Below are 57,671 nucleotides of genomic sequence, written 5' to 3'. Positions count from 1 at the left end.
GACTGCTGGCCCGTCACGTCGTGGGCCGCTGTCGACGGCGCCGGCCGCGCCAAGCCCACGCTCTTCGCGCTCGCCCACGCCTACCGCGACCGCCTGGTCACGGTCCAGCCCCGCAGGCCCGACGGCGGCGCGCCCGTCCCCGGCGGCCCCTCGGCCCTCGCGGTGGTCGTCGTCAACGACTCGCCCGACCCGTGGAGCGGGACGCTCGTCCAGCGGCGTGTGCGCTACGACGGGACGGTCCTCGCCGAGATGAGCACCGCCGTCGGGCTGGCGCCGCGCGAGACGCGCACGCTCCTGCTGCCGGACGCCGTCGCGACGGCCGCGAGCGCCCGCGACGAGCTGGTCGTCGCGAGCCTGGGCGACGAGCGCGGGCTGTGGTTCTTCGCGGAACCGCGAGACAGCGCCCTGGTCGACGACGGGCTGGACGCCTCCGTGCGGGAGGTCGCCCCCCACGCCCCGGTGCCGACGCCCGTGCCGGGCTCGATCCGCACGCCCGCTGCGGTCGGCGGGCCCGGAGGAGGTCGCCGGTACGAGGTCGTCGTCACGGCCCGGGCGCTCGTGCGCGACGTGACCCTCCTGGTCGACAAGGTGCACCCGGAGGCGAGCGTCGACGACCAGCTCGTGACGCTCCTGCCCGGCGAGTCCGCGACGTTCACGGTGTCGGTTCCCGAACCGCTCGGGCGGACCGGGGAGTCCGCGCTGACCGCCCGCCGGGTCCTGCGCACGGCGAACCAGCTCGTCGCGGGACCGTCGACACCGGGCGCGAACCGGTGAGGGCAGGGTGAGCGCGTGCCCGTGCGGCGCGGGGAGTACGCACGCACCCCGGCGACGTGGAAAGGTTGGGCCATGACCGGGTCATCGACACCTCCGAGCAGCTCCCTCCCACCGCTCCCCGTGGTGCCGGCCGATCCGGTCGCGCTCGCGGCCGTCGCCCAGGGCCGGGCGGTCGACCCCCACGCGGTGCTGGGCCCGCACCTGACCGCGGTGCCCCTCCCGGGCGGCCGGACCGGGGGTGCCGCCACGGTGCGCGTCCTGCGTCCGCTCGCGGACGAGGTCGCGATCATCACCCTCGACGGCGAGTTCGCCGCGACGCACGAGCAGGACGGGATCTGGGTCGCGGTCGTGCCCGCGGCGGTCGACGAGCCCGCGCACGGCGCCCCGACCCCGCCCGTGCTGCACGCCCCCGACTACCGCGTCCGCGCACGCTACGGCGAGACCACGACCCTCCTGGACGACCCGTACCGCTTCCTGCCGACGCTCGGCGAGATGGACCAGCACCTGGTCCGCGAGGGACGCCACGAGGAGCTGTGGACCGTCCTGGGCGCCAACCCGAAGGTCTACCCGAGCGTGCTCGGCGAGCCCGGGGCGGCCGGGACCACGAGCGGCACGGCGTTCGCGGTCTGGGCGCCCAACGCCCGCGCGGTGCGGGTCATCGGCGACTTCAACCACTGGCAGGGCAGCACGCACGCCATGCGCTCGCTGGGCGACACGGGGGTGTGGGAGCTGTTCGTGCCCGGCGTCGGGCCCGGCACGCTCTACAAGTACGAGATCCTGACGGCCGGCGGGGCCTGGCTCCAGAAGGCCGACCCCCTGGCCAAGGGCACGCAGGTGCCGCCCGCCAACGCGAGCGTCGTCGTCGCGTCCGGGCACGAGTGGACCGACGACGCCTGGCTCGCCGAGCGCGCGGCCCGCGACCCGCACACGGGCCCCGTGAGCGTCTACGAGGTGCACCTGGGCTCGTGGCGCCAGGGCCTGAGCTACCGCGAGCTCGCCGACCAGCTCACGTCCTACGTCCTGGAGACCGGCTTCACGCACGTCGAGCTCATGCCCGTGGCCGAGCACCCCTACGGCGGCTCGTGGGGCTACCAGGTCACGAGCTACTACGCCCCCACCGCGCGCTTCGGCCACCCCGACGACTTCCGGTACCTCGTCGACACCCTGCACCGGGCCGGGATCGGCGTGATCCTCGACTGGGTCCCTGCGCACTTCCCCAAGGACGAGTGGGCGCTCGCGCGCTTCGACGGGACCCCGCTCTACGAGCACCCCGACCCGCTGCGGGGCGAGCAGCCCGACTGGGGCACCTACGTGTTCGACTTCGGGCGCAACGAGGTGCGCAACTTCCTCGTCGCCAACGCGACGTACTGGTTCGAGGAGTTCCACGTCGACGCCCTGCGCGTCGACGCCGTGGCCTCGATGCTCTATCTCGACTACTCGCGGGGCCCTGGCCAGTGGCACCCCAACGTCCACGGCGGGCGCGAGAACCTCGAGGCCATCGCGTTCCTCCAGGAGACCAACGCGACCGCCTACCGGCGCACGCCCGGCGTCATGATGATCGCCGAGGAGTCCACGGCCTGGCCCGGCGTCACACGCCCCACCGACGCGGGCGGCCTCGGGTTCGGCCTCAAGTGGAACATGGGCTGGATGAACGACTCGCTGCGCTACATCGCCGAGGAGCCCATCAACCGGCGCTACCACCACCACGAGATCACGTTCTCGATGGTCTACGCGTACTCCGAGCAGTTCGTCCTGCCCATCAGCCACGACGAGGTCGTGCACGGCAAGGGGTCGCTCTACGGCAAGATGCCCGGCGACGACTGGCAGAAGCGCGCGGGGGTCCGCTCGTTCCTGGCCTACCAGTGGTCGCACCCCGGCAAACAGCTGCTGTTCATGGGCTGCGAGATCGCCCAGCACGCCGAGTGGAACGAGGCCGCGAGCCTCGACTGGGCCGGGCTGGGCGACCCCGGCAAGGCGGGCGTCCAGCGCCAGGTGCGCGACCTCAACGAGCTCTACCGGCGCACCCCCGCCCTGTGGGCGCTCGACCACGACCCTGCGGGCTTCGAGTGGCTCGACGCCGAGGACGCCGACCACAACGTCGTCGCATACCTGCGGCGCGACGCGAGCGGGAACCAGGTCGCCGTCGTCGTGAACTTCGCGGGCACCCCGCACGAGGGCTACCGCCTCGCCCTGCCCCAGGGCGGCGCGTGGCGCGAGATCCTCAACACCGATGCCGAGGTCTACGGCGGGTCCGGGGTCGGGAACCTCGGTGAGGTGCTGGCCGAGGCACGGCCCTGGAAGGGGCGGGCGCACTCCGTGACGCTGCGCGTCCCGCCGCTCGGGGTGCTCTACCTGGCGCCTGCCTGACCGCGCCGGGCTCCGCGCCCACGCACGACGACGGCCGGTCACCTCGCGGGAGGAGACCGGCCGTCGTCGTGCGCGGGCGCTGGCGTCAGTACAGGTTGATCGCCAGGAGCTGGCGGGCCTTGCCGACCCGGGGGTCGGCCGGGCCGAGGATCTCGAAGTAGTCGACGAGCCGACGGCGCAGCGTCTCCTTGTCCTCGGCGCTCGACCCGACGAGCAGGTCGAGCAGACGCCCGAAGGCGTCCTCGACCTTGCCGCCGAGGATGTCGAGGTCCGCGACGTCGAGCTGCGCCTGGAGGTCGGCGGGCCGAGCCGCGGCGGCCTCGCGCGCGGCCTGCAGGTCGAGGTCGCGCGTGCGCCGCAGCAGCCCCACCTGCGCGAGCCCCGCCGTGGCGAGGTGGTCGCGGGGGTCCTGCTTGATGGCCTTCTCGTACGCGGCGACGGCCGCGTCGAAGTCGTCACGCTCGATCGCGTCGTACGCCTCCTGGTGCAGGGGCGGCAGCTCGGGCTCGGGAGCCGCCTGCTCGGTCGGCGCGTCGTCACCCGCCGGGGCTCCCTGCGCGGGCGCCCGGCCCGTGACCCCGTTGCCCTCGGCGATCTGGAGCACCTGCTGCAGGACGGCGCGGATCTGGTCCCCGGCGGCGGCGCCCTGGAACAGCGGGACCGGCTGGCCACCGACGATCGCCACGACCGTCGGGACGCTCTCGACCTGGAAGGCGGCGGCGATCTGCGGATAGGTCTGCGCGTCGACCCGGCCCAGGAGGAATCGCCCGGCGAACTCCTCCGCGATCGCGCCGAGCTCGGTGCCGAGCTGCGCGTTCGCCTGGTCGGTCGGGATCCAGAGCAGGACCACGACCGGGTACTGCGTCGAGTCCTGCACGAGCTGCGGGAACGACTCCTCGGTCACGTCGACGACGTACCCGCCGGCCTCGGGCGCTCCACCGGGCGCGCCGGGCGGCGGGGCCGACGGACGGTTCAAGGACGACAGGTCGACGGCACCGCGCACGTCGAAGTTCGGCTGCTGGCTCGGTTGGCTCATGGCTACATCCTATGGAGAATCCGGCCGTGCGCCGCTCGTCTCGCGACGGGCGGCGCACGGCCGGGACGACGGGCGGGGCGGGGACCGCGGGCGCGGCCGGCCCCGGGGGCGGGATCGCTAGGAGGTCGCGACGGACGTGGCGACGTTCTCCATGCCGAGCACCTGGACGCCGGTGGTCGCCCCGGCGGGCGGGATGTACATCGCGACCATGGTCGTGTACCCGACGTTGAGCTTGTTCGTCGTCTCGCTGGCCCCGAAGAGCGCCTTCTCGGTCTCCGAACCGGGAGCGATCTTGCCACCCTCCTCGATGGTCCGTGTCTCGAGAGCGCTCAGCCCGGCCATGACCATCGCACCGCCGTCGGCCGTGCGTACCGCGCGGACCTCGTCGGGCGTCGGGGTGAACGTCATGGTCATCGTCCCTGCGGCCTTGCTCAGCTCTGCCATCTGCACGGTCGCGTTGTTCGCGACCCATGCGCGCAGCGGGTCGTCGGCGAACGACCCGGCGTAGGCGGAGCCGGCACCCAGGTTCAGGACGTCCGCGTACTGGGCCACCGCGTCCGCCGGGGTCACGAGGAGCGACGCGTCGTCCAGGGGGACGGACTCGCTGCCGACCGCGGGTCCCGCGAACGTTGGCAGGGTCGCGCTCGGGAACAGCCGGACCCACGCCCACAGCTTGTACGGGTCGCGGGCCGTCGCCTGATCGTACGCGAGCAGCCGCGGCGACTGGAGGTCCTCGGGCTGGACCGTCACGGCGTAGGCCTGGCGGGGCCAGGAGTCCGTCGTGGTGATGATGTCCTGCTGGACGTCGGTCGGCAGGACCGTGATCAGGTCCTGGTTCCCGCGCACCGCGGCGACGGCGAGCTGGCTCGTGCGCAACGAGAGCGCCGGACCGGCGAGCCGGTTCGCGAGGGGGGCCACGTCGTTGGCCGCGCCGGCCTCGTCGAGCGTGGCCCCGACGGCGGTGCGCACCTCGGCCATCTGGTCGGCCGTCAGTGCGGGGACCGCCTCGGTGGGTGTCGGGTCGGGGCTGGCGGTGGGCAGGGGCGAGGCGCAGCCTGCGAGCAGGATCGCTCCGGCGAGGGCACCTGCCACGGCGGCCGTACGGGTCGCTGAGCGGCGAGTCGTGCGCTTGCTCATCGGTCTCCTCCGGTCGAGTCGGGGGTCTGGGTCTGGTCGTCCTCGCCCGAGGTGGGCGGGGCGGCCTTCGTCTGGTTGAAGCCCCAGGCCTGGCGCCAGGCGTCGGCCCGGGCGGCCGAGCCGCCGTCTGCACCGGCCTGCGGCTCGGTCGTCGGGGCGGGCACGACGGGCTGGGCTGCGGTGGCGTTCTTCTGTCGGCCGGGCACGATCGGGATCTGCCCGGTCAGCCAACGGTTGCGGGGGCGCGTACGGGCCTCCTCCTGGGCGGCGTTCTCGGCCTCGAGGCGTTCCCGCTCGGCCCTCTCCCTCAGCTCGCGGCGCGTGAGCGAGGCGGTCGCACCGGTCTGTGCCAGGGGTTCGCGCCGAGCGGTGCTCGTGCCGTCTCCCGGCGCGGGGTCGTTCGCGGCAGGGCTCGTCGGCGTCGCCGCCGGAGCGGCGCGACCGTTCGTCCTCGTGCCGTTCTTGCCGTTCTTGTCCTTCGCGGTGCGCCCGGACGGCTTGCCGCCCTTCCTGCCGCTCAGGAACGAGATGACGCCGATCGCGAGCCCGGCCAGCAGCAGCAGCGTGCCGCCGGCGATCCCCGGCCACTGCCACGGGGTCGAGACCTCACGGGTCCAGGTCAGGGTCACGACGGGAGCGGCAGGGTCCTCCCCCGTGCCGGCGGCGAGCAGGCTCCAACGGCCCGGACGGTCGGACCAGCGCAGACTGACCTCGCCCGCGCCCGCCGACTCGGCGAACCACATGTCAGAACCGGCCGGGTCCGCACCGACCACGGGGGTCGCGGCGGCCGCCTCGTCCGTCGCGGTCTCACCCTCCGCCGGGACCTCACCCTCAGCGGGGACCTCACCTTCCGCGGGGGTCTCCTCGGCGGGGGGCGGCGCGGCGACCGACCGGGTCGAGAGCGTGTCCCAGTCGGCAAGGCCCGTGACGACCGTGTGCGCGTCCGTGCCGACCCATCCCTCGACGTCGACCTCACGGCCGATCACGAGGGTGACAGGCTTGTCGGCCGAGGTCTTCGCGGTGACGGTCACGTCGCCGGCGACCATGTCGAGGACGCCGGGCTCGGACACGACGAGCGGCGACGAGCCGTCGGCGGGGGTCGAGGCGACCACCGTCTCGCTCTCACGCCAGACCGTCGCCGAGGCGACCCCCGTGCCGATCCCCACCAGGCCGAGCACGATCAGGCCGGCGGCCAGGATTCGTTGAAGCACCGAGTTTTCCCTTCGTCATGGACAATCCACAATAGAGGCGAACGTGGGCCGGATTCGAAAGTTCGCCGGATGGCGACGATCGCCGCAGACTCTTCACGAACTCCTCGCGACACCCTGACGGTACCCATTCCGGGTATTCAGGACACAGCCGGGCCACGTATCCTGGTGGACGATCCACAGGTCGGGCTGCCGGTGACGCGCCGGCACTCATCCCCCGACACCCATGCTGGCGTGGACCAGCCCAAGGCGGAAGGTCGACCCGTGTCCGACGAACGCACACTGTTCCCCATCACCATGCGCGGCTACGACCGCATCATGGTGGAAGGCCAGCTGGCCAAGCTCGAGAAGGACCTCGAGGAATCCCGACACCGAGCGGAGGCCGCTGACGCACGGGCCGTGCAGCTCACGTCGGACCTCCAGGACGCCCAGCGCCAGCTCCGCGAGACCGACCGCCCGTCGTACGCCGGCCTGGGGTCCCGCATCGAGCAGCTCCTCCGCTCGGCCGAGGAGCAGTCCGCGGACATCCTGGCCCAGGCGAACGCCCAGGCGGTCGACATCATGTCCCGCGCGAAGGTCGCAGGCGGCCAGATCCGCTCGCGCGCCGAGAACGAGGTCGCCGAGCTCCTGTCGAACGCGCGCCGCGAGGCCGAGGAGATCCGGTCGACCGCCGCCGCGGAGACCGAGAGCACGCTGGTGGGCGCCCAGCGCCGTGCCGAGGAGTTCGTGGGCTCGGCCGAGCGTGAGGCCGCCCGCATCCAGAGCGCGCTGAACACCGAGGAGAGCGAGCGTCGCTCTAGCCTCGAGCGCGAGCTGGGCACGTTGCGCGCCCAGACGGAGCGCGAGACGACCGAGCTGCGTGTGGCGACCGAGCGCGAGACCGCGGAGCTGCGTGCCCGGGTGTCGGCCGAGACCGCCGCGATGCGCGAGGCCGCCGAGCGCGAGACGACCGAGCTGCGCGAGACGACGCGCCGCGAGGCCGAGCGTCAGGTCGCCGAGGCCAAGCGCGCGGCGTCCGAGGCCGCGAACGCCGTGACGTCGGAGATGGAGGAGCTGCGCGAGAAGGCGCGGACCACCCTCGCCGAGGCCGAGCTCGACATCGCCCGCCGGCGCGAGGAGGCCGAGCTGGAGAGCGCACAGCGCCACCAGGTCGCCAAGGAGGAGACCGAGAAGCTCGTCGCGACCGCCGAGGCGCACGCCTCGGACGCCGAGGCCCGCGTGGTCGCCGCGCTCGAGCAGGCCGAGAAGGTCCGCACCGAGTCCGACGAGTACGTCAAGGAGGTCATCGCGACCGCGCGCCACAACGCCGACCGCGTGGTCGCCGAGGCCCGCGAGTTCGCCGAGCAGACCGTCGGGGACGCCAAGGCGGAGGCTGAGCAGCAGCGCGCTGCCGCTCAGCGACAGCTCGAGGACCTCACGCGTCAGCACGAGTCGATCAACACGTACCTCGACGAGCTGCGCGGTCTCCTGGGCGACAGCGACGCCGGGGCGGCCAAGGCGAAGGCCGCCCCTCCCGCCGCGATCGCGGGCACGCCCGCCCAGCGGGCTCGTGCCGCGAACCTCATGACCGCGGAGTTCCCGCAGGTCGAGGCCGCGGAGCCCGAGGCCGAGTCGGCTCGCACGGCCGACGAGCCCGAGGCTCCCGCGCGGACCAAGGGCTGACGAGATGACGACCGACGGCGACGGCACGGGACGCACGGCTCCCGGGTCGTCGCCGTCGTCGCACCCGGAGGGGGTCGCGGGCACGGGCAGCGGTTCCGGCGCGCCGCCCGCCGGTACCGGTCGGCCCGACGACGTCGCCGCCTGGCGTGCCCAGCGCACCGAGGCCGCGGCGCACCAGGCGGCCGAGCTCGAACGGCGCCGCGCGCAGGAGTCCGCCGAGGCGGCGGTCCTCCTGCGCGAGTTCGTCGCCGAGGCCGGGCGTCGCGGCATCGCGCCCGTGCCGCTCCAGGCCCGGTCGTACGCGGGCGACGCGACGTACCGGACCCGCACCCTCGGCTGGTACCTGCGCAAGAACCGGACGCTCGCGGTCGGCACCGACGGCGCGTTCTACGTCCTCAGCGTTCCCGGCGGTCTCTCGGCCCGGCTGCGCGGCGCGGTCCTCACGCCCTCGGACCCCCCGCTCGTGCTCGGCAAGGGCGGCCGCGACGGCGAGTCGATCTCGCTCGCCGACGCCGTCGCGCTGGTCCTCGAGCGCGGCTGACCGGCGGCCGCGGCCGACCGACGCCGCCCGGCTCCCCCGACGTCACCCCCGGGCGGTCGCCCAGAGGTCCCCGAGCGCGTTCGCGACCGCTGCCGGTTCCTCGACCGCGCTCATGTGACCGGCGGACTGCACCAGGACGAGCGAGGTGCCGCGCGCGGCGTCGACCATGTGCTCGGCCGCCTCGACGGGCGTCAGGGTGTCCTCCTCGCCCACGACTACCGTGATCGGGCCCGCGAAGCGGGCCAGGACCTCGGTGCGGTCCGGGCGGGCGGCCATGGCGCGCTGGGCCCACGCGACGCCGTCGGGCCGCTGGGAACGGATCCACTCCTCGAGGCGAGCCGTCAGCGCGGGGCGCGCGACCTTGCTCGTCGCCCCGAGGAGCGCGCCCGGCATGCCGAGCACGGCGTCGACGGTGGCGCTGCTCGTGACGGCCTCGGCGATGCGCAGGCGGTTGGCGCGCGCCTCGTCGCTGTCCGCGGTGGACTTGGTGTCCACGAGGCCCAGCGCGACCGTGAAGTCCGGGTGCCTCTCGGCGGCCGCGAGAGCGACGTACCCGCCCATCGACATGCCGACGACGACCGCGCGCTCGACGCCCGCTGCTCGCGCCGCAGCGACCACGCCGTCCGCGGCGGTCTCGATCGAGGCGGGCTCAGCGCCGAGCGGGCTCTGGCCCGCGCCGGGGAGGTCGACCGCGAGGACGGTGGCACCCTCCGGCAGGGCGGCGGCGACGTCGAGCCACATGCGGTGGTCGAACGGGAAGCCGTGCACGAGGAGCACGGGCAGGCCGTGCCCGTGGCGCAGGGTGTGGAGAGCGAGGCGTCGGTCGGTCGTGGTCATGGTTCCTGTCCCGTCGTCGGTGGCTGGACGTGCGCACGGCTGGCGTCGTAGGAGGCCTGGTCGGAGGTCTCGGTGTCCGTCCCGGTCTCGGTCGCCGCGTCCCACGTCGTGGGCAGCGGCACGGGGAACCCGGGCAGCACGTGCGCGACGATCTCGTCGAGCACGCGACGGACCGACGGCTCCCCGACCCACAGGTGCTTGGCTCCCTCGACGGCGATGACCTCGGCCTGGGGCACGCGAGCGAACCGGCGGCGCGCCTCGTCGGGACGCAGGTAGTCGTCGAGCTCGGGAACCAGGACCACGAGCGGCTTGCCGAACGCGGCCCACCGGTCCAGGTCCTCGTCGGTCGCACGGTGCAGGGGCGGGGAGAGCAGGATCGCGCCCTCGATGCCCGGGTCGGTGCCGTGCTTGAGCGCGATCTCGGTCCCGAACGACCACCCCACGAGCCACCGGTTCGGCAGGTCGTGGAACTCGGCGAGCTCGATCGCGGCGGCGACGTCGAAGCGCTCGGCCTCGCCGCCGTCGAACGCGCCCTCGCTCGTCCCGCGCGGCGACGACGTGCCGCGCGTGTTGAAGCGCAGCACCGCGAGGTCTGCGAGCGCCGGCAGGCGCCACGCCGCCTTGCGGTAGACGTGGGAGTCCATGTAGCCGCCGTGCGTGGGCAGCGGGTGCAGCGTGATCAGCGTGCCCGACGGCGCCGCGTGCGCTGGGAGCGCGAGCTCGCCCACGAGGGTCAGGCCGTCCGCGGTGTGCAGCTCGACGTCCTCGCGGCGGGCCGGCAGGACCGTGAGCGAACGGATCGGGGCGCCGTGCTCGGCCGGCTTTCCCTCGGGGGCCGTGGGCACCGCGGGGGGCGCCTGCTGCTCGGGCTGCACGGCGGCGACCGGAGCCGCGGACCGGTCTGCGGCCTGTGCGGCGGGCTCGTCGGGGCGGTCGGACGCGGGGTCGGGACGGTGCGCGTTCATCACGACCGAGCCTAGCCCGCGGTTCCGCGAGCGCAGGTCAGCGCCGTCGTTCGCGCGCCGCCCAGCATCCCGAGTGCCAGTGTCGGCGGTCCTCGAGGGCCGAGGCCGCGCCGAACATCGAGTCGTTGGCCCACGCGACCACGTGGCTCGTGCCCGCCGGGATGGTCTGACGGCAGCCGGGGCACACGTAGGACTTGTCCCCCGAGCGCACGGTGCGGACCGACCACTCGCCGTCGGACCCCGACTCGGAACGCAGCCCGCCGAGGGCACGCCCCAGGTCGAGGGGGGCGGGCTCTGCTCCCCAGGGGCGACGACGGGAGGGACGCTTCGACGGCATCCGTCCATTGTCCCTGCTGCGGTCCTCTCCCAGCGGCCTCCCAGAGAGTGCGGCTAGAGTGACCTGGCCTGCAACCCGTGCCCGGCACCGTGTTCACTCCCGGTCGTGCGCGGAGACCCCCGACCAAAGGATCCTTGTGAAGCTCCGTACCTCTCGCGGCCTCGTCGCGATCGCCCTGGGGACCGCCCTGGTCCTCTCCGGCTGCGCCAGCGGCAACGACGGTGGCGCCAGCCCCTCGCCCAGCGAGTCGGCCGCCAGCGACGTCCCGACGCCCTCCGCGGAGGACGTCGCGGCGCTCGAGGCCGTGACGGTCACGGGCGAGGCCGGCGCCGAGCCCACCGTGGAGTTCGAGAAGCCGTTCACGGTCTCGGCCGCGGTCGCCCGCTCCCTGAGCGACGGAGACGGTGACACGATCACCAAGGGCCAGCAGATTTCCATGCAGTCGGTCGCCTTCCTGGGCACCGACGGCAGCAAGGCGGGGTCCACGTGGGAGAAGGGTAGCCCTGAGCCGCTCCTGCTGTCGGACGACATCTACCCGCAGCTCCTCGACGTCGTCGTGGGCAAGAAGGTCGGCACCCGCTTCCTCTTCGCCGGCCCGACCGGCGACGGTTCGCAGACGCTCCTGACCGTCGGTGAGATCGTCGACACGAAGGACGTGCCGACCCGGGCCGAGGGCGAGGCCGTGACCCCGGCCGAGGGCCTGCCCGTCGTCACGCTCGACGACTCGGGCAAGCCGAGCATCGACATCCCCGAGGGTTACGCGGCCCCGACCGAGCTGGTCACCCAGACCCTGATCAAGGGCGACGGCCCCGAGGTCACGGCCGACAGCACGATCACGGCGCACTACACGGGCTGGACGCTCGACGGCAAGGTCTTCGACTCCTCGTGGGAGAACGGCACGCCCATGACGATCCCGCTCTCGAACCTCATCGAGGGCTGGAAGCAGGGGCTCACCGGACAGACCGTCGGCAGCCAGGTGCTCCTGGTCGTTCCCGCGTCGCTCGCCTACGGCGAGGCGGCGAGCGACAGCAACCCGCTGGGTGGCCAGACGCTGGTCTTCGTGCTCGACGTCCTCGACGCCTCCTGACCAGGACGTCCTCCTGACGGCCCAGCCGTCGGAGCACCGAAGGGCCGCCTCCCGTCCGCGGGAGGCGGCCCTTCTCGTGTGCTGGACCGCGCCGTCCTGCGCGCGGCCCTCGGCAGGCCGCCCCCCAGGAACAGCACCTAGGCTCTGCCCATGAGCACAGAGCGCGAAGTCATGACGTGGGAGCTGTTCGGCACCGCGTCCAGGCAGCTGGCCGAGCAGGTGGTGGCCGGCGGCTTCCTGCCCGACGTCGTCGTCGCGATCGCCCGCGGCGGGCTCCTGCCCGGTGGGGCCGTGGCCTACGCGCTGGGGACCAAGGGTGTGGGGACCCTCAACGTCGAGTTCTACACGGACATCGGCCAGACGCTCGCCGACCCGCGCGTCCTGCCCCCGCTCATGGACACGTCCGAGCTCCCGGGGTCCAAGGTCCTCGTGGTCGACGACGTCGCGGACTCGGGCCGCACGCTCGCCCTGGTCATGGACATGCTCGCCGAGCACGGCACCGAGGCCCGCTCCGCGGTGCTCTACACCAAGCCGCGCACGATCATCCAGCCGGACTTCGCCTGGAAGGAGACCGACCTGTGGATCACGTTCCCGTGGTCGGCCGAGCCTCCTGTGGAGGGTGCGATGTCGAGGCCGAACGACTGACCGTCCTTGGACGCGCGACGACGCCCCGCCGCTCCTTCGAGGAGCAGCGGGGCGTCGGTCGTGGTCGGCGCTCGGGCGTGGCGCCGGGCCGGGCCGGGATCAGAAGTCCCAGTCGTCGTCCTCGGTGTTGACGGCCTTGCCGATCACGTAGGACGAGCCCGAGCCGGAGAAGAAGTCGTGGTTCTCGTCGGCGTTCGGGGACAGCGCGGACAGGATCGCCGGGTTGACGTCGGTCTCGTCCTTGGGGAACAGCGCCTCGTAGCCCAGGTTCATGAGGGCCTTGTTCGCGTTGTAGCGCAGGAACTTCTTGACGTCCTCGGTCAGCCCGACGCCGTCGTAGAGGTCGGCGGTGTACTGGACCTCGTTCTCGTAGAGCTCGAAGAGGAGCTCGTACGTGTACGCCTTCATCTCGTCGCGCTCCTCGGGGCTGAGCTTCTCGAGCCCCTTCTGGAACTTGTAGCCGATGTAGTACCCGTGCACGGCCTCGTCGCGGATGATGAGGCGGATCAGGTCAGCGGTGTTCGTGAGCTTGGCCCGGCTCGACCAGTACATCGGGAGGTAGAAGCCCGAGTAGAACAGGAAGGACTCGAGGAGCGTGCTCGCGACCTTGCGCTTGAGCGGCGAGTCGCCCTTGTAGTACTCCATGACGATCTCGGCCTTGCGCTGGAGGTTGGGGTTCTCCTCCGACCAGCGGAACGCCTCGTCGATCTCGCGCGTCGAGCACAGCGTCGAGAAGATCGACGAGTAGCTCTTGGCGTGCACGGACTCCATGAAGGCGATGTTGGTGTACACGGCCTCCTCGTGCGGGGTGATCGCGTCAGGGATGAGCGACACGGCCCCCACGGTCCCCTGGATGGTGTCCAGGAGCGTGAGGCCGGTGAAGACGCGCATGGTCAGCGTCTTCTCCTCCTCGGTGAGCGTGGCCCAGCTCTGGATGTCGTTCGAGACCGGGACCTTCTCGGGGAGCCAGAAGTTCCCGACGAGCCGGTCCCAGACCTCGGCGTCCTTGTCGTCCTCGAGACGGTTCCAGTTGATCGCGGACACGCGATCGATGAGCTTGAGCTTCCCAGTGGGTGACATGTCGTTCTTCTTCTTTCTCAGCACGGTGCCAGCGACGAGACGAGAGGTCCTGCGGGCGGCGGGAGCGGGAGGGGCGCCGGTCGTGGTCGGGCCTGGCGGGGGCCGCGAGGCACGAGCGGCCCGGGCAGACCGGCACCCCTCCCGTGGGCGTCGCCCTCAGGCGACGAGGACGATCACAGCATGCAGGAGACGCAACCCTCGACCTCGGTGCCCTCGAGCGCGAGCTGACGCAGGCGGATGTAGTACAGGGTCTTGATGCCCTTGCGCCAGGCGTAGATCTGCGCACGGTTGACGTCGCGCGTGGTCGCGGTGTCCTTGAAGAACAGCGTGAGGCTCAGGCCCTGGTCCACGTGCTGCGTCGCCGCGGCATACGTGTCGATGATCTTCTCGTAGCCGATCTCGTACGCGTCCTGGTAGTACTCCAGGTTGTCGTTCGTGAGGTAGGGCGCCGGGTAGTAGACGCGCCCGATCTTGCCCTCCTTGCGGATCTCGATCTTCGAGGCGACCGGGTGGATCGACGACGTCGAGTTGTTGATGTAGGAGATCGAACCGGTCGGCGGGACGGCCTGGAGGTTCTGGTTGTAGATGCCGTGCTCCTTGACGGACGCGGCGAGCGCCTTCCAGTCCTCCTGCGTGGGGATGTGCACGCCGGCGTTCTCGAACAGCTCCTTGACGCGCGGCGTCGCGGGCTCCCACACCTGGGTCGTGTACTTCTCGAAGTACTCGCCCGAGGCGTACGTCGAGTCCTCGAACCCGCCGAACGCGCGACCCCGCTCGATCGCGAGACGGTTGCTCGCGGCGATCGCGTGGTAGGCCACGGTGTAGAAGTAGATGTTCGTGAAGTCGATGCCCTCTTCGGAGCCGTAGAACACGCGCTCACGAGCGAGGTAGCCGTGCAGGTTCATCTGCCCGAGGCCGATCGCGTGGCCCGACTCGTTGGCGCGCTTGATCGACGGGACGGACTCGATGCTCGTCTGGTCGGACACGGCCGTCAGGGCGCGGATCGCGGTGTCGATGGTCTTGGCGAAGTCCGGCGAGTCCATCGTCTTGGCGATGTTGAGCGAGCCCAGGTTGCACGAGATGTCGCGGCCGACGTGGTCGTACGACAGGTCCTCGTTGTACGTCGAGGGCGTCGAGACCTGGAGGATCTCGGAGCACAGGTTCGAGTGGGTGATGCGGCCCTTGATCGGGTTCGCCTTGTTCACCGTGTCCTCGAACATGACGTACGGGTAGCCGGACTCGAACTGGAGCTCGGCGAGGGTCTGGAAGAACTCGCGCGCCTTGATCTTGGTCTTGCGGATGCGTGCGTCGTCGACCATCTCGTCGTACTTCTCGGTGACCGAGATGTCCGCGAAGGGCTTGCCGTAGACGCGCTCGACGTCGTACGGCGAGAAGAGGTACATGTCCTCGTTCTTCTTCGCCAGGTCGAACGTGATGTCGGGGATGACCACACCGAGCGAGAGCGTCTTGATGCGGATCTTCTCGTCGGCGTTCTCACGCTTGGTGTCGAGGAATCGCATGATGTCGGGGTGGTGCGCGTGCAGGTAGACGGCACCGGCACCCTGGCGGGCCCCGAGCTGGTTCGCGTAGGAGAAGGAGTCCTCGAGGAGCTTCATCACGGGGATGACGCCCGAGGACTGGTTCTCGATGTGCTTGATCGGGGCGCCGTGCTCGCGGATGTTGCTCAGGAGCAGGGCGACGCCGCCGCCACGCTTGGAGAGCTGGAGCGCGGAGTTGATGCCGCGCGCGATGGACTCCATGTTGTCCTCGATGCGCAGCAGGAAGCAGGAGACGGGCTCGCCGCGCTGCGCCTTGCCGATGTTGAGGAACGTCGGGGTCGCGGGCTGGAAGCGGCCGGCGACGATCTCCTCGACGATGTCGAGCGCCGTCTGCTCGTTGCCGTCCGCGAGGCCGAGCGCGACCATGGACACGCGGTCCTCGAAGCGCTCGAGGTACCGCTTCCCGTCGAACGTCTTGAGCGTGTACGAGGTGTAGTACTTGAACGCACCGAGGAACGTGTCGAAGCGGAACTTCTTGGAGTACGCGAACTCGAAGAGCGACTTGACGAAGGCGCGGTCGTACTTCGCGAGGACAGCGGGGTCGTAGTACTTGTTCTCGACCAGGTAGTCGAGCTTCTCCTCGAGGCTGTGGAAGAAGACCGTGTTCTGGTTCACGTGCTGCAGGAAGTACTGGCGCGCAGCCTGGCGGTCCTTGTCGAACTGGATCTCGCCGTCGGGGCCGTACAGGTTGAGCATCGCGTTGAGTGCGTGGTAGTCGAGCTCGACTCCCGCAGCCACCGTGCTCACGCTGGAATCCGTGACTGTCGTTGCCAAAATCGTCCCAATCCGTCGCGGACGCGCTCGACGTCCTCGGCTGTTCCAAGAAGCTCGAAGGCGTACAGGTAGGGCACCTGGCACTTCGAGGAGATGATGTCGCCGGCGATGCAGTAGGCAGCGCCGAAGTTGGTGTTGCCCGCAGCGATCACGCCGCGGATCAACGACCGGTTGTGTGCGTCGTTCAAGAACCTGATGACCTGGCGGGGCACTGCCCCGCCCTCGTTGCCGCCGCCGTACGTCGGGATCATCAGGACGTACGGCTCGTCGACCCGCAGGAACTCGTCCTTGGGTCGCAGCGGGATGCGGTGGACCGACTGGCCGCGGTCCTCGAGGCCCAGCCTCTGGACGAACCGGTGCGTGGTGTCCGAGACGCTGGAGAAGTAGACGAGCGATCCCATGTCACACCTCGCAGCGGGGACCGGAGGGACGAGCTGCTCAGGCGACGGGAGCGACCTTCGCCGCAAGAGCGTTGATCTGGTCGGGGCGGAAGCCCGACCAGTGGTCGTCGCCCGCGATGACGACGGGTGCCTGCAGGTAGCCGAGGCCGCGAACCAGCTCGAGCGCCTCGGCGTCCTGGCTGATGTCCACGACCGAGTACTCGATGCCCTTCTTGTCGAGGGCGCGGTAGGTCGCGTCGCACTGAACGCAAGCCGGCTTGCTGTAGACCGTGATGCTCATCTGGTCAGTCTCCTCGTGTAGGGGATCGGTCTTCCACGGGTCTCGGGCCGACTCCGCGAAGGGTCCTGACCTCGAAGAACACTGGTGGAACTACGATCGTGTGATGTGCCCGAGGAGATGGTGCGCTCCCTGGTGCTGACCACTATACCTAGTGGGCGGGCTCCGCGCTCGGCACTAGATGTCGTGGTCGGGTGATCCTGGTCGCCTCATCCTCGGGGCCTCTCGGAGTGTGCTACAAGCACGGATCCATCCTCCCAGGAGGCACTGACAAGACCTGCCGGGCGCCGTCGTCCACCGCTCGTCCGCACGTCGATCCGCAGGCTCTTGCGGCCCCGGTGACTTCTCCACAGGCTGTGGAGGATCGTCGTCCACACGCTGTGGGGAGTCGACCCGCCCTCGTCGACAGGTCACGAGACCCGACGAAGGACAGCGTCGAGGGCGGACGAGGACGTCGCGAAGCGGACAAGCCGGGCAGAAATTTCTCAGGCGTGTCGTGTCGACTCGGCGTGTCGCGCGGTTCCGGTCGGGCTGCGACAAAGATCACCGGTTCCCCGTCGTGCGCCGTCCGGGCGCACGGCGCACGACGTCCGGGCCGCCCCCTCGGGAGGCCCGGACGTCGCAGTCGGGACGTCCCGCCGGGGTCAGACCTCGTCGACCGCGGGCAGCACCGAGGACGACGCGAGCCGGCGGTACCAGTGGGCCGAGTCCTTCCAGGTCCGCTCGAGCGTGTCGTAGTCGACACGGATGATCCCGAACCGACGGTCGTAGCCGTAGCCCCACTCGAAGTTGTCGAGCAGCGACCACGCGAAGTACCCGCGCACGTCGGCGCCGGCGTCGATCGCGGCCCCGACGGCGTCGACGTGGTCGTGGAGGTAGGCGACGCGCCGGTCGTCGTGCACCCGGGCGTGCCCCTGTGCGTCGACCGTCACCTCGTCGTCGAAGGCCGCGCCGTTCTCGGTGACCATGAGCGGCTGGTCGGGGTAGGTCCGGTGCACCGAGACCAGCAGCTCGGCTATGCCCGAGGGCTCGATGTTCCAGCCCATCGCGGTGTAGGGGCCGGGCTGCTGGACGAACTCGACGTCGTCGACCCCGATCCACGGGCTGTGGCTCGACGCGCCGTGACCGTCGCTCTCCGAGCGCTCGCCGTCCCCGGAGAAGTGCCGGACGCGCACGGTCGAGTAGTAGTTGACGCCGAGGATCGACAGCGGCTGGCGCACGAGCTCCAGGTCGCCGTCCTGGACGAACGACCAGTCGCTCACGTGCGCGGTGTCCGCGAGCAGGTCCGCGGGGTAGGCGCCGTCGAGCAGCGGGCCGAGGAACGCCCGGTTGGCGAGCGCGTCGATCTTCCGCACGGCGTCGAGGTCGGCGTCCGAGGTGGGGTCGTCGGGCCGGATGACGTGCAGGTTGAGGGTCACCGAGGTCTTGGCGTCCTCTCCCAGCTCGTCGCGGATCGCACGGCACGCGAGCCCGTGGGCGAGGTTGAGGTGGTGCACGGCCGCGAGCGCCGCGACGGGCTCGGTGCGGCCGGGGGCGTGCACGCCCGAGCCGTAGCCGAGGTACGCCGAGCACCAGGGCTCGTTGAGCGTGGTCCACACGTCGACACGGTCGCCGAGCTCGCGGGCCATGCGGCGCGCGTACTCCGCGAACGCGTGGGCGGTCTCGCGGTTCGCCCAGCCGCCGCGGTCCTCGAGCTCCTGCGGGAGGTCCCAGTGGTAGAGGGTCACGACGGGCTTGACGCCCGCCTCGAGGAGCGCGTCGACCAGGCGCGAGTAGAAGGCGATGCCCTCGGGGTTGAACTCGCCCGAGCCACCGGGCTGGACGCGGGACCAGGAGATCGAGAACCGGTAGGCGCCGAGCCCGAGGTCCTTGATGTGCTGCACGTCCTCGGCCCACCGGTGGTAGTGGTCGTCGGCGACGTCCCCGGTGTCGCCGTTCAGGGTGCGGCCGGGGGTGTGGGAGTAGGTGTCCCAGATGGAGGGTCCGCGGCCGTCCTCGGCGGCGGCGCCCTCGATCTGGTAGGCGGCGGTGGCCGATCCCCAGAGGAAGTCGGTCGGGAAGGTGCGCGGTGCGGGGGGCTGCGCTGCGGACGGTGCGGGGTCGGCGTCCTGCCGGGTGGCGACGGTGCTCACGGTGTTCCTTCGGTCGGTCGTCGGTGGATGGTCTGACTCAGGCGTGGAAGCGCTCTCACGTATCGATTCGATCAGCGTACCCACGCGGCCGGGCGACGTCGAGGGCGAGAGGTGAGCGGCGTCGTCGGGCAGGAGGACTCCCCCGCCCGACGACGCCGCTCACCCCCCCCCCCCCGTGCGTTCCCCCGCCGCGTGGCGTGGGGCGAGCGTCAGACGGACAGCTCGACGCTGCCCACGCCCTGCCCCCGGACCACCCGCTCGCCGAGCTGCACGGCCCACGGCGCGCGGGCGTCGTGGGAGGTGACCGTGATCCGCGACCCCTCGCGCACGGTGCGGAAGGTCGTGGCCGTGCCCGTCTCGGACGGGACCGTGGTCGTCGAGTCGTGACCGTCGGGCAGCTCGAACAGGCGCAGGGTCACGCCGTCGGCCCACTCGTAGTCGGGCCGGTCGGTGCGCGCGCCGACCGGAAGCACCGTGCCCGGGCGGACCAGGAGCGGCAGCGAGTCGAAGCCGTGCCGCTCCGACACCCACCGTGGTCCCGAGACCGTGGTCCCGTCGAGCAGGTTCGTCCAGCGACCCTCCGGGACGTAGTACTCGACGTCGCCCTCGGCCGTGAAGACCGGCGCCACGAGCAGCGAGCCGCCCAGCATGTACTGGGTGTCGACCCCGAAGCCCCCGCGGTCACCCGGGAACTCGAGCACCATGGGCCGCATCATCGAGATCCCGTCCCGGTGCGCCTCCTCCGCGACCCCCGCCAGGTACGGCATGAGCGAGAGCTTGAGCCGCGTGAACCGCCGGGTGACGTCGACCGCCTCCTCGTCGAACGCCCACGGCACGCGCACCGAGTCCGAGCCGTGCAGCCGGCTGTGCGAGGACAGGAGCCCGAACGCGAGCCACCGCTTGAAGACCCCCGGGTCCGGGACCCCTTCGAAGCCCCCGATGTCGTGGCTCCAGTACCCGAAGCCGGACATCGCGAGCGACAGCCCGCCGCGCAGCGACTCGGCCATCGACGCGTACGTCGAGTCGCAGTCACCGCCCCAGTGCACCGGGAGCTGCTGACCGCCCGCGGTCGCCGACCGCGCGAACAGGACCGCGTCCCCCTCGCCGCGCTCGCGCTCGAGGAGCCGGAAGACCGCCTCGTTGTAGAGCTGCGCGTAGTAGTTGTGCATCTTGGCCGGGTCCGACCCGTCCGACCACACCACGTCGTCGACCGGGATGCGCTCCCCGAAGTCGGTCTTGAAGCAGTCGACCCCCTGGTCCAGCAGGCCCTTGAGCTTGCCCAGGTACCACTCGGTCGCCTCGGGGTTCGTGAAGTCGACCAGACCCATGCCCGCCTGCCACTTGTCCCACTGCCACACGCCGCCGTCGGTCGTGCGCAGCAGGAACCCGGCCTCGCGCGCCTCCTCGAAAAGCGGCGAGCGCTGCGCGACGTACGGGTTGATCCACACGCAGATCTTGAGGCCCTTGTCCTTGAGCCGGCTCAGCATGCCCTCGGGGTCGGGGAACGTGCGGGGGTCCCACTCGAAGTCGACCCACTGGTACTCGCGCATCCAGAAGCAGTCGAAGTGGAAGACGGACAGCGGCAGGTCCCGCTCGGCCATCCCGTCGATGAACCCGCTCACGGTCTGCTCGTCGTAGCTCGTCGTGAACGACGTCGTGAGCCACAGCCCGAACGACCAGCCCGGGACGCGCGCGGGGCGCCCCGTCAGCGCGGTGTACCGCGTCAGGACCTCCTTGGGCGTGGGCCCCGCGACCAGGTAGTACTGGAGCGCCTGCCCCTCGACCGAGAACTGGGCACGCGTGTTGATCTCGGAGGCCACCTCGAACGACACGAGCTCCGGGTGGTCGACGAACACGCCGTACCCGCGGCTGCTCACGTAGAACGGCACGTTCTTGTACGCCTGCTCGCTCGACGTCCCGCTGTCGGCGTTCCAGACGTCGACCGCCTGCCCGTTCTTGACGAACGGCCCGAACCGCTCCCCCAGCCCGTACAGCTGCTCGCCCGGCGCGAGGCTCAGCTGCTCGTGCACGAAGTGCGAACCCCCGTGCGCGGCATCGGCCTGGACCGCGCCCACGGCCTTGTGCAGGCTCGACGTCACGACCTGCCCGTCCTGCTCGACGTCGACGCGCCAGCCGCCGTCGCGGTGCACCCGCACCGCGAGCGGCCCCGAGCGCAGCACGCCCGCGGCGGCGTCGACCGAGATCTCGGGCCGGAAGCCCTCCTCGCGGCGGAGCTCGAAGTGCGGACCGCGCCGCACCCCGCCGCTCAGGTGCTCGATCCGCACGCCGATCACCCCCGGCGCAGGCGACGAGTAGGTGACCGTCAGGAGCGGCCGGTTGAGCGTGTCGCCGCGCCGCCGGATCACGGCCGTCGGGGCGTACACCGTCATGGTGCCCGCCGCGGGGTCGGCGCGGACGTCGTCGACCTGGGCCGGGTGGAGCGGCGAGAAGCCGTCACGGACCTGCCAGTAGCCGTCGGTGAACTTCATGGGTGCTCGGTTCCTTCGGGGTAGGTGCGGTCACTTCACGGCGCCGGCCGTGACGCCTCGCGTCAGGGTGCGCTGGAAGATCAGGAAGAAGATGACTGCGGGGACGAGCGAGACCAGCGCGCCCGCGTTGGTCGTCGTGGCGTCCATCATCCGGTCGCCCTGGAGCGAGGCCAGCGCGATCGGGATCGTCTGCGTCGCGTTGGTCGTCAGCATGACCAGCGGGATGAAGAACTCGTTCCAGGTCCAGATGAAGAAGAAGATCATCAGGACCGAGAGCGTCGGGCGCACGACCGGGAAGACGATCTTCCACAGGATCTGCCAGCGAGTGGCGCCGTCGAGCGCCGCGGCCTCGAGCAGCGCGGGCGGGAACGTGCCGAGCACCGACGACAGGAGGTACGTGCCGAACGCCGACTGGATGACCGTGAAGATGATGATCACGGACCACTGGGAGTTCGACAGGCCGACCTGCTGCGCCATGGTGAACAGCGGGTAGACCAGGGCCTCCTGCGGCAGCATGTTAGCGAGCAGGAACAGCATGATGATCCACAGGCGACCCTTGACCCTCCCGACGCCGATCGCGTAGGCGTTGAGCAGCGAGAGCAGCGTGCCCCCGATCGCCACGGCGGCCGAGATCCAGATCGAGTTGAGCAGCTTCTGCGGGAAGTCGACCCGCTCCCAGAACGCCACCACGCCGTCGAAGTACAGGTGCGTCGGCCAGCTCAGCGGCCCGTCCTGCGAGTACTCCGCGGGCGACTTGAACGCGTTGAGGAGCATGATGACGAACGGGGCGAGCATCAGGAGCGCGAACAGGGCGGCCGCGGCGAGCACGAACCATCGCCCGAGCCCCCGCCGGTGCCGCTGGTCGGGCCGGGTGGCCCGCAGGACCTGGTCCCCGGTGGACTTCTCGACGGACGGGGACAACGTGTCGGTGGCCATCAGCGGCCTCCTTCTTCACGGCGCTCGGCGCGGGACTGCAGGGCGAGGATGACGAGGGCGACCACGACGATCACCAGGGTCAGGACGGTTGCCACGGCAGCGCCGTAGCCGACCTTCGACTTGTCGAAGAAGTTGAGGTACGAGTAGTAGCTGGGCACGAGCGTCGAGCTCTCGGGGCCGCCACGGGTCAGCACGTAGATCGGGCCGAAGACCTTGAGCGCCGCGACCGTGCAGGTCAGGACCACCACGAACGTCTCGGGGCGGATCTGCGGCATCGTGATCGCGCCGAACCGGCGCCACCAACCCGCGCCGTCGAGCTCGGCCGCCTCGTACAGCTCGGGGTCGACCCGCTGGAGCGCCGACATGAAGATCACGACCGGGTAGCCGATCTGGACCCAGACCAGGACGGCCATGACCGTGGGCAGCGCCGTGGTCGTGGACCCGAGCCAGTTGGGCGGGTTCTCGAACCCGATCGAGCGCAGGACCACGTTGAGCGCGCCGGTCTGGGAGTTGAGGATCCAGTTCCACAGCACGCCCGCGACCGCGACCGGCAGGATCTGCGGCAGGTAGTAGGTGGCGCGCAGGAAGGCCGCGACGCCGCCGCCGAACCGGCGGCCGAGGTAGTCGAACAGGACGGCCGCCAGCACGAGCCCGATGATCGTCGGGACCACGACCATCGCGAGGATCATCGCGACCGAGTTCCGGAACGAGGTCCAGAACTGCTCGTCGGCCATCAGGGCGGCGTAGTTGTCGAGCCCCACGAACTTCTTCGGGGCCATGCCGCCCTTCCACTTGAAGAGGCTGTAGTACACGTTCGTGGCGAACGGGATCAGGATGACCACCGTGAAGGCGACCGCTCCCGGGATCAGATAGGGCAGGTAGCCCACCCAGCGGGGTCTGCTGCGCCGCGAGCGCGCGGCCCGTGCTCGCTCGACCGTCGGGGTCGGCGTCTTGACAGTGCTCATGGTCTTTCCTCGTCGTCGGAGTCCTCGGCCCCGGTGGGCGGACGGTCGCCCGCCCACCGGGTTCCCTGCGCTGCGGCTCAGCCCTCGAGCAGGTCCGTCTTGCCCTCCTCGTACGGGCCGGACAGGCCGTCGAGGACCTCGGCAGGAGTCTTGGACTTGTTGACGAGCGACTGGAGCTGGCTCACGAGCACGTCGTAGTAGCCCGCGACGGGCCAGTCGGGGTAGAACGCGAGGCCGTCGGCGGCCAGGATGTCGTTGAAGTTCTGGGTGAGGGCCTTGGTGCGCTCGTCCGTGATGGCCGAGACGTCACCCGCGACGGGGAGCCCGCCGGCCTCGCCCAGGATGTTCTGCACCTCGGGACGCAGCGTGATGTCGATGAACTCCTCGGCGAGGGACTTCGAGTCGGCGTTGGTCGGGACGACCCACAGGTTGCCCGACGAGCCCACCTGCAGCGTGTTGCCCGGGAAGTTGAACTGGCCCCAGTCGGCGTCCATCTCGTCGACGATGCGCCCGAACCACCACGAGCCGGAGACCATCATCGGGTAGGTGCCGTTGATGAACGAGACGCCCATGTCCTCGGCCGTGAGAGCGGCGGAGTCGGAGGCGATGTAGCCCTTGTCGATCCAGTCGGCGAGGGTCTCGGTGGCCTCGGTCATCTCCGGGCCCTGGAAGTCGACGTCACCGTCGAACAGCTGGTAGGCGTCGACGAAGTCCTGGTCGGCGTTCGCGAGGACGAGCTCGTACCAGAGCTGGCCGAGCGGGTACTCGGCGCCGGCCTCGGCGAGCGGCGTGACACCGGCGGCCTGGAAGGTCGCCATCGCGGTCTCGAGCTCGGCGAGCGTGGTCGGGACCTGGACGCCGTACTGCGCGAACATGTCCTTGTTGTAGTAGACGCCCACGAACTCGCCGTAGTTCGGCACGCCGTACCACTCGCCCGAGCCCATGAGGCCGTTCTCGTCGTAGGTCGCGGTGGTCTGGAGCGACCCGCTGAGCTTGGTGTCCCAGCCACGCTCCTCGGCCGCGTCGGTCAGGGGCGTCAGCAGGCCCTGCGACGCGAGCTGGCCTGCGGTCGCGTTCCCCTTGTTGTACTCCATGACGTCGGGAACGTCGTCGCCGGTCAGCACGATCTTCGCGTTCTTCTGGATCTGCTCGAACGTCTGCTTCTGGACGTCGACCGTGACGTCGGGGTTCTCGTCTTCGAAGATCTCGATCGCCTTGGCCCAGGCCTGGCCCATGGCCGACGTCTCCGACTCGTAGTGCCAGATCGTGAGGGTCTTGTCGTCGGAGTCCCCTCCGCCGCTCCCTCCTCCCGCGCAGCCCGCCAGGGCGAGTGGGAGCGCTACCAGGGCAGCGACAAGAGGCTTCCGTGTACGCAACATGACTCTCTCCTCATCATTGAGCGTCGGCGCCAGCGCCGATCGTCTGGTCCTGCACCGGCCAGGCCGGCGGACGTGCACCGGCAGACCGCCGGTCGTGACCCCGGCACCTCGGGATCGAAGCCGGGGTCGGGGGTCGAGCACCCGGGGTCAGTTCCCCCGGACAGGGGCGGGGCCGACGCTCGCGCCGGCCTCGAGGTCGCACGTGACGAGGACGGGCGCGTGCGACCTGCCCGCGTCGTCGATCCGTGCGACCAGGGACTGCACACCGAGCCGCCCGAGCGCTGCGCCCGGTGCGTGCATGGTGGTCAAGGGGGGCGTGCTCATCGCGCCGACGCCGGGCGAGCTGACGATGCCGAGCACCGAGACGTCGGCGGGGACCGCGAGCCCGCGCGCCTGCAGGCCCGACATGACCCCGAACGTCGCGATCTCGTTCATCGTGACGAGCGCGGTGAGCGACGGGTCCTGCTCGAGCAGCTCGCCGACCGCGGCGCGTCCGGCCTCGGCCGTCTCGTCGCACAGGAGGCTGCGCCCCGCGAGCCCGCGGCGCGCCATGGCCGCGGCGAACCCCTCGTCCGCACGCAGGGTCGGGCCGTAGCCCGCCGCGGCACTCTCGGCCGAGTGGTTGATGAACGCGATCCGACGGTGGCCCAGCGCGAACAGGTGGTCGACGGCCGCCTCGGTCGTCGCGGCGAAGTCGATGTCGACGTACGGACGCCCCTCGAGCTCCCGGGTGCGACCGATCATCGTGTAGGGCACGCCTGCCTCGTGGAGCACCTCGACGCGGGGGTCGTCGAGCCGGACCTCCATGAGCAGGACGCCGTCGGCCATGCCCTGCTGGGTCAGGTCGCGGATCTCGGTGGCCTCGTGCGCCGCGAACGGCCAGAGCACCAGGTGGTACCCCGCCTCGCGGGCTGCGGCCGCCGCGCTCGTGACGAACTCCGAGACGGTCCCGCCGATGCCGGTCTCGGTCGCGGGGAAGATCAGGGCGAGGACGTGGCTCCGACGTGAGGCGAGCCCCCGAGCCATGGCGTTGCGGTGGTACCCGAGGTCCGTCATGGCCGCCTCGATCCGGGCACGCGTCTCGTCGGAGATCTTGCGCGTCCCGTTGAGCGCGTACGACACCGTGCTGAGCGACACGTTCGCCCGTGCGGCCACGTCCTGCATGGTCACCATCTCGCCACCTCCTCGTGGTCGGCCCCAGCCTCGGGGACCGAATCGTCGAAGCGCTTCGTCGAAGCGCTTCGAATGAATACGAGTATTGACTGAACTATTGCGATCCGTCAACCCCTCTCGCCCGGACGACGACGGCCCGGCGCCGAGCTCTCGCTCGGGGCCGGGCCGCTGTTCGGGCGTCGTCGCAGGTCAGGCGACGTGCGCCATGGTCTCTCGGGGTCAGTCGGTGACCAGCGCTCCGCCACGCCACACGGCGACCGGGTGCAGGCCCGCGTCCGCCACGAGGACGTCGGCACGTCGTCCCGCCTCCAGCGCGCCGATGTCCGCTCGCCCGAGCACACCGGCCGGCGTCAGCGACGCCGCCTTGATCGCGTCGACCAGCGGGATGCCGAAGCCGACCGTGGCGCGCACCACGTCGAGCAGGTGGAACGTCCCTCCGGCGATCGACCCCTCGGGCGTCCCGTCGTCGAGGCGCGCGACGCCGTCGGCGACCGTGACCGCCATGGGACCGAGCTGATACGTGCCGTCGGCCATGCCCGCGGCCGCCATCGCGTCCGTGACGAGCACGATCGCGTCCGGCCCGACGAGCTCGAACACGCTGCGGACCGTCCCGGCCGCGAGGTGGGTGCCGTCCGCGACGAGCTCGACCACGAGGTCGCCCCGGGCCGCGGCCGCGAGGCACGAGGCGATGGGTCCGGGGGCGCGGTGGTGCAGCGGGCGCATGCCGTTGAAGAGATGCGTCGCGGTCACGCGGGGCGCAGGACCCACCGGCTCCCCCGCCGCGACGAGGGCGGCCCGACGCGCGGCGAGCGCCGTGACCCCCTCGGCGATCGCGGCGTCGGTCTGCTCCGACGACGCGTCGGTGTGCCCGACCGAGGGAACCGCTCCGACCTCGACCAGGGCCTCCACGACGCCGCCGGGCCCCGTGTTGCCCGGCACCTCGGGAGCGAAGGTCATGGTGCGGACGTGCCCGCGCCCGGCCTCGGCGATCGCCCGGACCAGCTCGGGGTCTCCCGCGAGCATGTCGTGGGGGTTCTGCGCGCCGCAGCGCACCTCGGACAGGAACGGTCCCTCCAGGTGGATGCCGGCGATCTCACCGGCGTCCCCGAGCTCGGCCAGCGTCGCGACCCGGCGCAGCAGGGTCTCGCGTTCGGCGGTCACGAGCGACGCGACGAGGCTCGTGGTCCCGTGACGGCGGTGCTCACGGACCGCGACGAGCGCCTCCTGCGCGTCCTGCGCGTCGGGGAAGCTCGCGCCGCCACCGCCGTGGTTGTGCAGCTCGACGAGGCCCGGCAGGACGACCTGCCCCTCGGCGGGCTCGGCCGCCGCCTCGACCTCGGCCGAGTACCCGGCCGCAGCGGCGTCCCTGCGCTCACCGACCCACGCGATCACCGGACCGTCGAGGACCACCACACCGTCCTCGAGGACCTCCTGCGGGGTCACGACCCGGCCCCTCAGGGCGGTCCGTCCGGCGGGCGGCACCTCCCCCGACGAGGACGCAGGCGTGGAGGCGGACGACAGCGGGGCGGGGTTCGACGTCATGGCCACATTCTTGCGCACTTCGTTCGGACGACGCACGAATGGTCGTGAGGGCAGCGGCGACGGGTCGAGTGCTGAGACGGGCTCGTCAGAGGTCTCGCGCCAGCCGACGCGCAGCCCGTGCGAGATGCGCGATGTACAGGCGTTGGAAGATCGGGACGAGCGGGCGCAACGCCCGGACCCACCGGGCCGCCGGATTGCTGAAGACGTCGACGACGAACCAGACGTCTCCCGCCGCGTCACGTTCGAGCACGAACGACTCCTCCCCCACGAACACGTGCCCCGGCAGGGTCCCGTACCCGAAGCCGATCCGCTGCTCCTCCCGCTCGACCCACACGATCTCGCACGGTTCGCTCAGCCGGACGGGCCCCAGGCCCAGCCGCGTCGTCACGAGCCCGCCGACCTCGGCGACGGGCGCCGAGGTCACGATCTGCACGCGCGCCCGAGCGTGCACCTGCCAGGTCAGGAGCAGCTCGCCGAGGCGACCGAGCTCGGCGACCGAGTAGGGCCTCTCCGAGATCCGGTGTCGCAGGCACAGGTGGGCATACCCCGCCGGCAGCTCGGCGGAGCGGGTGGCTCCCACCTCGGGGTAGGTCGTGCGGGACTGCGTCATGCCTGTCTCCGTCCTGGGCTCCTGCTAGGTCTGTGTGTCGTGCGGTCGTCTTCTTGCATCGCCGGAGCGCGACGCCCCGGATCCGCCCCCGCCCGGGCGAGCCGCAGTCCGAGCATGGTGCACAGCGAGAACCCGAGCGCGTTCGCGACACCGTGCGTCGCGGCCATCTGCCCGATGCTCGGGTGCGGCACGCCCGTGAGCTCACCGACCGCCCACCAGACCGCGAGCAGCATCGAGGCTCCGACGGCGAGCGACCCTGCGGTGAGAAGCATCCTTGCGCCTCGCCCGGCCGGGACGCCCACCACGGCCCACGCGGTGCTCCAGAGCGCAGCGGTGAGGACGAGCGCGCCGAGCAGCTCGACCGTGTTGCCGACGAAATACCCGACGAGGACCGCCGCGGTACCCGTCGGCACCCCGACCGCCCCGAGGCGCGCGGCGGCCGGCCTGCCACGTGGTCCGTCGACGGGGTCGTCGAGCGCGACCGTCAGGCCCGCGACGAGCGCCGCCGCGAAACCCGCGAAGAGCATGTGCGGCACGGTCAGCGTCAGGTAGGTCCCCGAGAACCCGAGGAGCCCCCATCCCCCGCGGTCGGCCAGCATCGCGGCGGCACCGACCCCCGGCATGACGAGAGCGACGCCGACGGCGAGCCGCACCTCGGGCCGTCGAGGCGCCGTCGGGCCGAGGAGGACGCGCACCGCAGCGACGAGCAGGACCGCCGATCCTCCGAGGAACGGGACGGTCGACGCCTGCGCGAGCGGACCCCCCGGGAGCCAGGCTCCCGCGGCCGTGACCGCACCCGCGGCGGGCCACCACGCGCTGCCCGCCCCCGGCACCGTGCGCGACCCGAGCAGGGACAGCCCCAGCGGCAGGATCACCACGAGCCCGAGGGCCACCACGAGGTCCACGAGGACCGCGGTCGCGGGGCTCACGTCAGGCCTTCAGCGAGGCGGTCAGGCGCAGGACGTCGTCGACGACGGTGCGCGCCACCGGGAGGCGAGAGAGCCGGACGAGCGTCCCGACGATCGGGCTCGCCCCCGCGACGAGGCGTCGCGTCCGCGCCGTGCCCGACGACGAGTCCTGGACCCAGAAGAGGGTCACCCCGAGGTGCGCGAGCCACAGCAGCTCGGGGAGCCGGGCACGCAGCGCGGCAGGCACCGCGGGCGAGGCGCCGGCGACGACGTCCTCGAAGATCGCGAGCGAGAGCTCCCGGGACTCGCGCGAGGCCTCGCTGAACGGGTTGGCCGCGGCACCCGGCCGGATCGCGACCGAGACGAACTCGGCGCCGAACGAGTGGTACGGCGTGAAGACGTCGATCGCCGCGTCGAGCACTCGGCGCAGCCGCTCGGCGAGCGTCCCGCCCTGCGCGAGGACCTCGTCCGCTGCGCGGCGGTGCGCCCGCTGCACCTCGACGTACAGCTCCTGGACCAGGTGGTCCTTGGACGGGAAGTAGTAGTAGGCGTTGCCCGTGCTCACGCCTGCCGCAGCGGCGATGGCCCGCATGGTCGTGGCCTCGTAGCCCTGCTCGCGCAGCAACGAGAGAGCAGCCTCCAGGACCTTCGCGCGGGTCTGCGCGGACTTGGCGGTGGCGGACTGCGGGCGCTCTGGCGCCGCCGGTACCGTCACGCTCCCTGCTCCGCGCCGGAGGCGTCTTTTTTGAACATGTTCAAAAACCTAGCACGGGAAATGCCCGTCCGACCACCAGGGCCGGACGGGCACCCCTCACGACGAGGCACCGCTGCGTGACCGGCGGGCAGGGCCCGAAGGTCACGTGCCGGGGTGCGAGCCAGAGCGCAGAGGCGCGAGCTAGAACAGGCGCGAGTCGACGTCGTCGACGCCGCGCATCGCGTCGTAGTCCAGGACCAGGCACCCGATGCCCCGGTCGGTCGCCAGGACCCGTGCCTGCGGCTTGATCTCCTGCGCCGCGAACACGCCCCGCACCGGGGACAGGAGCGGGTCACGGTTCAGCAGGTCCAGGTAGCGCGTGAGCTGCTCGACACCGTCGATGTCGCCCCGACGCTTGATCTCTACCGCGACCGTCGCCCCGTCCTTGTCCCGGGCCAGGATGTCCACCGGGCCGATCGCCGTCGGGTACTCGCGGCGGATCAACGTGTGCCCCGTCCCCAGCAGCTGGATCTGGGCGGCGAGCATCTCCTGCAGGTGCGCCTCGACCCCGTCCTTGATCAGGCCCGGGTCGACGCCGAGGTCGTGCGCCGAGTCGTGCAGGACCTCGTACAGCTCGATCTCGAGGCGGTCGTCGCTCTTCGCGTGCTGGACCGCCCACACCTGGGTCACGCCACGCTCGCGGGCCGACTCGTCGGGCTCCGAGACCGCCATCGAGCAGGGCGGGCTCATCCAGTTGAGCGGCTTGTACGAACCGCCGTCCGAGTGGAGCAGCACGCTGCCGTCAGCCTTGACGAGCAGCACGCGGGTCGCGAGCGGGAGGTGGGCCGAGAGCCGGCCGGTGTAGTGAGCCGAGCACTGGGCAACCACGAGACGCACGAAGAACTCCTCAGACGGGGACGAAGACGGCGGCGGGGACGCCGACGGCGAGCGCTCGGCGAGCGCTCAGACCACCACGCCGCGACGACCGGGCGGAGCCGCCTCGAGCCAGGACGCCAGACCGGCGTACGCGCCGCTCGACATCGTCAGCTCGAACCGGACGTCCTCGTACGAGCACTCCACGAGGAAGAGGTCACGGTCCTCGTCGAGGGGGCGTCGGGACAGGATCACCAGATCCTGCCGCCGCCACGTGCGCGCCGGGCGCAGCGAGAGCGACCAGCAGCGCCACCAGTCGATGCGACCCACACCGTAGTGCGCGATCCCCAGCGACCAGGACGCCTGAGCGTCCCCGGCGGGGCGGGCGCTGCACTCGAAGGACCCCACCCGGTGGGCGATGGCCCGAAGACGCAACGCTCCCAGCCCGACCACGAGCGCGACTGCGAGAAGCAGTCCGATCGCGATCCAGGCGGGGAGCGGCACGTGTGCTACCTGAGCCCGTCAGTGGCCGGAGACGCCGGCGCCGTCGAGCACCTCTGCGTCGTCCACCACGAGCATGACCTGGTTGGAGTCCACCGAGAGGAACCCACCGGTGACCTTCACGGCGACCTTCTCGCCGTTCGAGCCGGTGATCCGGACGGTGCCCTCGCCGAGGACGGACAGGAGGGGCGAGTGGTTCACGAGGATACCGATCTCACCGTCGGCGGCCGGCGCGCTCACGGCGCGCGCGTCCCCGGACCAGATCTTGCGGTCCGCCGCCACGAGGTCGACGTTCAGCTGTGCCACTTCAACTCCTTCATGTCGGTGCACGGGTCTGACGAAGCGCGCCGCGTGCCCGACCCGAAGGCCCGGCGCGCGGCGCGCTCACGTCGTGTCAGACGCCGTACTCCTTCTGGATACGGGCCCAGTTGCGCTCGAGGTCCTCGAGGCCACCGATGTTGAAGAACGCCTGCTCGGCGACGTGGTCGAACTCGCCGTCCGCGATCTTCTTGAAGGCCTCGATGGTCTCCGTGAGCGGAACCGTCGAACCGACGACACCCGTGAACTTCTCGGCCATGTACGTGTTCTGCGAGAGGAACTGCTGGATGCGACGCGCACGCGCCACGACCGTCTTGTCCTCCTCCGAGAGCTCGTCGACGCCGAGGATCGCGATGATGTCCTGCAGCTCCTTGTTGCGCTGGAGGATGGACTTCACGCGCGTCGCGACGTCGTAGTGCTCCTGGCCCACGTAGCGCGGGTCGAGGATGCGCGAGGACGACGTCAGCGGGTCGATCGCCGGGTACAGACCCTTCGAGGCGATCTCACGCGAGAGCTCCGTGGTCGCGTCCAGGTGGGCGAACGTCGTCGCCGGCGCCGGGTCGGTGTAGTCGTCCGCAGGGACGTAGATCGCCTGGAGCGACGTGATCGAGTGACCACGCGTCGAGGTGATGCGCTCCTGCAGCAGACCCATCTCGTCGGCCAGGTTCGGCTGGTAGCCCACCGCGGAGGGCATGCGCCCGAGCAGCGTGGAGACCTCGGAACCGGCCTGCGTGAAGCGGAAGATGTTGTCGATGAAGAGGAGCACGTCCTGCTTCTGCACGTCACGGAAGTACTCCGCCATGGTGAGCGCGGAGAGCGCGACGCGAAGACGCGTGCCCGGCGGCTCGTCCATCTGGCCGAAGACGAGGGCCGTCTTGTCGAAGACGCCCGCCTCCTCCATCTCGACGATCAGGTCGTTGCCCTCACGGGTGCGCTCGCCGACACCGGCGAACACCGAGACACCACCGTGGTTCTGGGCGACGCGCTGGATCATCTCCTGGATGAGGACCGTCTTGCCGACGCCCGCACCACCGAAGAGGCCGATCTTCCCACCGAGCACGTACGGCGTCAGGAGGTCGATCGACTTGATGCCGGTCTCGAACATGGTGGTCTTCGACTCGAGCTGGTCGAACGCCGGGGGCTTGCGGTGGATGGGCCAGCGCTCGGTGATCTCGAGCTTCTCGCCCTCCTGGAGGTTGAGGACGTCACCGGTCACGTTGAACACGTGGCCCTTGGTCACGTCACCCACAGGGACGCTGATCGGCGAGCCGGTGTCGGTGACGACGGCGCCGCGGACCAGGCCGTCGGTCGGCTTGAGGGCGATCGCACGGATGAGCGAGTCGCCCAGGTGCTGCGCGACCTCGAGGGTCAGGCGGAAGGACTTCTCGCCCTCGCCCTGTCCGGACAGGTCGATGTCGACGGTCAGCGCGTTGTAGATCTCGGGGATCGCGTCCGACGGGAACTCGATGTCGACGACGGGGCCGATCACGCGGGCGACACGGCCCACGCCGGGTCCGCTCTGGTGCTCGACCTGGGCTTCCACGGTGGTGGCGGTCATTACTGGCCTCGCTTCGCAGGGCCGGAGACAGCTCCGGCAGGTTCGGTGCAGGTGATGGAGATCGTCAGGTTCGTCATGCGGTGCCTCACGATGCCGCGAGGGCGTCGGCACCGGAGACGATCTCGCTGATCTCCTGGGTGATGTCGGCCTGTCGTGCCTGGTTCGCAAGTCGCGTGTACATGCGGATCAGGTCCTCGGCGTTGTCCGTCGCGGTGTGCATCGCGCGCTGGCGGGCAGCCAGCTCCGACGCAGCCGCCTGCAGGAGGCAGCTGTAGATGCGGCTGCGCACGTAGCGCGGCAGCAGTGCGTCGAGGACGGCCTCGGGCGACGGCTCGAAGTCGTACAGCGGCAGGACGTCGTTCTGCCCGACCGGCGCGACCCCTTCGACGACCTCGAGGGGGAGCATCCGGACGACGCGGGGACGCTGCGTGACCATGTTCACGAACTGCGTGTACACGATGTGCAGCTCACCGACGCCGCCCTCGTCCGCGGGGGCGAGGAAGGCGTTCAGCAGCGTGTCGGCGATCTCGCCGGCGACGTCCGCCGACGGCGAGTCCGAGCCACCGGTCCACGAACCGGCGAGCTCACGGTGACGGAAGGTGTAGTAGGTCACCGCGCGACGCCCTGCGGCGTAGAGCGCGACCTCCTTGCCCTCGTGCGTGAGGCGCTCGACCAGGCGCTCCGTCTCGCGGATGATCGACGCCGAGTAGGCGCCGGCCATGCCACGGTCCGAGGCGACGACGAGCACCGCGACACGGTTGGTGTCGGTACGCTCCGACGTCAGCGGGTGCCGTGTCGTGGAGTGCGTCGCGACGGCCGACACCGCGGTGGTGATCGCCTGGGCGTAGGGGCCCGCCTCGGACGACCGGGCGCGAGCCCGGCCGATCCGAGAGGCAGCGATGAGCTCCTGCGCGCGGAACATCTTCTTGAGGGACTGCGTCGACTTGATCCGCTGCTTGTAGACGCGCTGGGATCCGGCCATGTCAGGCCTTCTTCTGCCGGACGATCTGCTCCTGCTCGACCACGACAGCCTCTTCCTCGTCCGACTCGCCACCGACGAGGGGGGTGCCGTCGCCCGTGAGGAAGCCGTTGCGGAAGTCGTCGACGCCCTGAGCCAGCGCAGCCTCGGTCTCGTCCGAGAGCTTGCCGGTCGAGGCGATCGTGCTGAGCACCTCGGTGTTGCGGCGCAGGTGGTCGAGCAGCTCGCTCTCGAAGCGGCGCACGTCCTCGAGGGGCACGTCGTCGAGCTTGCCCTTGGTGCCGGCCCAGATCGAGGCGACCTGGTCCTCGACCGGGTACGGCGAGTACTGGCCCTGCTTGAGCAGCTCCATGAGGCGAGCGCCACGGGTCAGCTGGCCGCGCGAGGCCGCGTCGAGGTCCGACGCGAACATCGCGAAGGCCTCGAGCGAACGGTACTGCGCGAGCTCGAGCTTGAGCGTGCCCGAGACCTGCTTCATCGCCTTGACCTGTGCGGCGCCGCCGACACGGGACACGGAGATACCGACGTCCACCGCGGGGCGCTGGTCGGCGTTGAAGAGGTCCGACTGGAGGAAGATCTGACCGTCGGTGATCGAGATGACGTTGGTCGGGATGTACGCCGACACGTCGTTCGCCTTGGTCTCGATGACCGGCAGACCGGTCATCGAGCCCGCGCCCAGCTCGTCCGAGAGCTTCGCACAACGCTCGAGCAGACGGGAGTGCAGGTAGAAGACGTCACCGGGGTACGCCTCGCGGCCCGGCGGGCGGCGGAGCAGCAGCGACACGGCACGGTAGGCCTCGGCCTGCTTCGACAGGTCGTCGAAGACGATGAGGACGTGCTTGCCGCCGTACATCCAGTGCTGGCCGATGGCCGAACCGGTGTAGGGGGCGAGGTACTTGAAGCCCGCCGGGTCGGACGCGGGAGCCGCGACGATCGTCGTGTACTCCAGGGCGCCGGCCTCTTCCAGCGCGCCGCGGACGGCGGCGATGGTCGAGCCCTTCTGGCCGATCGCGACGTAGATGCAGCGGACCTGCTTGGTCGGGTCGCCGGTCTCCCAGTTCGCCTTCTGGTTGATGATCGTGTCGGTCGCGATCGCCGTCTTGCCGGTCTGGCGGTCACCGATGATCAGCTGGCGCTGACCACGGCCCACGGGGATCATCGAGTCGATCGCCTTGAGGCCGGTCTGCAGCGGCTCGTGGACCGACTTGCGGTCCATGACGCCGGGGGCCTGCAGCTCGAGGGCGCGACGGCCCTCGGTCTCGATCTCGCCGAGGCCGTCGATCGGCTGACCCAGCGGGTCGACGACGCGGCCCAGGTAGCCGTCACCGACGGGGACCGAGAGGACCTCGCCCGTACGGCGGACCTCCTGGCCCTCCTCGATACCGGTGAACTCACCCAGGACGACGACACCGATCTGGCGAACGTCCAAGTTCAGGGCAAGGCCGAGGGTGCCGTCCTCGAAGCGCAGCAGCTCGTTGGCCATTGCGCCCGGAAGGCCTTCCACCTGGGCGATGCCGTCAGCGGCGAGGGTGACGCGACCGACTTCCTCGGTCACCGCGCCCCCGGGCTCGTAGGACTTCACGAAGCTGTCCAGCGCGGCCCGAATCTCGTCGGGCCGGATCGTCAGCTCAGCCATTGCTCTTCTCCTGTCGTGGCCACCCCGCGGTGTGCGGGAGCGGTCGAACGTTCTTGTCAGTTCGCCGGCTCGGGAGCCGGCGGGGTGTCGACGACACCGGGGACCGCGAGGACCTCAGTGTTCGGGCGAACAGGTCAGCTGACCAGTCGTCTGCGTGCGTCGACCAGGCGCGAGAGGACCGTCGAGTCGACGACGTCCGCTCCGACCTGGACGCGCAAGCCGCCGAGGACCTCGGGGTCCACGGTGACGTTGAGCTGGACTGCCCGGCCGTACGCGCGCTCGAGGAGCGCGGACAGACGGTCCTGCTGTGCCTGGCTGAGCACCGTCCCCGACGTCACCGAGGCGACGAGGCGGCGGCGACGCCGTGCGGCGACGTCCCCGAGCCACACGAGGGTGGCGACGAAACGACGACCACGAGGTGCCACGGTCGCCCGCTCCGCGAGGAACTGGGTGACCGGGTCGACCTTGCCCGCGAGCAGCGCGTCGACGAACGCCTTGCGACGAGCGGGGTCGGTCGAGGTCTCCGTCAGCACGCGGCGAGCCTCACGCTCTCCGACGAGAGACCGCGTGATGCGGAACAGCTCGTCCTCGACGCGCACGAGCGCGCCGCGGGCCTCGGCCGAGGCCAGGACCGCGTCGACGCCGAGGTGCTCGACGGCGTCGGCGATGTCGCCGTCGTGCGCCCAGCGGTCCCGGGCGAGCCCGGAGACCAGGTCGACGACACGACCGTCGAAGCCCTCGCGCAGCAGGTCGGCCGCGAGGGCCGCCTTGTCCTCGCCGGACCGCGACGGGTCCGCGAGAGCACGGCGCAGGGGCACGGAACCGTCGAGCGCCGCTGCCACCGTGAGGAGCTGCTCGCCCAGGGTGAAGGCTCCTTCACCGGCCGCACGCAGCACCGGCTCGAAGCGCTCCTGTGCCTGCTCGAGAGAGGCTCCGCTCGTCCCGCGCATCAGCCCTCCTTGCCGTTGGCCGCCGCGCTGGCAGCCCCGGCTCCCGCTGCCTCGAGCTCGTCGAGGAAACGGTCCACGACACGCGACTGGCGTGCGGAGTCCTCGAGGGACTCGCCGACGATCTTCGAGGCGAGCTGGGTCGCGAGCGTCCCGACGTCGTTGCGCAGCGAGACCGACGCCTGCTGACGCTCGGCCTCGATCTGGCGGTGTGCCGTCTCGACGATACGAGCGGCCTCCTCGCCGGCCTTGACCTTCTGGTCGGCGACGATGGCCGTTCCCTCGGCGCGCGCGTCCTCACGGATCTTCGCGGCCTCGGTGCGTGCCTCCTGCAGCTGCTGGTGGTACTCCGCGAGTGCCGCAGCGGCCTCGGCCTGAGCGGACTCCGCCTTGGCCAGGCCACCCTCGATCTTGGCCGTGCGCTCGTCGAGCACCGCCTGGAACTTGGGGAGGACCATCTTGTAGAAGACGACCGCGATGATGATCAGGACGATCGCCGACCAGAAGAGGTCGTAGAACGGCGGGAGGAACAGCTTGATGGGGTCGACCTCGCCAGACTCTGCGGCGAGGACCGCCTGGGGGCCGATGGTCGACATCAGAAGATGAAGCCAGCGACGAAGCCGAGCAGCGCGAGGATCTCGACGAAGGCAAGACCGATGAACATGGTGCCGCGGAGCTGGCCGGCGACCTCGGGCTGGCGGGCCATGCCCTCGACCGTCTTGCCGATCAGGATGCCGAGGCCGATGCCCGGGCCGATCGCGGCGATGCCGTAGCCGATGGTGTTGATGCTGCCTTCGACAGCGGCGAGGGTGGTGACGTCCACGGTGTTTCCTTCCGTTGGGCGCCCGGTCGTGCGAACGGGCGTCAGGTGCGATGCGTCAGGTGGAGCTCAGGGTCGGTTCCGGGACCGAGGGCCCGGGACCAGGTACGTGGTGCGGGTCAGTGCTCTTCCTCGATCGACATGTTGATGTAGACCGTGGCGAGGAGCGCGAAGATGTACGCCTGCAGGCCCGCGACGAACACCTCGAAGAGGGTGATCGCGATGCCGCCTGCAAGAGTCAGCGCGCTGATCGCCTTGAGGGCCGGCGCTGCCTCGAGGAGCAGGAAGTTCGTGGCGGCGAAGCACAGGACCAGCATGATGTGGCCCGCGACCATGTTCGCCGTGAGTCGGATGACCAGCGAGGCCGGGCGGATGATCAGGAGCTGGAGCAGCTCGATCGGCGCCAGGATGAAGTAGATCGGGAACGGCACTCCCGGGGGGAACAGGTTCGCCCGGATGTAGCCCCAGAGGCCGTGCTGCCGGATGCCCGCGGCCCAGTAGGCCACGAAGACCCACAGCGCCAGGAGGATCGCCACACCGGCGACCGAGGTGCCCGCGAGGTTGAGCCCCGGCACCACGCCGGTCAGGTTGAAGGCGAGGATCGTCACGAAGATCGTCGTGATCATGGGCACGTAGCGGCGAGCCCGCTCGGTCCCCATGATCTCCTCGACGATGTTCACCCGAGCGAAGTCGAGGACCATCTCGACGCCGTTCTGGAACCGGCCGGGGACGAGCTTGGCTCGCCGCGCCGCGATCACGAAGATCGTCAGGATCACGATCGTGGCGATCACTCGGATGAGCTGCAGCCGGTTGAACTCGAACGGGGTGCCGGCGAAGAAGATGGCGTCGGGGAAGAACTCACCGATCGTCGGCGCGTGAAAGCCGCCTTCGCCTTCTGCTGCGGCAACGAAGGGAGAGGGGGTCGCGAGCGTGAACAGGGTGGACTCCCGGTGGTCGTCGGTCGCCGAGGCCGTGCGCTCGATGGGCACGCCGTCGGACCAGGCCTTCATGGATTCGCCGATAGCCTAACGCATGTTCAGACCTTCACAGGTCACGGGTCCGCCCCGACGGCGAGGTCGAGGGATATGATGCCCCGGCTCGCCGTCGGGCCACCGTGCACCGGCGCGCACGTGGGCGCCGCGACCGCCGGACCGCCGGCTGCGGTGCGCCCTTCGCGGGCCCGCCAGGACGCGGGGGTCAGGCCTTCGGCGTGACGTACGGGATGCGGCCGCGGTCGACCGCCCGGTAGTCGAGGAGCGCCGAGCCGATGACCCCGACGAGCAGGACCACGGCGAAGACGATCCGGTCGTAGAACTCGTAGTTGCGCAGCACGGCCAGCACGATCCCGAGCAGGACGATCTTGACGAGCCAGCTCCCCAGCACGACAGCCGCCGTGGTGGTCGGCGTCGAGCGCGCGGTACGCGCCATCGCGACGATCGTCGTGCCGGAGAACACGAGGGCGATCCCGACGCCCATGAGGGCGCCCCAGACCCCCGCGGTGCCTGCCAGGAGCGCCCCCAGCCCCACACCCAGGACCAGGAGTCCGCCGAGCAGCAGCAGGGTGTCGCGCAGCGCGGTCCGGAACACTGCACTGACCGCGTCCCCGACGGCGTCCGCCGAGACCGGGGAGCTGTCCGCCGTGGGCGGCACCGACGCGCTGGAGACCGGCTCGCGCGTCGGCTCGTCGGGAGTCTGCGGTGCGGGGGTCGTCATCAGGAGTGTCCTTCGGGGTGGGCGCGGTGCGCATCGGTGGGTGCTTCGGGGGTGGTCGGCGCCGGGGCGGGGACGACCGGCGAGGCTCCGCTCGCCGCCGCGACGCGTCGGGGCGGCAGCGCGGACGGGATGCCCTCGGGAGCGGTGACGGCGTCGTCGTCGAGGAACCTGCCGCGGGTGCGCAGCGGGCCGAGCGTGAGGATCGCCGCCACGACGACGGCCACGACGAGCCCGATCGCGACGTTCTCCGCGGGCCATCGCACGAGCGCGACCGCGCCGAACGCGAAGACCGCGGTCCACACGTACATGATGATCACGGCGCGGCGGTGCGAGTGGCCGAGCGTCAGGAGCCGGTGGTGCAGGTGGAGCCGGTCCGGGTGGAAGGGCGACTTGCCCGTACCGACCCTGCGGACCACCGCGAGGACCATGTCGAGCAGCGGGAGCAGGATCACCGCGAGCGGCAGCAGGATGGGGATGAGCTCGCGCTGGCGGCTCGGGTCCGAGGCCATGCCGGTGTCGATGCTCCCGGTGACCACGATCACCGCGGAGCCGAGCACGAGACCGAGCACCATCGAGCCCGAGTCGCCCATGAAGATCCGGGCGGGGTGGAAGTTGTGCGGCAGGAACCCCAGACAGATGCCGACGAGGGCCGCCATGATCATGGTCGCCAGGCTCGAGTAGTCCGTGGGGCTCGCCACGGTCGTCAGGCTGTACGTGTAGACGAAGTAGGCGCCGCCGCCGATCGCGATGAGGCCCGCGGCGAGCCCGTCGAGGCCGTCGACGAAGTTCACGGCGTTCATCGCGACCACGATGACGAGCACGGTGACGATGAGCGAGAGACGCGACGAGCCGATCACGAGCCCGTTGATGGGGAAGGTCACGAGCTGCACGCCCTGCCAGGCGACGAACAGGGCCGCGAGGACCTGGCCGGCGAGCTTCGTCATCCAGTCGAGGTCCCAGATGTCGTCCGCGACGCCCAGGAAGCAGACGATGAGCGCGCCCCCGACGATCGCCCACGCCCGGTCGTCGATCTGGAAGACCCCGTCGAGGAAGGGCATCTGCGACGCGAACGTCACCGCCACGACGAGGCCCGCGGTCATCGCGAGCCCGCCCAGGCGGGCCGTGGGGATGGTGTGCACGTCACGGTCACGGACCGCGGTGATCGCTCCGGTCCTCGCCGCCACCCAGTACGCGAGCGGGGTGAGGAGGTAGGTGACCGCCGCTGCGATCAGCAGGATGAGCAGATAGACCCTCACCCGTCGTTCGCCTCCGGGCCGCTCGTCGTCACGGTCTCCTCGGACGGCACGGTCTCCTCGGACGGCACGGTCTCCTCGGACGGGTCGTCCACGTTCTCGGCCGGCTCCTCCCCGATCCCCAGGACCGGCGCGACCTCACGCAGGCGCTCGAGCGAGACGGCGCCCTCGCGTACGACCCGCAGGTGCGGCCCGGTCGCGTCGACGATGGTCGAGGCCACTCCCCCGGGCGCGGTGCCGCCGTCCAGGTACACCGCGACCGACTCCCGGAGCTGTACCTGGGCGTCGGCGACCTCGAGCGCGGCGGGCAGGCCCGTGGAGTTGGCGCTCGAGACCGCGAGCGGTCCCGTGCGGCGCAGCAGGGCGAGCGCGGCCGGGTGGTCGGGCATGCGCAGCGCGACGGTCCCGTGCGTCTCGCCGAGGTCCCAGGCGAGCGAGGGCTGGGCGGTCAGGATGATGGTGAACCCGCCGGGCCAGAACGCCTCGACGAGCGCGCGCGCGTCGTCGGGCACGTCGGTCGCGAGCCCGTCGAGGGTCCGCAGGTCGGGGACCAGGACGGGCGGCGGCATCTGCCGACCGCGCCCCTTCGCGGCCAGGAGGGCTGTCACGGCCTCGGCGTCGAACGCGTCGGCCCCGATCCCGTAGACCGTGTCGGTCGGCAGGACCACGAGGCCGCCTCGCGAGACGGCGTTCACCGCCTCGTCGATCGACGGTCCCCAGGTGTTCGGGTCGGTGACGGGGTGCACAGAGCTCACGCTTCTCAGTCTTCCATGTCCGAAGGGTCCCCTGGTGCGGGGTCTGGCTCGCTCGTCGCCCGCGAGCGCCGGGCCACGACCATACGCGGTCGGCCCGTGAGGTCCTCGACGGTCCGGACGGCCTCGAAACCGCCGACCGCGGCCACCATGTCGCGCGCGGACCGTGCCTGGACCTCGGCGTGCTCCATGACGTACAGGCCGCCGGGAGCCAGGAGCCGAGCCGCGGCGCGGGTCACGCCGCGCGGCACCTCGAGGCCGTCCTCGCCGAGCCCGTAGAGCGCGACCTGCGGGTCGTGCAGCGCGACCTCGGGGTCGCGCGGGACCGCGTCGGGCGGCACGTACGGCGGGTTCGAGACGACGACGTCGCACCTCCCGTCGAGCTCGGCGAGCGCGGTGCGCGCGTCCCCCCGGACCAGGTGCACGACGGCGCCGCTCGCCTCGTGCGTCCGGGCGACGTTGCGCTCGGCCCACGCGTGCGCGTCGCGGTCCAGCTCGACCGCGTGCACACGGGCACCCGGGACCTCGGTCGCGACGGCCAGGGCGATCGCGCCCGACCCCGTGCACAGGTCGACGACGACGGGCGCCTGCGAGCCCCGGGCGACGACACCGAGCGACTCGTCGATCGCGACCTGCGCGACCTGCTCGGTCTCGGGACGCGGCACGAACACCCCTGGCCCCACGACCAGGTCCAGGTGCCGGAAGGGGGCCGTCCCCGTGAGGTGCTGGAGCGGCACGCGACGGGCACGGGCGTCGAGCAGCCCGGCGAGGCCGTCGAGCACGTCCTCGGTGGTGGGCGTCCCGTCGGGCAGCAGGGAAGACACGGGACGTCCCAGGACGGCCGCAGAGACGACCCGCTCGCGCGGCACGCCCGCGGCGTGCGCGAGCAGCAGCTCGGCGTCGACGCGGGGCGTGTCGATCCCGGCCCGTGCAAGGCGGGCTGCCGCCTCGCGCACGAGGCGAGAGACGTCGTCGGGCAGGGACGACGTGGGGTCCTGCCCCGGTCGCACCGCCGGGACCTGCGGCGACGTCACGACGCCGCGGCGGCGAGGCGCGCCGCCTCGTCGGCGTCGATCGCCGAGCGGATGACCGGCTCGAGGTCGCCGTCGAGGACCTGGTCCAGGTTGTACGCCTTGTACCCCGTGCGGTGGTCAGCGATCCGGTTCTCCGGGTAGTTGTACGTCCGGATGCGCTCGGAGCGGTCCACGGTACGCACCTGCGAGCGGCGCAGGTCGTTCGCGGCCGCCGCCTCCTCCTCCTGGCGCGCGGCCAGGAGCCGGGCACGCAGCACGCGCATGGCCTGCTCGCGGTTCTGGAGCTGGGACTTCTCGTTCTGCATCGAGACCGTGATCCCCGTGGGCAGGTGCGTGATGCGCACCGCCGAGTCCGTCGTGTTGACCGACTGGCCGCCCGGGCCCGACGACCGGTACACGTCGATGCGCAGGTCGTTCTGGTCGATCTCGATCTCTCCCGCGTCCTCGACCTCGGGGAACACGAGCACGCCCGCGGCCGAGGTGTGGATACGGCCCTGCGACTCCGTCACGGGCACGCGCTGGACGCGGTGCACGCCGCCTTCGTACTTGAGGTTGGCCCATACCCCGTCCGCAGGGTCCGTGGAGCCAGCTCGAGCCTTGACGGCCACCTGGACGTCCTTGTAGCCGCCGAGGTCCGAGTCCGTGGCCTCGATGACCTCGGTCTTCCAGCCGCGGCGCTCGGCGTAGCGCAGGTACATGCGCAGCAGGTCGCCCGCGAACAGCGCGGACTCCTCGCCTCCCTCGCCCGCCTTGATCTCGAGGATCACGTCGCGCCCGTCGTCGGGGTCGCGCGGCACGAGGACCCGGCGCAGCTTCTCGGTCGCGGCTGCGGCAGCCTCCTGGAGCGCGGGGAGCTCGGCGGCGAACGAGCTGTCTTCCGAGGCGAGCTCTGCCGCGGTCTCGGCGTCGTCGGTCGCGTCCCGCCACGCCCGATAGGCCGCGACGACCTGGCCCAGCTCGGCGTAGCGGCGTCCGAGCGTGCGCGCCCGGACGGCGTCCGCGTGGACCGCGGGGTCGGCGAGCAGCGTCTCGATCTCGGCGTGCTCGGCGAGCAGGTGTTCGACGGCGGCGAAGGACTCGGTCACGAGGGTGTCCTGACGAGAGGGGTGGTTAGGGCTGTTGGTCGGGCGCTCGGTCCGGCGCGCTCGCGCCGGGAAAGACGACAGCGCCGGTGGAACGGGCACGCCGCCTGCCCCTGGAGAGGTTGACGGACGCCCGGACCACCGGCGCTGGAGAGTCGCTACTTGTCGGCGGCCTTCTTGCCGTAACGAGCCTCGAAGCGGGCCACGCGGCCACCGGTGTCGAGGATCTTCTGCTTGCCCGTGTAGAACGGGTGGCAGGCCGAGCAGACGTCGGACGAGATGCGTCCGGACTTCTCGGTGCTGCGCGTGACGAACGTGGAACCGCAGGTGCAGGTCACCTCGGTCAGGACGTACTCGGGGTGGATCTCAGCCTTCACAGGACTCTCCTCAGTGGGTTGCCCCCGGGTCGCCTGCGGACAGCAGCCGTGAACCGGGGACGGGGAAACCAACAGGACATTGTGCCAGACGCGTCCGGCACACGGAAAATCCGTGGGCCGCTCTCTCGGGGCGAGCGGCCCACGGGCGCATCAGACGGCGCGGCCGACCTCTTCGTCGTTGTTGATGCCACCAGGTGTGGTCTTCTGCACCTGGAGCAGGAACTCGACGTTGGACTTCGTCTCCTTGAGCTTGCCGAGCAGCAGCTCGATGGCCTGCTGCTGGTCGAGCGCACCCATCACGCGGCGCAGCTTGTAGACGATGCGGAGCTCGTCCTGCGGCATGAGGATCTCCTCGCGGCGCGTACCGGACGCGTTGACGTCCACGGCCGGGAAGATGCGCTTGTCCGCGAGCGAGCGGGAGAGCCGGAGCTCCATGTTCCCGGTGCCCTTGAACTCCTCGAAGATGACCTCGTCCATCTTGGACCCGGTCTCGACGAGCGCCGAGGCGAGGATCGTGAGCGACCCGCCGTTCTCGATGTTGCGTGCCGCGCCGAAGAAGCGCTTGGGCGGGTAGAGCGCCGAGGCGTCGACACCACCGGACAGGATGCGCCCGGAGGCGGGGGCCGCCAGGTTGTAGGCGCGCGACAGACGCGTGAGCGAGTCGAGCAGCACCACGACGTCCTGCCCCAGCTCCACGAGGCGCTTGGCGCGCTCGATCGCGAGCTCGGCGACGATCGTGTGGTCGGAGGCCGGACGGTCGAACGTCGAGGCGATGACCTCGCCCTTGACGGTGCGCTCCATGTCCGTGACCTCTTCGGGTCGCTCGTCCACGAGCACGACCATGAGGTGGACCTCAGGGTTGTTCGTCGTGATCGCGTTGGCGATCTGCTGCATGATGATCGTCTTGCCCGCCTTGGGCGGAGCCACGATCAGACCACGCTGGCCCTTGCCGATGGGGGCGACGATGTCGATCACGCGCGGCGTGAGACGACCGACCTCGCCCGTCTCCAGCCGCAGTCGCTCCTGCGGGTAGAGCGGCGTCAGCTTGTTGAACTCGGCACGGTTGCGAGCTGCCTCGGGAGACATGCCGTTGACCGAGTCGAGCCGGACCAGCGCGTTGAACTTCTGGTTGCGCGGCCCGGTCTGCTGGAACGACTCGCCGTCGCGGGGCTGTCGCACCGCACCGACGATCGCGTCACCGCGACGCAGGCCCGACTTCTTGACCTGGCCGAGAGAGACGTAGACGTCGTTCGGACCGGGCAGGTAGCCGCTCGTCCGCACGAACGCGTACTGGTCGAGCACGTCCAGGATGCCGGCCACGGGCAGCAGCACGTCGTCCTCGGTCACCTCGATGTCGTCGAGGCCCGACACGTCGATGTTCCCACCACGGGTGCGGCCGCGCTTGCGGTCGCGGTCGCGGTTGCGGTCACGCCCGCGGCGGCGGCGTCCGCCGCGCTCGTCGTACTCGTCGTTCTGACGGTTGCCCTGGCCCTGCTGGTCGCGCTGACCGCCCTGCTGGCCGCCCTGGCTCTGCTGACGCTGGCCGCCCTGGCGCTCCTGCTGGCCGTTCTGGCGCTCGCCCTGTCCCTGCTCACGCTGCTGGTCGCGCTGGCGCTCCTGGCGACCGTTGGCACCGGTCTCCGGGGCCGACTCGCGAGCGGTCTCGCCCTCGCCGCCGCGCGGGGCACCGGCGCCCCGTCCGGCGCGACGCGAACCACGCTCGGGGGCGGCGCCCGTCACCAGGCCCACGGCAGCGGCCGCGCGTGCGGCGCGCTCGTCCGGGGTCTCTCCCCCGGCGGCACGGTCGGCGTCGGTGCGGGCTGCCCGGGTGCCCTGCTCCAGGAGCGGCGCGACGATGTCGGCAGCCTGGTCGGCACGCGCAGAACGCTGGCCGCGCTCGCGACGGGGCCGCTCGGCGCGCTCGACGTTCTCGGTCGCCGCGCGGACGGGGACCTCGACGGCCGGCTGCACGACGACCTTCTCGGTCTGGGTGTCCTTCTCCGGCGCGCGACGCGCGGCGGCGGACGCTCCGGCGGTGCGCTCGGGAGCGCTCTTCTCGCCGGAGGTGGAACGGATGACGTCGACAAGATCGCTCTTGCGCATCTTGGACGTGCCCTTCACACCGAGCTGCGAGGCGAGTGCCTGCAGCTCGGGGAGGCGCAGCGTCGAGAGCGCGCCTGCACGGGCGGTGTCGGTGGTGTCTGTCACGAAGGACCCTTCCCCTCGTTTGCGCCCACTTGCTCTGTGCGAGGGGTGGGCCGCGGGTGATCGACGCTCGGCACGTGACGGCCGGAACGCAGTGGAACCACGCGTCAGTGGTACGACGACGTCAGCTGACGTGGGCTGGATTGCCTTCTCGCGGGGTATGAGTCGCAGTCAGTGGATGCTCTGCCGATGCCCGGGGACTCGGCGGAGAATCGTCGAGGAATCACCGAGGCATCATCACGAACCTGCGAAGGCTCAATGGATTCTACCATCCGTAGCCCCCCGGAAGACCAGTCCCCCCAAGGGCTGCACCAGGGATCGACGGACGGTCAGTGCGACTGTCGGGAGGACGGGTCGGCCAGACCGGCCGACCCCAGGACACGCTCGGACCGCACCCCTGCCAGGTCGATGCCCGGACGGTAGGCGCGCCACTGGTCCGACCCGTGCAGCAGGTCGCGCAGCACCGCGTCCGCCCGGTCACGGTCCGAGGCGTCCCCCAGCAGCAGGACGGTGGGCCCGGCTCCCGAGATCGTCGCGGCCAGGCCGTCGGCCCGCAACGCGCGCACGAGCTCCCACGACGCGGACATGACGCCCGCGCGATACTCCTGGTGGAGCCGGTCCTCGGTCGCGTCGAACAGGTGCTGCGGCGAACGGGTGAGCGCCTCGACGAGCAGGGCCGCGCGCCCTGCGTTGAGCGCGGCGTCGGCGTGCGGCACGGTCTCCGGCAGGACACCGCGAGCACGGCTCGTGGCGAGCCGGATCGTGGGGACCAGGACGGTCGCCTCGATGTCCGGGTGGACGTCGAGGCGCACCGCGTGCGCCCCCTCGTCCCCCTCGACCGTGCTCGTCCACGCGATCGTCGCGCCCCCGTAGATCGCGGGCGCGGCGTTGTCCGGATGCCCCTCGAACTCGGTCGCGAGCTGCAGGACCGCCGCGTCGTCGAGGGCCGCGGGGTCCGCGACCAGGGCGCGCGCGGCGACGATCCCGGCCACGACCGCAGCGGCCGAGGAGCCGAGGCCTCGACCGTGCGGGATCGCGTTGGTGGCCGTCAGGTGCAGCCCCGTCTGCGGTGCGCCGACCAGGTCGAGGGCGGCACGCAGGGCCCGCACGACCAGGTGCCGCTCGTCACCGGGGACCTCGCCCGCCCCCTCCCCCTCGACGTCGACGACCACGTCGCCGTTGCCGAGCGCACGCACCTCGAGCACGTCGTAGTGCGCGAGGGCCAGCCCCATGGCGTCGAAGCCAGGGCCGAGGTTCGCGCTCGTCGCGGGCACGCGCACGCGCACATGGTCGGCTCCGAGCTGCATCTCGCGGGACCTCTCTTCGGGGAGCTACGGGGGCTGGGGCAGACCCACGGGGAGCCTGCGACGGAACTACCGGCGGGACGGACGACGCCGCGTCAGCCGAGCTGGAGCGCGTCGGCGATCGAGACGACGTCGGCGCTCACCCGGATCGGCGTCACGTCGGCGCCGTCCAGGGTCTTGAGCGCCCACTGCGGGTCCTTGAGGCCGTGGCCCGTGACCGTGACGACGATGCGCGCACCCGCGGGCACCAGACCACGCTCGGCGCGCGAGAGGATGCCCGCGACACCGGCCGCCGAGCCCGGCTCGACGAACACGCCGGCCTCGGCCGACAGGATGCGGTGCGCCGCGAGGATCTGCTCGTCGGTCACGGCCTCGATGACGCCGCCCGACTCGTCGCGCGCGGCCTCGGCCTGCGCCCACGACGCGGGGTTGCCGATCCGGATCGCGGTCGCGATCGTCTCGGGGTGCGTGATGGGGTGGCCCGCGACGATCGGGGCCGCACCGGCGGCCTGGAAGCCCCACATGATCGGGGTCTTCGTGGAGACCGCGGGCAGGTGCGCCCCCGGGGCGTCGGGGTCGCCGAGGCCGGCGTACTCGCGGAAGCCCTTCCAGTACGCCGTGATGTTGCCCGCGTTGCCGACGGGCAGGGCGTGGATGTCCGGGGCGTCGCCCAGTGCGTCGACGATCTCGAACGCACCGGTCTTCTGCCCCTCGATGCGGTCCGGGTTGACCGAGTTCACGAGCTCGACCGGGTAGGCCTCGGCGAGCTTGCGCGCCGCGACCAGGCAGTCGTCGAAGTTGCCGTCGACCTGGAGCAGCTTGGCGCCGTGCGCGATCGCCTGGCTCAGCTTGCCCATCGCGATCTTGCCGTCCGGGACCAGGACGGCGCAGACCATGCCGGCCTTGGTCGCGTACGCGGCGGCCGAGGCCGACGTGTTGCCCGTCGAGGCGCACACCACGGCCTGCGCGCCCCGGCCCGCGGCCGACGAGATCGCCGCGGTCATGCCGCGGTCCTTGAAGGACGCGGTCGGGTTCATGCCCTCGACCTTGAGGAAGACCTGCGCCCCGGTGCGGGCCGAGAGCGCGGGCGCCTCGACCAGGGGTGTGCCGCCCTCGCCGAGCGTCACGATGCGCTCCTGGACGTGGGCGGGCAGGCGGTCGGCGTACTCGGCGATGATGCCTCGCCACTGGTGGGCCATCAGGCTCCCTCGACTCTCAGGACGGACGTGATCTCTCGGACGGGTTCGAGCACCGCGATCGCGTCGACCGTCGCGGCGAGCGCGGCCTCCGCTGCGGCGTGGGTCGTGATGACGAGGTGCGCGACGCCGGTCGACCCGTCGTCGGCGCCGTGCGTGTCGTCGGCCCCGGGCGCGGCGGCTTCCGAGGGCTGGCGCACGGCCTCGATCGAGACGCCCTTCGACGCCAGGACCTGGGCGACCTGGGCCAGGACGCCGGGACGGTCGTCGACCGCGAGGCGCACCTGGTAGCGCGTGACCGCGGTGCTGGCCGGCAGGATCGGCAGGGCCGCGTAGGTGGACTCCTCGGGGCCCTTGCCGCCGAGCACGCGGTGGCGGGCGGCGGACACGACGTCGCCGAGCACGGCGGACGCGGTCGGTGCGCCGCCGGCGCCGCGGCCGTAGAACATGAGCTCGCCCGCCGCGTCGGCCTCGACGAAGACCGCGTTGAAGGCCCCGCGCACACCGGCCAGCGGGTGCGCGAGCGGCACGAGAGCGGGGTGCACGCGCACCGAGACCCCGTGCGACCCGTCGTCGCCCGTCACGGACTCCGCGATCGCGAGCAGCTTGATGACGTGACCGGTCTGCGCGGCCCACGCGACGTCGTCGGCGGTGATCCTCGTGATGCCCTCGCGTGCGACGTCCTCGAGCGAGACGCGCGTGTGGAACGCGAGGCTCGCGAGGATCGCGGCCTTGGCCGCGGCGTCGAAGCCCTCGACGTCGGCCGTGGGATCGGCCTCGGCGTAGCCCAGGTCCTGGGCCTGGCGCACGGCGTCGTCGAACGACATGCCCGTGCTCGCCATCTGGTCCAGCACGTAGTTCGTGGTGCCGTTGACGATGCCCAAGATCCGGCGCACGCTGTCGCCCGCGAGCGACTCGCGGACCGGGCGCACGATCGGGATCGCGCCCGCGACCGCGGCCTCGAAGTAGATGTCGACGCCTGCGGTGTCCGCGGCCTTGTAGAGCGTGGGGCCGTCCTCGGCGAGGAGTGCCTTGTTCGCGGTCACGACGGCGGCGCCCGCCTCGATCGCGCGCAGCAGCAGCGCGCGGGCCGGCTCGATGCCGCCCATGACCTCGATGACGATGTCGGCGCGCGACACGAGCGCCTCGGCGTCCTCCGTCAGGAGCGAGCGGTCGACCGACTCGGCGAGCGGCCGCGGGGCCGACGCGTCCCGCACGGCGATCCCCACGAGCTCGAGCGGCGCCCCGACGCGCGAGGCGAGGTCCGCGCTCTGCTGCGTCAGCAGCCGGGCCACCTCGGACCCGACGACGCCGCACCCGAGCAGCGCGACGCGCAGCGGACCTTGCTCCTGCTGGCTGGCTCCCACGAAGCTCCTCCTCCATCACCCGGCCCGCACGGTCAGCGGTGCCGTCGTTCTCGGGTCCCTGCCGGACGCGGTCGCGTCGGAGGTTTCCCCTGACCCTGGCGGACCGCGGCACCCCGTGCCCCGCATCCCGACCAGTCGGTCCGAGCATGTCGATCCTCGCCCGGTCGCCCGGATCCTGGGCGCTCGTCTCAGGATACGGGTGGGCCGGTGCCGGGCCACGAGGCGCCGCGCCGCACCGGCCCCGGCGACGTCAGCCCAGGTCGAGCGCGAGCAGGTCGTCCTCCGTCTCACGACGGACCAGGACCCTGGTCTCGCCGTCGGCCACGGCCACGACCGGGGGTCGGGGCGCGTGGTTGTAGTTCGAGGCCATCGAGCGCCCGTAGGCGCCCGTCGCCGCGACGGCCAGCAGGTCGCCCGCCCGCACGTCGCCCGGCAGCAGCACGTCGTGGACCACGATGTCGCCGCTCTCGCAGTGCTTGCCGACCACCCGCGCGAGCACGGGCTCGGCGTCCGACAACCGGTTCGCGAGCTCGGCGTGGTAGTCCGCGCCGTACAGCGCCGGGCGGATGTTGTCGCTCATGCCGCCGTCGATCGAGACGTACGTGCGCACGATCGTGCTCTCCGCCTCGCCGCCCGGCCCGCTGACCCGCACGGGCTTGACCGTGCCGACCGTGTAGAGCGTCAGGCCCGCGGGCCCGACGATCGCGCGGCCCGGCTCGATCGAGAAGCGTGGCAGGGGGGTCCCGAGGTCCGCCGACGAGGCGGCCACCGACGCCGCGACGTCCTTCGCGATGCGGTCCGGGTCGAGCGCGACCTCGCCCGGCAGGTACGCGATGCCGTACCCGCCGCCCAGGTCCACCTCGGGCACGAGGAAGCCCGTGCGCCGCGCCAGGGCAGCCCGCAGCTCGAGGACCTTGCGCGCCGCGACCTCGAAGCCCGACGGGTCGAGGATCTGCGAACCGATGTGCGAGTGGATGCCCAGCAGCTCGAGCTCGGGGTGCGAGAGCACCGTGAGGAGCGCGACCATGGCGGGGCTGTCCTCGTCCTGCGCACCAGGGGCTGTCGTGCCCTGGCCACCGGTCGCGAGCGACAGACCGAACTTCTGGTCCTCGTGCGCGGTCGAGATGTACTCGTGCCCGCCCGCGTGCACGCCCGTGGTCACGCGGATCATGACCGGGGCCGGAGCCCCGCCGCGGGCGCGCGAGGCAGCGGCCACGCGCTCGACCTCGACGAGCGAGTCGACGATGATCCGGCCCACGCCCGCGTCGAGCGCGCGCGCGATCTCCGCGTCGGACTTGTTGTTGCCGTGCAGGCCGATGTGCTCGCCGGGAACGCCTGCGCGCAGCGCGACCGCGAGCTCGCCGCCCGTCGCGGTGTCGACGCGCAGCCCCTCGGAGTGCACCCAGCGGGCCACGGCGACCGAGAGGAACGCCTTGCCCGCGTAGTACACGTCGACGTCCGCGCCGACCTCGGCGAACGCTGCCTCGAACGCACGGCGGTACGACCGCGCGCGCTCGCGCAGGTCGGCCTCGTCGAGCACGTAGGCCGGGGTGCCCTGGGCGACCGCGAGCTCACGCACGTCGACCCCCGCGACCGTGAGCGCGCCGTCGGGCCCGCGGCGCACGCCGCTCGACCACGGCTCGCCCGGCACGTAGGTGCCGGTCGGCGAGAAGGCGGGCGGCGTCGTCGGGCCTGCCGACGCGCTCACATGCGCTCCGGCGCGGACACGCCCAGCAGGCCGAGGCCGTTGGCGAGCACCTGACGCGTGGCGTCGTTGAGCCACAGGCGCGTGCGGTGCACGTCCGTGACCTCCTCGTCGCCCAGCGGCGTCACACGGCACTCGTGGTACCAGGAGTGGTAGTCGCCCGCGAGCGCCTCGAGGTAGCGCGCGACGCGGTGCGGCTCGCGCAGCTCGGCCGCCTGGCCCACGACGCGGGGGAACTCGGTGAGCGCACCGAGCAGGATCGACTCGGTCTCGTGCGTCAGGAGCGACGGGTCGAACGCCTCGCTCCCGTCCTCACGGAACCGCGAGACACCGTGCGCCTGCGCGTTGCGCGCGACGTTCGCCGTGCGGGCGTGCGCGTACTGCACGTAGTAGACCGGGTTCTCGTTGCCCGCCTTCGTCAGCAGGTCGAGGTCCAGGTCGATGCTCGAGTCCGCCGAGGAGCGCGCGAGCGAGTAGCGCGCGGCGTCAACGCCCACGGCGTCGACCAGGTCCTCGAGCGTCACGACGTTCCCGGCGCGCTTGGCCATGCGGACCGGTCGACCGTCCTTGACCAGGTTGACCATCTGCCCGATGAGGATCTGCAGGTTCTTGCCCGGCTCGTCGCCGAACGCCGCGCACACCGCCATCATGCGGCTCACGTACCCGTGGTGGTCCGCGCCGAGCATGATGATGACGTCGTCGAACCCGCGCTCGCGCTTGTCGAGGTAGTACGCGATGTCGCCCGCGATGTACGCGGCCTCGCCGTCCGACTTGATGATGACGCGGTCCTTGTCGTCACCGAAGTCGGTCGTGCGCAGCCACGTCGCGCCGTCGGCCTCGAACACGTGGCCGCCCTCGCGCAGGCGCTGGACCGCGCGCTCGACCGCGCCGGACTCGTGCAGCGAGTCCTCGTGGAAGTACACGTCGAAGTCGACGCCGAAGTCGTGCAGCGCCGCGCGGATCTCGTCGAACATGCGCTCGACGCCGCGCGCCCGGAAGACCTCCTGGGCCTCGTCGTCGGGCAGCGTGCGCGGGTCCGGGTCGCCCGCGGCGATCGCGTCGGCGATGACGGCCTCGGCGATGTCCGAGATGTACTGGCCGCCGTAGCCGTCCTCCGGGGCGTCCTGTCCCTTGGCGCGCGCGAGCAGCGAGCGCGCGAAGCGGTCGATCTGCGCGCCGTGGTCGTTGAAGTAGTACTCGCGCTCGACCACGGCGCCCGAGGCCTGGAGCACGCGGGCCAGCGAGTCGCCGACCGCAGCCCAGCGCACGCCGCCGATGTGGATGGGGCCCGTGGGGTTCGCCGAGACGAACTCGAGGTTGATGCGCGTGCCGGCCTCGGAGTCGTTGTTCCCGTAGGTCGCGCCCTGGGCGAGGATGGTGCGCGCGAGCTCGCCCGCGGCCGCCGCGTCGAGCGTGATGTTCAGGAAGCCCGGCCCGGCGATGTCCACCGACTTGATGCCCGGGTGCGCGGCCAGGCGCTGCGCGAGGTCCTCGGCCAGGACGCGCGGGGCGACGCCGGCCTTCTTCGCGAGCTGCAGGGCGACGTTCGTGGCCCAGTCGCCGTGCTCGCGCTGGCGGGGTCGCTCGACGTGGACCGACGTGGGGACCGCGTCGGCGGGCAGGGCGAGGGTGCCGTCGGCGACGGCGGAGGCCAGGGCAGCGCTGAGCGCTTCGGAGAGCTCGTTCGGGGTCACCCGACGATTCTAGCGAGCGACGCTAGCGCTTTGCGTCGCCGTCCGTCGGGGGCGCCGAGGGGCGTCCCCGACGAGCACGCGGACCCCACGTGTCCTCGATCATGACGGGGCGGCAGCCCGCGACGGCGGCCAGCAGGATCACCACGAGCGTCACGAACAGGAAGACGAACGTGCTGGTCCACGTGCCGCTGCGGGCGTACAGGATGCCCGCGGTCAGGGGCCCCGCCCCCGCGACGAGGTACCCCACGCCCTGCACGAACCCGGACAGCGCGACGGCCCCGGCCGACGTGCGGCTGCGCAGGTTGATGAGTGCCAGCCCGAGCGGGAACGTCGAGGCCCCCAGCCCCGCGAGCACGACCCACACCCAGATCGCAGGACCCGCCTGGCCACCCATCAGCCCGCCGTACCCGACCGCGAGCATCGCGACGAAGACCACCACGAGGGGGTACGGGTTGCGCATCCGGGCCGCGAGCAGCGGTGTGACGATCGACATGGGCATGCCGACGAACGCGTACAGCGCGAGGGCGCTCGCCGCGGTCGGCTCGGACATCCCGGCGTCGACCAGGACGTGCGGCAGCCACGCGAACATGACGTACGTGTTGAGCGAGTTGAGGCCGAACATCCCCGCGATGCCCCACGCGAGCGGGCTGCGCCACGCACGCCCCTCGTGGCGGTGCCGCCCGTCGAGGCCTGCGGTGTGCTCGGGCGAGTGCTCGAGCACCGACGCGAGCTCGGCGCGGGCTCGGGCCGAGCGCGCGATCACCACGGTCCACGGCACGGCCGCGAGCAGCCCCACGAGCGCCCAGCCGCCCAGGGCGGGCCGCCAGCCCAGCGACGAGGCGATGCCCACCACGAGCAGCGGCGGGATCGCGGTGCTCAGCGAGAGCGTCACGGTGTACGCCGCGGTCACGGCGCCGATCCGGTCGGGGAAGTACCGCTTGACGAGCGGCGGGAGCAGCACGTTGCCCATGCCCATGCCCGCGAGCGCCACCGCGGTCCACAGCAGGAAGGACGGGGCCGTGCTCGACAGCGACCGCAGGATCTCGCCGACCGAGCTGACGAGCAGCGCGGCGACGAGCGTCGGTTCGAGCCCGAACCTGCGCGAGAGGACGGGGACGAGCGACCCGAAGACCGCGAACGCGATCACCGGGACGGTCCCCAGGAGCCCCGCGAGCTGGTCGCTCAGGTCGATGTCGGTCCGGACCACGTCCAGGATCGGGGAGACCGAGGCGACCGCGATCCGCAGGTTGAACGCCGCGAGGACGATCCCGGCAAGGACGACGAACCGCCCGTGCCACGGGCGGAGGGCGTTGTCGGGGGTGCTGTCGGGGGTCGAGCTCGAGTCCTGGCGATCCACTCCAGGAGGGTACGCATCCGTCTCCCGAGGCACCCGTCCCGGAGGGCGTTCCGGGCTGGTGAGTCCGGTCACCCCGCCACCGCGCGGCCGGTCGTCCCGGACGGCTCTCGGCAGGTGGGAGCACGAACCCGCCGGAGACTGGTAGTCTCGTGCACCGTGCCGGATGCTCGTCAGAGCGAACGCATGTTGCCCTCGTAGCTCAGTGGATAGAGCGTCTGCCTCCGGAGCAGAAGGTCGTAGGTTCGAGTCCTATCGAGGGCACCGCAGACCAAGCCCCTGGACCCCTCGGTCCAGGGGCTTCGTCGTGCCCACGACCTGTCCGTGTGGTCGGCGCCTCCCCCGCACCCGTGTAGCGTCCGCACTACTGGGCCACCGTGGTCTCGTTGACGGGACAAGCGTGACAACAGCATCGAACGACACCATCCTCGGCCTCCTCGGGACGTCGCGGAAGCCCGACGAGCGCCGGCTCCCCCTCCACCCCGACCACCTCGAGCGCATCGCCCCCGAGCTCCGGTCGCGGATCGTCGTCGAACACGGCTACGGCGAGCGCTTCGGGGTGAGCGACGAGCAGATCGCGCCTTGGGTCCGCTCCCTGGGCACCCGCACCGAGGTCATCGCGGCCGCCGACGTGATCCTGCTGCCCAAGCCCCAGCTTGAGGACCTGCACGACCTGCGCCCCGGCCAGACCCTGTGGGGCTGGCCGCACTGCGTCCAGGACCGCGAGCTGACCCAGCTCGCGATCGACAAGCGGCTCACGCTCGTGGCCTTCGAGGCCATGCACCACTGGGCGTCCGACGGCGGGTTCGGCCTGCACGTCTTCCACAAGAACAACGAGATGGCGGGCTACTGCTCGGTGCTGCACGCGCTCGCGCTGTGCGGGTCGACGGGCGACTACGGCAGGCGTCTGACCGCCGTGGTCATCGGCTTCGGCGCCACGGCGCGCGGGGCGGTCACGGCCCTCAACGCGCACGGGGTCCACGACGTCCGCGTGCTCACCAACCGCCGGGTCGCGGCGGTCGCGGCACCGATCCACTCGGCGCAGATCGTGCAGTTCGACCACGACGACGCGCCGTACCTCAGCGAGGTCATCACCGACGAGGGCCGTCTGCCGCTCGCCCCGTTCCTCGCCGAGAGCGACATCGTCGTCAACTGCACGCTCCAGGACCCCAACGCGCCCCTGCTCTACCTGCGCACCTCCGACCTGGGGGCGTTCCGGCCGGGCAGCCTGATCGTCGACGTGTCGTGCGACGACGGCATGGCGTTCGACTGGGCGCGATCGACCACGTTCGCCGACCCTCTGGTCACGGTCGGGGAGAACATCAACTACTACGCGGTCGACCACAGCCCCTCGTACCTGTGGAACTCGGCGACGTGGGAGATCAGCTCGGCAGTCCTGCCGTTCCTCCCCGCGGTCATGGCCGGCCCGACGGGCTGGGAGGCGAACGAGACGGTCCGCCGCGCGATCGAGGTGCGCGACGGCGTCGTCCTCAACCCTGCCGTGCTCGAGTTCCAGCACCGCGAGGCCACGTACCCGCACCTCCCGCTCCCGGCCCAGCCGTGAGCGACCGCGTACGGTATGTCCTATGACGGACGGTGGTAACGGAGACTTCGAGTTCGAGCGTCGCTTCCTCGTGAAGGACGTCCCGGTCGACCTGCTCGACGCGCCCGCGCTCATCGTGCAGAGCTACTACCTGGCCGAGGACGGCTACGCGCTGCGGCTGCGCGCCCAGGCGAGCGCGACGGCCGCCGCGCTCAGCGGCAGCACCTCTCCTCTGAGCGTCCTGGACCGGTACGCGTTCGACTTCTGCGCGCTCACGGTCAAGGGACCCACGGTCGGGGGCACCCGGTACGAGGCCGAGCGGGAGATCGACGTCAACGTCGGGGTCGAGATGATCCGTCGTGGTGGCGGGCGCATCGTCAAGACCCGCTACTCGGCATGGCTCGGGGCGGACGGCTGGGTCATCGACGTGTTCGGCGGCGCCAACCACCCGCTCGTCGTCGCGGAGTGCGAACGCTCGGGCCCCGTCGTGGACCTCCAGATCCCGGCGTTCTGCGTCACCGAGATCACCGACGACCGCCGGTTCTCCAACGACTCGCTCTCGCACACCCCGTACTCGGCGTGGGCGGGGTCGTTCGCCGCCGAGCTCGCGGTCTCCGGGCCACGGTTCCGGCAGGACTTCGGGCACAACGCCCACCTGCCCGGGGAGTAGCCCGGGCAGGGGCGCGCCCGGCGGGACCGGGCGCGCGCCGCTCAGGCCCCGTCGTCCACGAGGCGCGGGCCGTCCACCGGGCGCGGGCCGTCCACCGGGCGCGGGCCGTCCACGACGTCACGGTCTCCTCCGACGGGGGCGATCCCCAGGCTGCGCGCGTAGTAGACCCACGGGAACCATGTCCCGATCCGCTCCCACCCGTCGGCCTCGAGCCCGAACCGGCTCGCCCCCAGGACGTACACGCGCGCGTGCTCCCACTGCGTCGTGGTGCGCACGAGCCGGTGGAAACCTGCCCCGAACCCCGTCGAGCGCCACCCCTTGCGCCCGTAGGCCTCGAGCGCCGCCATCTCGGTCACGGCAGTGACGGGCGCCAGGATCCGGGTGTCGCCGACCTCCGCGCCCCCGACGAGGTCCTGGACCGTCCCCGGCGCGGCCGCCCCGACGGGTCGCCCGAAGCGCTGCTGCGCGGCCTGCCGCGAGATCCCCAGGGTCGTGCCGATCGCCTCCCAGCTGTGCCCTGCCGAGCGCGCCGACGACACGGCCGTCGCGAGGAGCGACTCGGCCGAGGTGCTCGCGCGCGCCGTGAGGGCGACGAGCTCGAGATGCGCACCGGGGTCCGTCGTGATGCGGTCGCCGATGCCCGGGTCCGCAGCGGTCACGGCCTCGGCGAGCAGGTCGTCGAGCGTCCGGTCGTCGTCGCGGGGTTCGAGGCTGCCCCAGGCGGGTGCCCCGCTCACGGTTCGCGACTCTCGTCGATGCCCGACGCCGGAGCGCCGGTCGCGACGGCGGGCTGGTCGGTGAGGGGAAATCTCCGGGTAGGCATGCGTCAACTCTGGCTTGACACGAGCGCTCTGTCAAGAGGTGGTTGACATCCCGGTGCGGTGCGCATCCCGGGGGGCAACACGCCGTCAGACGTCCCTCCCGCGCCGTCCCGACCGACCCGACGGAGAATGCAGGGCATGGACGAGGCCGTCGTACTCCTGTTCATCACCGGTGCGCTGGCCGTCACGGCCGTCGCCCGGCACTGGGACCTGCCCGCTCCCCTCCTGCTCGTCACCGTGGGCCTGGGCGTCTCGCTGATCCCCGTCGTCCCGCACATCGAGCTCGGTCCCGAGGTCCTGCTGGGCATCATCCTGCCGCCGCTGCTCTTCTCGGCCGCCACCGGCAGCTCCTACCAGGACTTCCGCACGTCCCTCCACGCGATCGTGCGCCTCGGGGTCGGGCTCGTGATCGTCACCGCCCTGGCGGTCGCCTGGGTCGCGACGCTCCTGCTCC

General features: G+C 71.5%; 53 protein-coding genes and 1 tRNA gene (2 of these 54 cut by a window edge). 10 read left to right on the top strand and 44 right to left on the bottom strand.

The annotated features are described in order from the left end of the window. A protein-coding gene (locus ACZDYF_RS02720) for a glycoside hydrolase family 2 protein (RefSeq protein WP_475052976.1) crosses the window boundary here: on the top strand, positions 1-774 show its end. Its footprint begins 1,977 nt before the window's first position; only the last 774 of its 2,751 coding nucleotides appear in the window; the start codon falls outside the window, past its left edge; the stop codon is at positions 772-774. A gap of 72 nt (positions 775-846) precedes the next feature. Beyond that, positions 847-3,141, top strand: a complete 2,295-nt coding sequence (glgB, locus tag ACZDYF_RS02715) for a 1,4-alpha-glucan branching protein GlgB (RefSeq protein ID WP_475052970.1) — start codon at positions 847-849, stop codon at positions 3,139-3,141. A gap of 85 nt (positions 3,142-3,226) precedes the next feature. Here the strand turns inward: glgB and ACZDYF_RS02710 are convergent, their stop codons facing one another. The 3 genes from ACZDYF_RS02710 to ACZDYF_RS02700 all read right to left on the bottom strand — a co-directional run bounded on the left by ACZDYF_RS02710 (position 3,227) and on the right by ACZDYF_RS02700 (position 6,525). Then, positions 3,227-4,177 (bottom strand): tetratricopeptide repeat protein, encoded by a 951-nt coding sequence (locus tag ACZDYF_RS02710; protein WP_204809627.1) that lies wholly within the window; start codon positions 4,175-4,177, stop codon positions 3,227-3,229. Positions 4,178-4,294: 117 nt separating this feature from the next. Further along, positions 4,295-5,314, bottom strand: a complete 1,020-nt coding sequence (locus tag ACZDYF_RS02705; protein WP_475052961.1) for a DUF8094 domain-containing protein — start codon at positions 5,312-5,314, stop codon at positions 4,295-4,297. Beyond that, positions 5,311-6,525 (bottom strand): hypothetical protein, encoded by a 1,215-nt coding sequence (locus ACZDYF_RS02700; RefSeq protein ID WP_475052954.1) that lies wholly within the window; start codon positions 6,523-6,525, stop codon positions 5,311-5,313. The genes ACZDYF_RS02705 and ACZDYF_RS02700 overlap by 4 nt, the downstream gene beginning before the upstream one ends. Positions 6,526-6,786: 261 nt before the next feature. On the opposite strand from ACZDYF_RS02700, the gene ACZDYF_RS02695 reads away from it, so the two are divergent. Together ACZDYF_RS02695 and ACZDYF_RS02690 are read left to right on the top strand one after the other, a co-directional pair. Next, positions 6,787-8,184 (top strand): coiled-coil domain-containing protein, encoded by a 1,398-nt coding sequence (locus ACZDYF_RS02695; protein WP_191790768.1) that lies wholly within the window; start codon positions 6,787-6,789, stop codon positions 8,182-8,184. A gap of 4 nt (positions 8,185-8,188) precedes the next feature. After that, positions 8,189-8,725, top strand: coding sequence for a hypothetical protein (locus ACZDYF_RS02690; protein WP_191790769.1), 537 nt, complete (start codon positions 8,189-8,191; stop codon positions 8,723-8,725). Between the two features lie 42 nt (positions 8,726-8,767). On the opposite strand, the gene ACZDYF_RS02685 is transcribed toward ACZDYF_RS02690, so the two are convergent. From ACZDYF_RS02685 to ACZDYF_RS02675, 3 genes are all read right to left on the bottom strand, one after another. Further along, positions 8,768-9,562: an alpha/beta fold hydrolase gene (locus ACZDYF_RS02685; protein ID WP_475052945.1), complete on the bottom strand. Its 795-nt coding sequence runs from the start codon at positions 9,560-9,562 to the stop codon at positions 8,768-8,770. Then, positions 9,559-10,407, bottom strand: coding sequence for an alpha/beta hydrolase (locus ACZDYF_RS02680; protein WP_475053185.1), 849 nt, complete (start codon positions 10,405-10,407; stop codon positions 9,559-9,561). The genes ACZDYF_RS02685 and ACZDYF_RS02680 overlap by 4 nt, the downstream gene beginning before the upstream one ends. A gap of 157 nt (positions 10,408-10,564) precedes the next feature. Continuing rightward, positions 10,565-10,864 carry a hypothetical protein gene (locus ACZDYF_RS02675; RefSeq protein ID WP_191790771.1) on the bottom strand — a complete coding sequence of 100 codons (300 nt, stop codon included), beginning with the start codon at positions 10,862-10,864 and terminating at the stop codon, positions 10,565-10,567. Positions 10,865-11,000: 136 nt separating this feature from the next. Between ACZDYF_RS02675 and ACZDYF_RS02670 the strand changes: the two genes are divergently transcribed. Both ACZDYF_RS02670 and ACZDYF_RS02665 read left to right on the top strand, forming a co-directional pair. Continuing rightward, positions 11,001-11,951, top strand: a complete 951-nt coding sequence (locus tag ACZDYF_RS02670) for an FKBP-type peptidyl-prolyl cis-trans isomerase (protein ID WP_191790772.1) — start codon at positions 11,001-11,003, stop codon at positions 11,949-11,951. Positions 11,952-12,101: 150 nt separating this feature from the next. Continuing rightward, complete coding sequence (locus ACZDYF_RS02665; RefSeq protein ID WP_191790773.1) at positions 12,102-12,596, top strand: phosphoribosyltransferase; 495 nt, start codon at positions 12,102-12,104, stop codon at positions 12,594-12,596. A gap of 99 nt (positions 12,597-12,695) precedes the next feature. On the opposite strand, the gene nrdF is transcribed toward ACZDYF_RS02665, so the two are convergent. The 37 genes from nrdF to ACZDYF_RS02480 form a co-directional block, all read right to left on the bottom strand. Beyond that, positions 12,696-13,676 (bottom strand): class 1b ribonucleoside-diphosphate reductase subunit beta, encoded by a 981-nt coding sequence (nrdF, locus tag ACZDYF_RS02660; RefSeq protein ID WP_030149937.1) that lies wholly within the window; start codon positions 13,674-13,676, stop codon positions 12,696-12,698. Positions 13,677-13,849: 173 nt separating this feature from the next. Beyond that, positions 13,850-16,009 (bottom strand): class 1b ribonucleoside-diphosphate reductase subunit alpha, encoded by a 2,160-nt coding sequence (gene nrdE, locus ACZDYF_RS02655; protein WP_225227068.1) that lies wholly within the window; start codon positions 16,007-16,009, stop codon positions 13,850-13,852. Further along, entirely contained in the window at positions 15,979-16,410 is a 432-nt protein-coding gene (nrdI, locus tag ACZDYF_RS02650; RefSeq protein WP_387482187.1) for a class Ib ribonucleoside-diphosphate reductase assembly flavoprotein NrdI, read from the bottom strand. Before nrdI ends, nrdE begins: the two co-directional genes overlap by 31 nt. 37 nt (positions 16,411-16,447) lie before the next feature. Beyond that, a complete protein-coding gene (gene nrdH / locus ACZDYF_RS02645; RefSeq protein ID WP_030149940.1) occupies positions 16,448-16,690 on the bottom strand; it encodes a glutaredoxin-like protein NrdH in 243 nt (80 codons plus the stop codon). 641 nt (positions 16,691-17,331) lie between these two features. Beyond that, entirely contained in the window at positions 17,332-18,819 is a 1,488-nt protein-coding gene (locus tag ACZDYF_RS02640) for a GH1 family beta-glucosidase (RefSeq protein WP_475052940.1), read from the bottom strand. Between the two features lie 209 nt (positions 18,820-19,028). After that, on the bottom strand, positions 19,029-21,308 hold the full coding sequence (gene yicI, locus ACZDYF_RS02635) for an alpha-xylosidase (protein WP_475052937.1): 2,280 nt from the start codon (positions 21,306-21,308) through the stop codon (positions 19,029-19,031). A 30-nt stretch (positions 21,309-21,338) separates the two neighbouring features. Then, the gene (locus ACZDYF_RS02630; RefSeq protein ID WP_475052934.1) at positions 21,339-22,244 is read right to left on the bottom strand and encodes a carbohydrate ABC transporter permease; all 906 of its coding nucleotides are present in this window, start codon (positions 22,242-22,244) and stop codon (positions 21,339-21,341) included. Beyond that, entirely contained in the window at positions 22,244-23,209 is a 966-nt protein-coding gene (locus tag ACZDYF_RS02625) for a carbohydrate ABC transporter permease (protein ID WP_191790783.1), read from the bottom strand. The genes ACZDYF_RS02630 and ACZDYF_RS02625 overlap by 1 nt, the downstream gene beginning before the upstream one ends. A 77-nt stretch (positions 23,210-23,286) precedes the next feature. Beyond that, positions 23,287-24,588 carry an ABC transporter substrate-binding protein gene (locus ACZDYF_RS02620; protein ID WP_475052931.1) on the bottom strand — a complete coding sequence of 434 codons (1,302 nt, stop codon included), beginning with the start codon at positions 24,586-24,588 and terminating at the stop codon, positions 23,287-23,289. Positions 24,589-24,735: 147 nt separating this feature from the next. Continuing rightward, complete coding sequence (locus ACZDYF_RS02615) at positions 24,736-25,761, bottom strand: LacI family DNA-binding transcriptional regulator (RefSeq protein ID WP_475052926.1); 1,026 nt, start codon at positions 25,759-25,761, stop codon at positions 24,736-24,738. 219 nt (positions 25,762-25,980) lie between these two features. Then, positions 25,981-27,303: an N-acetylglucosamine-6-phosphate deacetylase gene (locus ACZDYF_RS02610; protein ID WP_475052920.1), complete on the bottom strand. Its 1,323-nt coding sequence runs from the start codon at positions 27,301-27,303 to the stop codon at positions 25,981-25,983. 85 nt (positions 27,304-27,388) lie between these two features. After that, positions 27,389-27,913 carry a DUF1990 family protein gene (locus ACZDYF_RS02605; protein ID WP_475052916.1) on the bottom strand — a complete coding sequence of 175 codons (525 nt, stop codon included), beginning with the start codon at positions 27,911-27,913 and terminating at the stop codon, positions 27,389-27,391. Next, a complete protein-coding gene (locus ACZDYF_RS02600) occupies positions 27,910-28,842 on the bottom strand; it encodes a YndJ family protein (protein WP_475052914.1) in 933 nt (310 codons plus the stop codon). Before ACZDYF_RS02600 ends, ACZDYF_RS02605 begins: the two co-directional genes overlap by 4 nt. Position 28,843: 1 nt before the next feature. Then, on the bottom strand, positions 28,844-29,536 hold the full coding sequence (locus tag ACZDYF_RS02595) for a TetR/AcrR family transcriptional regulator (protein ID WP_318243744.1): 693 nt from the start codon (positions 29,534-29,536) through the stop codon (positions 28,844-28,846). Positions 29,537-29,716: 180 nt separating this feature from the next. Beyond that, entirely contained in the window at positions 29,717-30,412 is a 696-nt protein-coding gene (gene nucS / locus ACZDYF_RS02590) for an endonuclease NucS (protein ID WP_191790789.1), read from the bottom strand. 66 nt (positions 30,413-30,478) lie between these two features. After that, positions 30,479-30,892, bottom strand: coding sequence for a DUF2550 domain-containing protein (locus ACZDYF_RS02585; protein ID WP_191790790.1), 414 nt, complete (start codon positions 30,890-30,892; stop codon positions 30,479-30,481). Positions 30,893-30,910: 18 nt separating this feature from the next. Beyond that, positions 30,911-31,195 (bottom strand): F0F1 ATP synthase subunit epsilon, encoded by a 285-nt coding sequence (locus tag ACZDYF_RS02580; protein WP_030149953.1) that lies wholly within the window; start codon positions 31,193-31,195, stop codon positions 30,911-30,913. Positions 31,196-31,283: 88 nt separating this feature from the next. Further along, the gene (atpD, locus tag ACZDYF_RS02575; protein WP_138823534.1) at positions 31,284-32,765 is read right to left on the bottom strand and encodes a F0F1 ATP synthase subunit beta; all 1,482 of its coding nucleotides are present in this window, start codon (positions 32,763-32,765) and stop codon (positions 31,284-31,286) included. An 85-nt stretch (positions 32,766-32,850) separates the two neighbouring features. Continuing rightward, positions 32,851-33,747 carry a F0F1 ATP synthase subunit gamma gene (locus ACZDYF_RS02570; RefSeq protein ID WP_191790791.1) on the bottom strand — a complete coding sequence of 299 codons (897 nt, stop codon included), beginning with the start codon at positions 33,745-33,747 and terminating at the stop codon, positions 32,851-32,853. Position 33,748: 1 nt separating this feature from the next. Next, positions 33,749-35,380, bottom strand: a complete 1,632-nt coding sequence (gene atpA, locus ACZDYF_RS02565; RefSeq protein ID WP_191790792.1) for a F0F1 ATP synthase subunit alpha — start codon at positions 35,378-35,380, stop codon at positions 33,749-33,751. A 134-nt stretch (positions 35,381-35,514) separates the two neighbouring features. Then, complete coding sequence (locus tag ACZDYF_RS02560; RefSeq protein WP_475052905.1) at positions 35,515-36,330, bottom strand: F0F1 ATP synthase subunit delta; 816 nt, start codon at positions 36,328-36,330, stop codon at positions 35,515-35,517. Then, positions 36,330-36,923, bottom strand: coding sequence for a F0F1 ATP synthase subunit B (locus ACZDYF_RS02555; RefSeq protein WP_191790794.1), 594 nt, complete (start codon positions 36,921-36,923; stop codon positions 36,330-36,332). The genes ACZDYF_RS02560 and ACZDYF_RS02555 overlap by 1 nt, the downstream gene beginning before the upstream one ends. Next, entirely contained in the window at positions 36,923-37,150 is a 228-nt protein-coding gene (gene atpE / locus ACZDYF_RS02550; RefSeq protein ID WP_030149959.1) for an ATP synthase F0 subunit C, read from the bottom strand. The genes ACZDYF_RS02555 and atpE overlap by 1 nt, the downstream gene beginning before the upstream one ends. Positions 37,151-37,266: 116 nt before the next feature. Continuing rightward, positions 37,267-38,157, bottom strand: a complete 891-nt coding sequence (gene atpB, locus ACZDYF_RS02545; protein ID WP_191790795.1) for a F0F1 ATP synthase subunit A — start codon at positions 38,155-38,157, stop codon at positions 37,267-37,269. A 187-nt stretch (positions 38,158-38,344) separates the two neighbouring features. Further along, positions 38,345-38,860 (bottom strand): Cg1360 family ATP-synthase-associated protein, encoded by a 516-nt coding sequence (locus ACZDYF_RS02540; protein ID WP_204809639.1) that lies wholly within the window; start codon positions 38,858-38,860, stop codon positions 38,345-38,347. Then, positions 38,860-40,116, bottom strand: a complete 1,257-nt coding sequence (locus tag ACZDYF_RS02535) for an MraY family glycosyltransferase (RefSeq protein ID WP_475052897.1) — start codon at positions 40,114-40,116, stop codon at positions 38,860-38,862. Before ACZDYF_RS02535 ends, ACZDYF_RS02540 begins: the two co-directional genes overlap by 1 nt. Further along, positions 40,113-40,868, bottom strand: a complete 756-nt coding sequence (locus ACZDYF_RS02530; RefSeq protein ID WP_372440750.1) for an L-threonylcarbamoyladenylate synthase — start codon at positions 40,866-40,868, stop codon at positions 40,113-40,115. Before ACZDYF_RS02530 ends, ACZDYF_RS02535 begins: the two co-directional genes overlap by 4 nt. Before the next feature lie 5 nt (positions 40,869-40,873). Continuing rightward, on the bottom strand, positions 40,874-41,845 hold the full coding sequence (gene prmC / locus ACZDYF_RS02525) for a peptide chain release factor N(5)-glutamine methyltransferase (protein ID WP_475053184.1): 972 nt from the start codon (positions 41,843-41,845) through the stop codon (positions 40,874-40,876). A gap of 50 nt (positions 41,846-41,895) precedes the next feature. Continuing rightward, a complete protein-coding gene (gene prfA, locus ACZDYF_RS02520) occupies positions 41,896-42,984 on the bottom strand; it encodes a peptide chain release factor 1 (RefSeq protein WP_475052894.1) in 1,089 nt (362 codons plus the stop codon). A gap of 155 nt (positions 42,985-43,139) precedes the next feature. Beyond that, the gene (rpmE, locus tag ACZDYF_RS02515) at positions 43,140-43,358 is read right to left on the bottom strand and encodes a 50S ribosomal protein L31 (RefSeq protein WP_191790799.1); all 219 of its coding nucleotides are present in this window, start codon (positions 43,356-43,358) and stop codon (positions 43,140-43,142) included. Between the two features lie 150 nt (positions 43,359-43,508). Beyond that, positions 43,509-45,566: a transcription termination factor Rho gene (rho, locus tag ACZDYF_RS02510; protein ID WP_475052890.1), complete on the bottom strand. Its 2,058-nt coding sequence runs from the start codon at positions 45,564-45,566 to the stop codon at positions 43,509-43,511. Between the two features lie 326 nt (positions 45,567-45,892). Continuing rightward, the gene (gene thrB / locus ACZDYF_RS02505; protein WP_475052885.1) at positions 45,893-46,870 is read right to left on the bottom strand and encodes a homoserine kinase; all 978 of its coding nucleotides are present in this window, start codon (positions 46,868-46,870) and stop codon (positions 45,893-45,895) included. Positions 46,871-46,962: 92 nt separating this feature from the next. Beyond that, positions 46,963-48,066, bottom strand: a complete 1,104-nt coding sequence (gene thrC / locus ACZDYF_RS02500; RefSeq protein ID WP_475052882.1) for a threonine synthase — start codon at positions 48,064-48,066, stop codon at positions 46,963-46,965. Further along, on the bottom strand, positions 48,066-49,430 hold the full coding sequence (locus tag ACZDYF_RS02495) for a homoserine dehydrogenase (RefSeq protein ID WP_191790803.1): 1,365 nt from the start codon (positions 49,428-49,430) through the stop codon (positions 48,066-48,068). Before ACZDYF_RS02495 ends, thrC begins: the two co-directional genes overlap by 1 nt. 250 nt (positions 49,431-49,680) lie before the next feature. Next, positions 49,681-51,138, bottom strand: coding sequence for a diaminopimelate decarboxylase (gene lysA / locus ACZDYF_RS02490; protein ID WP_475052879.1), 1,458 nt, complete (start codon positions 51,136-51,138; stop codon positions 49,681-49,683). Next, positions 51,135-52,829 (bottom strand): arginine--tRNA ligase, encoded by a 1,695-nt coding sequence (argS, locus tag ACZDYF_RS02485; protein WP_475052874.1) that lies wholly within the window; start codon positions 52,827-52,829, stop codon positions 51,135-51,137. The genes lysA and argS overlap by 4 nt, the downstream gene beginning before the upstream one ends. Before the next feature lie 22 nt (positions 52,830-52,851). Beyond that, the gene (locus ACZDYF_RS02480; protein WP_475052867.1) at positions 52,852-54,186 is read right to left on the bottom strand and encodes a CynX/NimT family MFS transporter; all 1,335 of its coding nucleotides are present in this window, start codon (positions 54,184-54,186) and stop codon (positions 52,852-52,854) included. Between the two features lie 188 nt (positions 54,187-54,374). Here ACZDYF_RS02480 and ACZDYF_RS02475 point away from each other — a divergent pair. The 3 genes from ACZDYF_RS02475 (at position 54,375) to ACZDYF_RS02465 (ending at position 56,396) form a co-directional block, all read left to right on the top strand. Next, positions 54,375-54,447: transfer RNA gene (locus ACZDYF_RS02475), tRNA-Arg, on the top strand. A gap of 136 nt (positions 54,448-54,583) precedes the next feature. After that, the gene (locus ACZDYF_RS02470; RefSeq protein WP_191790806.1) at positions 54,584-55,747 is read left to right on the top strand and encodes a N(5)-(carboxyethyl)ornithine synthase; all 1,164 of its coding nucleotides are present in this window, start codon (positions 54,584-54,586) and stop codon (positions 55,745-55,747) included. A gap of 22 nt (positions 55,748-55,769) precedes the next feature. Next, complete coding sequence (locus tag ACZDYF_RS02465) at positions 55,770-56,396, top strand: CYTH domain-containing protein (protein ID WP_138823500.1); 627 nt, start codon at positions 55,770-55,772, stop codon at positions 56,394-56,396. A gap of 41 nt (positions 56,397-56,437) precedes the next feature. Here ACZDYF_RS02465 and ACZDYF_RS02460 read toward each other — a convergent pair whose 3' ends face one another. Then, entirely contained in the window at positions 56,438-57,133 is a 696-nt protein-coding gene (locus ACZDYF_RS02460) for a hypothetical protein (RefSeq protein WP_475052860.1), read from the bottom strand. 222 nt (positions 57,134-57,355) lie between these two features. Here ACZDYF_RS02460 and ACZDYF_RS02455 point away from each other — a divergent pair, with 222 nt between their 5' ends. Further along, positions 57,356-57,671, top strand: the 5' end (the start) of a protein-coding gene (locus ACZDYF_RS02455; RefSeq protein ID WP_475052857.1) for a cation:proton antiporter. The gene runs 1,385 nt beyond the window's last position; 316 of the gene's 1,701 nt are visible here — the first part of the coding sequence; its start codon is at positions 57,356-57,358; the stop codon falls past the right edge of the window.

The organism is Oerskovia sp. PE-21s, from assembly GCF_056158145.1.
The sequence above is the reverse complement of the archived record's forward strand: the minus strand, read 5'-3'. Positions and strand labels throughout refer to the sequence as shown.

Bases quoted from the DNA above. Each gene is read 5' to 3' on its own strand.
- atpD (WP_138823534.1), bottom strand. From the start codon at position 32,765: ATGACCGCCACCACCGTGGAAGCCCAGGTCGAGCACCAGAGCGGACCC.
- ACZDYF_RS02685 (WP_475052945.1), bottom strand. From the start codon at position 9,562: ATGACCACGACCGACCGACGCCTCGCTCTCCACACCCTGCGCCACGGG.
- ACZDYF_RS02560 (WP_475052905.1), bottom strand. From the start codon at position 36,330: ATGCGCGGGACGAGCGGAGCCTCTCTCGAGCAGGCACAGGAGCGCTTC.
- ACZDYF_RS02620 (WP_475052931.1), bottom strand. From the start codon at position 24,588: ATGTTGCGTACACGGAAGCCTCTTGTCGCTGCCCTGGTAGCGCTCCCA.
- ACZDYF_RS02610 (WP_475052920.1), bottom strand. From the start codon at position 27,303: ATGACGTCGAACCCCGCCCCGCTGTCGTCCGCCTCCACGCCTGCGTCC.
- ACZDYF_RS02615 (WP_475052926.1), bottom strand. From the start codon at position 25,761: ATGGTGACCATGCAGGACGTGGCCGCACGGGCGAACGTGTCGCTCAGC.
- ACZDYF_RS02605 (WP_475052916.1), bottom strand. From the start codon at position 27,913: ATGACGCAGTCCCGCACGACCTACCCCGAGGTGGGAGCCACCCGCTCC.
- thrC (WP_475052882.1), bottom strand. From the start codon at position 48,066: ATGGCCCACCAGTGGCGAGGCATCATCGCCGAGTACGCCGACCGCCTG.
- ACZDYF_RS02630 (WP_475052934.1), bottom strand. From the start codon at position 22,244: ATGGCCACCGACACGTTGTCCCCGTCCGTCGAGAAGTCCACCGGGGAC.
- nrdI (WP_387482187.1), bottom strand. From the start codon at position 16,410: ATGGGATCGCTCGTCTACTTCTCCAGCGTCTCGGACACCACGCACCGG.
- nrdF (WP_030149937.1), bottom strand. From the start codon at position 13,676: ATGTCACCCACTGGGAAGCTCAAGCTCATCGATCGCGTGTCCGCGATC.
- ACZDYF_RS02570 (WP_191790791.1), bottom strand. From the start codon at position 33,747: ATGGCCGGATCCCAGCGCGTCTACAAGCAGCGGATCAAGTCGACGCAG.
- thrB (WP_475052885.1), bottom strand. From the start codon at position 46,870: ATGCAGCTCGGAGCCGACCATGTGCGCGTGCGCGTGCCCGCGACGAGC.
- yicI (WP_475052937.1), bottom strand. From the start codon at position 21,308: ATGAAGTTCACCGACGGCTACTGGCAGGTCCGTGACGGCTTCTCGCCG.
- ACZDYF_RS02625 (WP_191790783.1), bottom strand. From the start codon at position 23,209: ATGAGCACTGTCAAGACGCCGACCCCGACGGTCGAGCGAGCACGGGCC.
- atpA (WP_191790792.1), bottom strand. From the start codon at position 35,380: ATGGCTGAGCTGACGATCCGGCCCGACGAGATTCGGGCCGCGCTGGAC.
- ACZDYF_RS02540 (WP_204809639.1), bottom strand. From the start codon at position 38,860: ATGACGACCCCCGCACCGCAGACTCCCGACGAGCCGACGCGCGAGCCG.
- ACZDYF_RS02710 (WP_204809627.1), bottom strand. From the start codon at position 4,177: ATGAGCCAACCGAGCCAGCAGCCGAACTTCGACGTGCGCGGTGCCGTC.
- atpB (WP_191790795.1), bottom strand. From the start codon at position 38,157: ATGAAGGCCTGGTCCGACGGCGTGCCCATCGAGCGCACGGCCTCGGCG.
- glgB (WP_475052970.1), top strand. From the start codon at position 847: ATGACCGGGTCATCGACACCTCCGAGCAGCTCCCTCCCACCGCTCCCC.
- ACZDYF_RS02705 (WP_475052961.1), bottom strand. From the start codon at position 5,314: ATGAGCAAGCGCACGACTCGCCGCTCAGCGACCCGTACGGCCGCCGTG.
- ACZDYF_RS02465 (WP_138823500.1), top strand. From the start codon at position 55,770: ATGACGGACGGTGGTAACGGAGACTTCGAGTTCGAGCGTCGCTTCCTC.
- ACZDYF_RS02665 (WP_191790773.1), top strand. From the start codon at position 12,102: ATGAGCACAGAGCGCGAAGTCATGACGTGGGAGCTGTTCGGCACCGCG.
- nrdH (WP_030149940.1), bottom strand. From the start codon at position 16,690: ATGAGCATCACGGTCTACAGCAAGCCGGCTTGCGTTCAGTGCGACGCG.
- ACZDYF_RS02675 (WP_191790771.1), bottom strand. From the start codon at position 10,864: ATGCCGTCGAAGCGTCCCTCCCGTCGTCGCCCCTGGGGAGCAGAGCCC.
- ACZDYF_RS02555 (WP_191790794.1), bottom strand. From the start codon at position 36,923: ATGTCGACCATCGGCCCCCAGGCGGTCCTCGCCGCAGAGTCTGGCGAG.
- ACZDYF_RS02690 (WP_191790769.1), top strand. From the start codon at position 8,189: ATGACGACCGACGGCGACGGCACGGGACGCACGGCTCCCGGGTCGTCG.